The following is a 57,671-nucleotide window of genomic DNA, read 5'->3' on the forward strand; positions in this document are numbered from 1 at the left end:
ACCGGCTTGGTTGCCTTATCCATATCCTGGATAGTGATACCTTTGCCCTTCACTTCGACACCGGCTACCGGCTTCTGTACACCGCCGCCGTTTTCACCCGGCGCTACGCTGGCTTTCGGCTCGGCCATGTTGAAGCTTACCGGCTTGGTTGCCTCATCCAGACCCTGGATAGTGATACCTTTGCCCTTCACTTCGACACCGGCTACCGGCTTCTGCACACCGCCGCCGTTTTCACCCGGGGCGACTTTGGCTTTCGGCGCAGCCATGTTGAAGCTTACCGGCTTGGTGGCCTCATCCAGACCCTGGATAGTGATACCTTTGCCCTGAACCTCAACCTCGGCTACCGGCTTCTGTACACCGCCGCCGTTCTCGCCCGGCGCTACGTTGGCTTCAGCAGATTGCGTTGTTTTGCGTACTGAGCCTTTCAGCAGATTGCCCTGAGCGCTGGTCGTACTTTCAGCCTGCGCGCCATCCATCTTTGCCCCTGGGGCCTGTACTGCGGCGGCAGGTTCTGTTGCGGTAGTTTGGGTCGCCTTGCGTACTGAGCCTTTCAGCAGATTGCCCTGAGCGCTGGTCGTGCTTTCAGCCTGCGCGCCATCCATCGTTGACCCTGGAGCCTGTACTGCGGCGGCAGGTTCTGTTGCGGTAGTTTGGGTCGCTTTGCGTACTGAACCTTTCACCAGATTACCGGGCGCTTTGTACTCCGTGCCGTTGTTGATGTTCCCATCACGCGGCGTCTCGTGATCTTTCACGTTGTTGGTGTTAGACCCTGGGGTCAGCACCACTGGATCAGGCGTGTTAACATCCCATTTTTTACCGTCGTACTGGCTTGGGTCGCCGTTCAGGCCGGTGGTTTCAGCGATATTTTTCGCTGTGCCACTCGGGTCGTGAACAATCTTGCCCTGGCCTTCATACGGCGTGCCGTTATCGTTATTCCCGTTACGCGGCGTCTCGTGATCTTTCACGTTGTTCGTGTTAGATCCCGGGGTCAGCACCACTGGATCAGGCGTGTTAACATCCCATTTTTTACCGTCATACTGGCTTGGGTCGCCGTTCAGGCCGGTGGTTTCAGCGATATTTTTCGCTGTGCCACTCGGATCGTGAACGATCTTGCCCTGGCCTTCATACGGCGTGCCGTTATCGGTGTTCCCGTTACGCGGCGTATCATGATCCTTGATGTTGTTGGTGTTTGACCCTGGGGTCAGCACCACTGGATCAGGCGTGTTAACATCCCATTTTTTACCGTCGTACTGGCTTGGATCGCCGTTCAGGCCGGTAGTCTCAGAGATATTTTTCGCTGTACCATTCGGATCGTGAATAATCTTGCCCTGGCCTTCATACGGCGTGCCGTTATTGTTATTTCCGTTACGCGGCGTGTCATGATCCTTGATGTTGTTGGTAGAGGACCCAGGGGTCAGCACGACCGGATCAGGCATCGTCACGCCCCACTGCTTGCCTTCATATTTGCTCGGATCCGCAGGGGTTGCCGTGTCAGCTTTTTTGGTTTCAGCCCCACGCGGGAGGGTAGAACCTGACCGCGGTACGCCCTCATACGGGGTGCCGTTGTTGGTGTTACCGTTACGTGGCGGCTCAATCCATTCCGTTTTACCGGTGGCTGACCCTGGGGTGAGGATGACGCGTTCCGGCATCTGCACTTCCCAATGCTTACCGTTGTATTCACCCGGGCGCTGCGGCTTAACAGGATCGATCGTCTCATTACCGTCCGTGCCATCCGGTTTCGGCTGAGTGTCATCCGGCTTCGGCTGGGTGTCATCCGGCTTCGGCTGGGTGTCATCCGGCTTCGGCTGGTTATCATCCGGCTTCGGCTTGAGGTCGTCCGGCTTCGGCGGATTGTAGTCCGGCGTTGGTTCTGGCTGCGGCTGTGCATCATCCGGCTTCGGCGTTGGCTTCGGCTGTGCATCATCCGGCTTCGGCGTTGGCTTCGGTTGTGCATCATCCGGCTTCGGCGTTGGCTGTGGCCGGGCATCATCCGGCTTCGGTGCCGGCCGTACATCATCCGGTTTCGGTGCCGGGCGAACAGTATCAGGCTTCGTCGGTTTCACCGTATCCGGTTTTTTCTTACTGCTGCCACCCTTGCCGCCTGCAATGGTGAAGGAGATGTCGTTGCCCCACTCTTTCTCGTCTTTATTGACTTTTGAGAGCTCACTGGCGTCCTGATTCACCTTCCCGTTGACGTCACCGTTGATCTCACCCACAGAGATGGTCGCTTTCTGCGTCTCGTTATAGTGCCGTTCATCCACGGTTTCCGCATAGACGTTAACGCTGGCACCGGTTTTGGTGATACCGGCGCCGCCGCCGCCGTAGGCGCCGTCCTGCTCAATCGTATCTGTGAGCTCCCTGGCGTTGATCGTGCCTGCCACATCCACGGTGCCGGTTTTGCTGTCAGAGATCAGGTTACCGCCGGTGATATTCAAATCACCTTGCGTTTTCACATCCAGAGAGCCGGTTGTGTGAATGCCCGCCTGTTTGTTGGTTCTCGCCTCATCGTGATATTCCGAACCACCACCGGCACTGACACCGAAGGTTGGGATCGGCGCAGCAAACCCATTGTCACTTGTCATGGCCACACCCGCGGAGACGCCGGCATGCCAGCTGGAGGCATCCGTATTGACCGTATCCTGCCGTGAGATGACATTGAAATCGCCGCCGGTATCAACACTGGCTGTTTCAGCTTCAATATTGGAGCCGTCCAGCGTGGCATCGCCCCCGGTTTTGATCTTGACGTCTTTCGCCTTAATAGTGGAGTTGGTGTAGCTTTTGCTGTCACCTGAAGATTTACCGCCACTGACCCCCACATCCAGCGAGACCCCCATACCTACGGAGTCTTTATCCACGGCTACGCCGGAGCTGATACCGATATCCAGGGATTTATTTTTCTCTTTGTAAGAGGTTTTGGTCTCCGCGGCGCGCACCATCAAATCACCGCCGATGTCCATATTCACGCTATCGGCTTTGACATCCACCCCGTTCAGGGCGGCATCTTTTTTGGTCTGAATATTGAGCTGGCCTGCCTCAATATGCGTGATGTTTTCACTGGCTGAAGACGTAGACCCCGACGAGGATTGTTTGTTGATCCCCCAAGTGGTGGTTGAACTGGCCAGATCGTTGAAATAGAGGTTCGATGCATCACCCGCGACCTGAAGGGCCGTCATAGCCGGGTCAAAACTGGTTTCCGGGTTATTGACTTTATTGACCACCATCGCCGCATTTTTGTCCAGCACGTCCGCGATCACGCTGCCGGTCTGGTTTTTCACGCCGATAAACATCTCTTCTTTCGAGTAGGTGGTCTCTAACGTATCCTCATATTTCGTGGAGGCCAGCTCCTCGGCGATGAGGTTCATTTTGCCCTTGGTTTTCAGATCGGCACCGCCGATATCCAGGGTTTTTTCTGCCGTCAGATCCAGCTGTTCATCAAAGTTCAGCATGGCATTCTTATTGGTGGTACTCTGCGCGGTGCTCTCCTCTTTCAGGGAGCTAAAGCCCGCTTTCACTTCCAGCGCCGGCGCTACCGGTGCTTTACCCGGCCTTCTCGAACCTGGTGAGGCGGAGTCGGTGTCATTCACGTTCTCATAGTTGCCGCCGTCAGTATGGGAGGACTTACCATCCAGAGTGCTGTAGCTGCCTTCTGCGGTATAGCCGGCACCCGTGGCCTTGCCAGTAATTGAAAACTCTTTCTTGATATGCTTCTGTTCGTTATAGGCGTGATCCTGCGAAGTTTTGATATCAATATTATTGCCGGCGTTAAAGCTGCCGATTTTACCGGTGTATTCCCCGCCTTCCATGATGATGTCATGGGCGGCATCAACGATCAGTTTGCCGCCTGCGGAGACATGGCTTTGCTCACTGGTGGCTGTCGTGGTTTTTGATTCCCACGACTCATGATTCAGCGGGCCCTTGCCTTTCATGTCATATTTATATTCTGCGGAGATCTCATGCATCTCATTAAAGGCCACATCCCCTTCGGTCGCCTTCATCAGGATATCTTTGCCCGCCGCGATAGTACCGGCATTGACCGTGATATCTTTGGCTTGCATCGCAATGCTGCCGCCTGCGGAGATAGCATCATCGAAGTGATGGATCTCCTGCTTACCTTCAACATTCCGGCCCACGCTGGCGGTAATGTCGATGCTGCCTTTTTCAGCACTCAGGATAATATCCTGACCCGCTCTCATGGCCGCGCCATCGTTGTTAATGGAGCCGTCGGTGCTTATCGCCGCAATGGTGCCGCCTGCTTTGATGCCGCCGTTCATACCATAGCTGACGTTATTGATGTCGCCTTTTGACTTGATGATGACATCTTTACCGGCGCTGATGGTACCGTTGCCGTTGTTCACTTCGGTTGCGTCAATGTATACGCCGTTGTTAGCGTGGATTACCGCCGAGCCGGAACCTTGCTGCACGCCTTTTTCCATCTCATCCATGGTCTGGGCAGAAAGGTAGACCATCGGCACCAGCACGTCAGTGCCGTCAATATTCTGGTTCACGAACCAGACAATGTCCTGATCCAGGTGAGTGCGCTGCTCTTCGGTTAATGGTTTACCCACTTCCAGCCCCAGGCCGGCGTCATTGCTGGCCAGGCTGGCGTTGTTCATCAACATCTGAACCAGATCGGCACCTTCCACCCCATCACGCACGCTGAAGAACGTGCCCACAGACTGGTTCAGCTGGCGGCGGATCAGTTCGGAGATAAAGTAGTTATCCCCGATGACCGTGACCGGTTCAGTCGGGTTATAACCAACCTGATCAAAGAAGTATTCAGAGCCGAAGTAAGCATCCTGATCAATCATCGAGGTGCGGGTTTCATACACCGGCACCACTTTGCTGCTGGCTCCCTCTTTGACGAGTTTGTCAGGATCGGTGTTACGGGTATTCCACTCGGTAGAGGTGGTGAACATGCCCGGAATGCTGATCAGTTCCGCCAGCGTCGGCAGGGTACTGATGCCGCCACGCAGCTCTTCCACTTTTTTCAGGTTAATGGCGATGTCATAACTGCCGTCGATCGCGTCCACTTCCTGAGTGCCGATCTTCTCAACCACAACATCGGCATCTTTGCCGGTTTTGGCACCTAAATCCCCGATACCGTTATTCAGGCTGCCATTGGTATGAACGAAGTCACCACCCGCAACAATGCTGCCTTTATCACTTGGCAGGAAATATTGTTTTTTATCGTGAATAGCCTTTTGATCATCCTTCTTCAAAGCAGCCCAATCGGCACGCAAATCGCTATACGTTTTGGTAATCCAGCTTTCACCAAACAGCGTGATCATGATGCTGTTCAATTGAGCAGATGAATCCGCTACACCATCAGCAGCCAGGCGTAATGCATCAACAACCGGCTCAAATTTTCGATATTTGATTTCATCCGGTAGCCCGGGCATGGCTCCATTCTTGATGTTCCAGAACATCAAGCTGCCCACGCCACCACCTACGTTTTGTATTTTTGGTGTGCCGGTACCAAAGAGCGTATCCAACATTTCATAGAGCGTATCGAACTTGGCCGGCATTTCATTAGTAGAGACAAGCCTTTCAATATGCGTAATATTGATCGGCGTATCCAACGGGTTATGTAGGTAGTCATAAATGGACATCTCAACATAACGCGGGGCGTTGTGAATATCGCCGCTGATGAGCATACTGCCTTTTGCCTGGATAATGCCGCCGTCATTGGTGATGCTCATTGGCTTTTCAGGGCTGTTGGTAAATATCTCTTTCTGATTAATCAGCATATGCCCAGCAGAGGAAATTTCCCCGGCTTTTACCAGCTTAATATCTGAAGAAAGAATTGGTAACCAAACTTTTACCCGGTTTTCCAGGTAGGTCGCGCCATCATAATAAGATTTTGCAGCTGTCCCGTACTGTACGGGGCCATACTGCCATTCACCACCTGTGTATTCACTGCGGTTTTCAAGCACCTGTGCATCCAGCTCCATCGTGCCTTCAGAGCGGATAATACCGACGTCGTTAATCAGGTTTTCGGCCACAATGGACATACTATCCATGCTCAGAACGTTACCGTTTTTGCCGTTGATAAAGGTGCCTTCGCGTGCATCGATACTAACGTCGTCCATACTCCAGATCAGCGCATTACTGTTGTTGGTAATATTTTTACCCACCAGGTAAATATCCTGGTTACTGACGATGGAATAGTTGTTGGTCAGGTCGCCTTCAGCATTCAGATGAATTTCACCGCGGCTTTCCAGCGCGGTATCAATCTGTATATCACCCGAAGCATTAATGGTGAGTTTATTGTTGGCGTTAATATAGCCGGAGTTATTACTGTCATCGATTTCATCATCCGGATTGCTGTCTGCAATATCCTGGAAGATGAAGTCGTTATCGATGTTCAGTTCCAGGGCATTATCTGACCAGAGGTTCCCTTCGTGGTTTTTCAGGGTGTTCCCGATAACCAGAATCAGGTTTTCATACGCCTGGATATTACCCAGGCTGTTATCCAGCGTGGTGGCGTTTATTTCGACATCTGAGCCGCTGACCTGACCACCGTCGGCATTGGACAGGGTTTTTGTATTGATTTTCAGCAGTTCACCTGAAGCCAGGAGAGCCTGCTCAGTATTTATCAGCGAATCAGCAGCCGACAGATCCAGGAGACCGTTCGCCAGAATGCCGCTTTCGTAGCCGCGGTTCTCGATTGACTGGGCAGCGATAGCCAGGTCACCCGCGGACTGGATAATTGCGGTGCTGTTGAGCAATTTGCCAATCGCCGTCATTACCAACGCCGTTTCGCCGCTGATATAGGCGCCTTTTTCATTGGTAATATTCTGGATACCGTCCAGCGTCAGCTGTTCGATAGAGGCGATCAGGGCAGTGTTACCGCTGTTGACCAGGTTGTGAATGCCTTTCAGCACCATCGCCGCGTTCGCCTGAATCAGGCCCGAGTTCGCCAGGCTGTCGATGTCAGCAAGAGTGATCTGTGCCGCAGAGACAATCTGGCTGGTCGCATCATTGGAGAGGATGCCGATATTGGAGAGCGTCAGTGCCTCATTCACCGACAACATGCTGGACGCGTTTTCATTATTCAGCAGGCCGACATTGTCGATGGTGAGTGAGCCCTGGGACTGAATGGTGCTGCTGTCAATGTTACGCAGTTGAACGGCATTGCTGATGTTAAGTGCGTTACCGGCGCTGATCAGGCCTGTCTGGTTAACAATGTTTTGTACCCCATCCATGACCACGGCGTTATTTGCCGACAGGGTAGACTGGGCGTTGGTCAGGTCAGTGACCTGCGTGATGCTCAGCGAATCCCCGGCCAGGATGCCGGAATTATTCTGGTTGTTGACGGTGTTGATATTATTCAGCGCCACCGAATTACCCTGGATCAGGCCTGAATCATTCAGCAAGGCATTGCTGTTTTTCAGGTCAAACCTATTATCGGTAATGATTGTGCCGTTATTCTGGTTAGTGAGCGTATCCAGCCCGTCAAGGTAGATGTTATTACCCTGCAACCAGCCGCCGTCATTGGTGATATTCAGTTTACGCGCTTCGGTGCCGCTCACTGTCAGATCGCCATAGGCGGTGGTTTCGCTGCCCTGATGCAGGTTCAATGCATCGCTCAGCGTGAGGTTCATCGCTTTACCAGAGTAAATCTTACCGCTGTTGTCCAGGGTGTCAGTGTTAATACTCAGGGCATCTGAAGACTGGACCTTCCCGGTATTGGTCATCTTCGCGCTGCCGGCGGTGGTGCCGTTCTGCTGGATAGTGACATTTTTACCCTGAATATCACCGCTGTTAGTCAGCAGATCGCCATTGGCAGTCAGCGTAATATCCGCATTGCTGTTGATCACGCCGCTGTTATCCAGGGTGCCGGTTTCAACTGCAACCGTGCTATTGGCAAACAGAGCGCCGCTGTTTTCCAGTGAGCCAACCGTAAAGCGCTGGTCATTGGCATAAATAATGCCGCTGTTTTTCGCCTTGCCTGCATTGATGGAGAAAGAGCCGGCGGCCTGAATGGTGCCGTCGTTTTCAGCCACATCAGTAATATTGAAGGTAATCGCGCCTTTCCGGGCAACCACGCCGCCTTTGCTGTTTTTGAACTTTTTAGCCTTGATGCTGATGTCGCCCTGCTGCGCCACCAGTTGCGCATCAGACGCAACAGCGGCATCAACCACCTGTCCATTCACCCGGACGACATAGGCCCCTTTTTCCAGCGTAATCGCGGCATTGGCGAGGCGGTTTCCTTGCGCATCAACGGCATAGAGATTGCCGGCAATCTGGTATTCATCATTTACGTTGATAATGATGGCTGGAATAGTGCCGGTGCTGTTCTGCCCGTTTTGCGCCATCAATGCGGCGGCACTTTGCAACATGGAGCCGGCATCAATACGGATCGTGCCCTGCTCTGACAGGGCATCTGCGCCCAGCATCAGGTGAGACAGTGCACGGATGACCAGATCACCCTGGCTGATGATCCCGCCGTAACCGTTATTTTTCTGTACAGCGATGTTGTTACCCGCCAGCGTAACGCTGCCCTGGTCGCTTTTCAGGCCGCTCAGCATCAGGTCGCCGTCGGCAGAGATTTCAACGCCGCGGTCGCCGACCAGGCTGCCCTGATGGCGGACACCGACGCCGCTTTCGGTACTGATCAGCTGAATACGGCCGCCATACATGGAGCCTAATGCGCTGCCGTCAATCGCGACTTCCGGGCGGTTTTCGCCGCTGGTGCTGCGCACGGTGTGCGTACGGGTTTCCGGATCGTAGTCGTTCAGACCGGTGACCGCTTTAATCTCAGCCTGACCGGCAATTTCGCCGTCCAGTTTGATGGTGCGGCTGATAATATCGAAATAGCCCAGGCCATCGGTTGAGATGCCGCGCCCTTCAATATCTACCCCGCCTTTCTCTACATTAAGCAGAATACGGCCATCGTTCTGAGGGACGACTTTACCGGTAGTCAGGGTCAGGTTGTTGGTGTTAACCGTGGCAACACCGTTCACTTTGATGCCGTTTTCGTTGGCGACGATCACGTCAGCTTTACGGCCAAACACTTCCATCGTGCCGTTAAGGTGCGTGCCTTTCGCACCGGTTACCTCATTAAGGATAACGTTGGCTTCTTTATTCAGCTGGGTGTTCTTCATGGTCTGGCCGCCAATCTGGGAGACACCGTCAGCCATGCTGTTGTTGAAAATTACGCCCTGCTGATTAACGTTAAATTCGTTATATTTATTATGCGAAATGCCACGTTGGTTAGGATCGGTGATATTCACGACCGGCGTACCATTCGCTGACTGATTCATCGTCGGCGCATGTTGCTTATCGGTTTCCGGAATAATTCCGTCACCAAAAGCAGCTACCGGCATCACGCTGGCAACGGCCAAATATAAGGGCCTCAGTTTACTGTTAAACCCTTTTCCTTTCTTACTTCCTTTTTGTACCGGATGTTTCTTGCTCACCATATTTTCCTCTGAAATATACCATTGCATAACAAACTTCATTTACTTAAAAGTTCAACCCAATGTTGTAATAGATTGCACTTTCCGCGACATCCTGATCCCTCAATGTGGAAGGTTCAGCCAAAGGCCAGCTCATCGTAAGTGAAGTATTAAAATAGCGGCCTGACGCCTTAACACCGATGGCAGCACCGGTCATATATTGCGTATGGCAGGCATCAACGCCTGCCGGACAGTTGTCTTTAACAACCCCTAAATCGTAACCAATAAAAGGCGTGATTTGATTAATGCCAAATTTATTGACATATACCGGGAAGTTAAGGTTATTAGAGAGATAAGCACCGCTATGTACAGACATAAAGCTGTCTTTATAGCCGCGTACCGTAAATTCATCACCCACGCTGAATTTCGCGTCGCTGACTGTAATATCAGGGGTATATTGGAAACCAGAGCTCATGTCATAACTGATGCCGACATGATCATTACGGTAGAGATCGCGTGACCAGTTCACCATGCCGTTATATTTCACATAGTTCAGGTCAAAGCCCTCCAGATCGGCATCGTCTTTCCAGGCGGCATTAAACCACGGGGTGCCGGTGGTCACATTCAGATCACCATAGACCCAGCCGCCCAATAACGTCCCTACCCGGTTTACCCCAGCGGTAATGCTGCTATAGCGTTTGCTGCTGACATCAATAATATCGCCTTCGATCAGGTTCGCGCTGTCACGTGTCTCTAATTTGACATAGCCGCTGGTTTTCCCCAGGGCGTCACGGTGCAGCAACCGGCTCAATTTCAATGAGTCACGGCTTGAATCCCCTTCGCTATGGTAACCACCATAAAAGCCGCCAATGGTTTTTGCATAACCCGATTTATAGAACATCATGTCCCAGGTCCAATAGCCCAGCGGAAGGCTATAGTTAATGGACCAGGAGTCCTGGTTATCCGGGTTATTTTTCAGATCGTTAAAGGAGTAATAAAACCCCAGCACATCATTCAGGCCGAGCGGGTTATTTACGTTCAGGCTGGCATAATATTGCGCCCAGCCATCCGCCTCTGAACCGGAGTTATTGGTACCGATGCCGCCGGAAATAGGCTGAACATCTGCCCCTTGCAGGTTTATGGTGGAATAGCCCATCTTTTCATTGGGCACGATGCTCAATTTGTCATTACGTGAGACGCGCAGCAGGTTATCCAGGCCCTGGTCAATATCCTGGAGGTTAAGCGGCTTGCCTTCTGCAAACGGCATGGCGCTGAACAAGCGCGAGGACTCACGGAATGTCGGCTTCTTTCCTTCTACACTGAAGTCAGCCACCTTCCCCCACAGCACTTTGAGGTTCAGAATGCCTTCCCGCAGGTTGCCCTGCTGGATAGTCACCAGACTGGTGGAGTAACCTTTCCCAATATAAAAATCACTGAGCTCTTTCACCAGCGTCATGATTTCATATTGACCCATTTTGGTATTGATATAGCGATCAATAATTTTCTGCCGGGCCGGTGAATCATCGTAGATGTCATCACCTTCGACGTTGATCTCTTTAATCATAAATTGATAGCCGGCACCCGGCTTGCCCAGTTCAGATAAAGAGGACCCAACGCCCATCTCTTTTTGGGTAATAATTTCCTTTTCACGCGCCTTCTCCTCCTCAATTGTGAGTTGGTTCTGACGGCGTTCTAATTGATCCAGTTCATGCTTTGCGTTATTTGTGGATAACATCGCAGAGTAAGCATTGCCGGAAAGTAATAATACGCCTGCACTAACGCAAAGCATTTTCTTCATCATGGTAAATTACACCTGTAAAACTTAAGTTATATAAGTTGATTAATCCATGTAGACATCAAAAATGGCATACGTACTAACTTTTCCCGGCGTCATCTTTGATGTATCCACAGGCACAATTTGCGCTTTAAACTTCAATGTTTTCTTGCCGGTGACGTTGCCTACATTGGTTGCTTTTGCCTTTTCCCCTGTTACATCGAGGACCATACCCATACTGCTCATTAATTTAACTTCAACAGATTTGGCACATTCTGTTGTTTCACAATTTTTAATAGCGCCCTTCGCTGCCCCAATACTCTGCTCCCCGGTAAAGGCTATTTTCACAGGCGTCGTCGCCGGGCAATCAAGCGTCAGGTCAAATTCTTTCAGATCACCTTTAGTGATTTTTTTTGACGCAAAATCCGCAACAGAGTAGCTACCTAAATCAACGTTCTGGTAAGTGGTGAGAATGGCACAAGATTTGGGCCTGATATCCACAGCACTGGAGAGAACCACGTTCATTAATGTCAGCGGTGTGCCGGGGTCTGTATCTGCCGTGACCTCAACTTTGCCAATTTCACCGGCAGGAATAGTGCCGGTCTGAATAGTGCCGGTCTGAATAAATTCCAGCTTAACGGTATCGGCACGCTCACTGCACGACCCATTACACGGATAGGCCGTAGGAAAATAGGCCGAACGCGAAGAGGGCCAGCTTAGCCTGATCCCCAACCCAGGAATATTCGTCTGATACACGTTAGGCACCGTGGACTCTGTCGAAAATTCCGGGCGGGTATATTTAGAACGCCAGGTATTTCTTATATTTGAGCCGCAGTTATAACTGATCCCGGGTGCCCGTATTTCAGCCGAGCCGAGCACCGTGCCTTGTGTACCGTTACTGGCTGGGCGCAAGGTCGGAATGGTTATTGCAATGTTCATTACGGAGCCGGATGTAATGGAGCAGTTATTCACAGCGGCCGCAGGCAATGCATAAAAACCAAGCCCTGCCGCTGCAATACACACTATTTTCATTAATGATTTAAACATAACGCGTCCTCCTGCCCCTTTCAGGGCAGTGATTTATTTTTTACAGATCAGGTGCTGGGTAGGAATATCTTCTTGAGATTCAGTCTGGACTTTCTTCGCGACCTTATAATCAATGGTACATTCGCCCTTCTCTTTCCCTGTCGTCCAGTTCACCCGTAACATGCTGGATGTTTTATCTTGCGGCAGGCTTAACATGGCGCGGCCACCCTGGCCTACAATCCCCAGCACCTCATCGCCATCATCTTTAATGGTGGCGCCATAAGGAATATATTTCCCATCGGCCCGGTTAATCTGGACAAATTGCGTTGAAGTAATCTTGGTATCCAGTTTAATTTTTACGGATGCGCCGGCGGTCGGCACGGTTTGTAATTTTGATTCACCAAACTCCACGCCTATTGGCGCACCTTTAGCTTCAACATAAACTTCGTTATATTGATAAGGGCTTAAAGAAGAGATAATGGCATAACCATTTTCAGCGACGGTTGAGGTCAAATCCGGGTAAATATGTGCTCCCGTAGCCCCTTTTGCCTCGACGATGCCAAATGTATTACCTAATGATGAGGTATAGTTTACCCCGCCCCCGTGGATAACCATCCCACCGCTGGCGTTCATGGAGGCGGTATAGGAGGTTTCTGTCTGGCTATAGGTGACGTTGCCTTGTGCACGGCTGCCGTTATATCCCATGCTGAGCCCAAAATTGGTCTGGTGCTCCTGGGCATGATCAAACCAGGTGCCATAATCGAACTGGTTATATTCACCGGCAGTGCCATATAACGAGGTTCGGATTTTCGCATCCTGATTGCTATAGCTGACCGCGGCATTCAGCGTCGGCACTTTTGAGTGCAATGTCCCGAACGGAACTGACATGCCTAAATAGATGGCCCGATCTTCAACACCGTCTTCATCAATGGTTTTACTGACATTGATGCTGTAACTCATGGACCGCCATGAGTTGGAATAACCGAATTGATAGCTGCTTTGTGTATTACGGCTGTAGCGGCTGTCCCAGACGCGGCCATAATAACCCGAGGCAAACACGCTGCCCCAGCCTGGTGCCAGTGACTGGCTGATGTTTACTTCAATTTTGTCGCGATAGTTTTCCGGCAAATAGCTGTTGTCACCGGTTTCCAACGCTTCTTCGGTTAACAGCGCATCCATTAATGAGTAATAGTTCTGGCTGGAATAGCGATACCCCGCCAGGCTTAAGTTAGTGCCGGTCTGGTCAATATATTTTGCCAGGCTGACTTTCAGGCTCATATTGCAGAAGCTGTCACACGGCTGCTCTTGCTCGTTTTCAAATGAGGTAAAAGAGCGCGTTAAATCGATGCCTAACGCCCCGACGGGGGTATTGATCGCCATCCCCCCCATTAATGCTGCGTAGTCGCCCGGTGCCGTTACCTGGCCACCGCCATAGAGTGTGACGCTGTTATTCAGGCCATACTGATAGGTACCTTCCATCAATATGGGCGTATTACGCAGCGAATCACTGCGTACTTCCCCTACTGTTGCCGAGAATTTTGACGTCCCTGGGCGCAGCAGCATCGGCAGGCTGGCATAGGGGGTGATAAAGGTGCGGGTTTTTCCGTTGCTCTCATTAATGGTGACTTCTAAATCGCCGCCGTAGCCGGTGGCGTACAGGTCATCAATAACGAACTCGCCCGGCGGCACGCTCATTTCACGGATCAGGTTGCCGTTCTGTTTGATGGTGACGCGGGCGTTAGTATCTGCCACACCACGCACAATCGGGGCATAGCCCTGCAGCGACTGCGGCAGCATCCGCTCATCGCTTATCAGGCTTACGCCGCGCAGGGCGACGGTATCAAACAACGTCCCGGAGGTATTGATATCCCCGGCCGTGAATTCCGCTTTCAGCGGAATAATGGCGCGCTGCACATAGGAGGAGAGATGGCTCCATTGAGTGCCGGTGTCATCATTGGTGTTGACGTTATCATAGGTATAAAGGCGCCAGGCTCCCCACTTTAACGATGAAAGCAAGCTGCCATAGTAGTAACTGGCGGCTGTATGATCGTCATATTGCGTCCGGGTTGCGCTGACATTATAACTGGCCGAAAATGAAGGCACGCCTTCATCCCACAGCATAGGGTTGATATACCCTTCTGGGTTATTATTTAAAAAGCGCTGCGGAATAGTAATCTGCAGGATTTCTTCATCGGCATCATAATTTGTCGTTGCACCAGGGATAAGATCCTTGATTAAAATGCAGGCGCTATTTTGCCAGCCGGATGACAGCTTTTCCGTATTCACATCCATTTTAAGCAGCATGTCTGCTGACAAACAGGGCTCTACGCTACCGGCGGAATCCTTCACAAAGTTAATATGATGCGTGCCGAACGATTTCTTGTTACGCATTACCTCAACAAAGTATGTGCCTGGTTGTGTTGTAGGCTCACCGTCATAAATACTGAAATCTGTCCCTTCGTTATAGGCGTTAGCAAAACCGCGGTTAAATCTCACCGCATTTTTTTTAGGGGCGGCCTTCCCCCTATTAACAGGTTGGGCATCTCCCGTATTCAGGATGTTGCTTTCATTTGCATAGTTTACCGCCGGGTATACGCTCAGGCTGCCAACTACCAATGACAGGGCTATTTTCCCTCCTTGTCCAACCCGCATTTTATCTTTTCCTCACTCATGAAAATTTTGGCAACTTAAAATTGCTTATCCACATAGGCACCTAGATCGGTGATGAAGGTATATTCAAGTACCGGCTTAGCCGTTTTATTTTTGGTTTTAAATGAAAATGTTTTTTTACTGAAAGGTTCAACCATGTCACCGTTAATCAGCGTTTTTTCATCACCCTTAATCACCAGCCGGGAAAAAGAGACATGGAAAGGCGAACTGTTTTCACAGCTATAGGTATAACCGTCCGCAGTGGGCGTCATGCTCCACTTTAAATTTTCCCCAGCCTGGATTTCATCGCCTTTTAAGCCTGCCGGGCGGTAAAAGAATTTCAGGCGGGTACGGAAAGCCAGATTAAGCAGATTTTTATCTTGTTGTGAGGCATCTTCCGGCGGAATATCCAGGAAGTTAACCCACAGCACGCTTTCACGATCTTTGGGGTATTTGTTTACCGTATCCTGCGTCTGGAATATGCGGAACGTTTTCCCTTTGCCTTCATTAACCCGTGCCATCGGCGGTGTAATAACAAACGGCAGGTCTTCTTTATCGGCAACACCCGATTCCGCACGGCTGTCCAGCCAGACCTGAACTAAGCTCGGCGTGTTGCCAACGTTATTTACACGGATAGCCTGCTCTTTATCCTTCGCATTGAAAATAATCCGGGTTCCCATAATTTGGATAGAAGCAAAAGAAGGAAGTGCTGTTGCGGACAAAAGCGAAATAAGTAAAAGCGTTTTCAGTTTCATAACATTGGCTCAAATAGATAAATAAGGGGGACGCCCCCCTTATTTAATTAGTTGTAAATAATGGAATAAACGACATTGGTGCTGACTTTACCGGCCGAAGCGGCGCCGCCAGTTGCAACGTATTGCGCCCAGTAATCAAACTTAGCAGTATTGTTTGAAATCTGTTTGCCTTGGGTAGGATCGGTAATCTGCTGGTTAAGATTAATTGCTTTCAGTTTTTCATCTGTCAGCCCTACCTGTACATTTTTAGCCGCACCCGCATCGGTAAAGTTTTTCAGGTTACCGGTGACTGGGTCAATATTAAGGCTGAGTGCACGTTCAAAAGAAACGTTGGCATATTTCCCATTCGGGCATTGTGCCCCGCTCAGTTTAATATAGAACGGTGTATCACCCGCACGCATCTTGTCAGTTTTTAAGGCAGTGACACTTACTGGTTTCAGTTTTACAGTGAAATCACCGTTGGTGCTTTCACCTGTGTCATCACCAACAACAACCGTACAGGTTGCATCACTAATATCACCCGTGAAGGTGATGGTGCCATCTTCAGCGCTGACTGCTGTTGCACTTACCAGTAGACAAACGGGTAACATTAATGCTTTCATACGCTTAGTGACAATACTCATTATACTTCTCCTTTACATAGGCCAATTTCCTAAGGAGAGAAATAATAGGAAAACACTAAGAATACATATATGGCGAGCTGCCTAAAAAAGGCAGGGAAATACCTTAAAAATATTTACTTGGCTCATGATTTTTATTGTGAACATAGAGAAACCTGATTAAATAAACCTGTTCACCTAAAACGATTAACAATAACTCCATCTAACAGAGGGAAGCAGGAATTAATTTTATGATTAATATTACGGTATTTTAATAAAATTTTAACCTCGATTTTCTCTTCAAAAATAAAAATGACTTACTAAATAATACGTTAGCTAACGGTTCTTTTCCCTTACCTTATCCTCAGTTTTTCAGAAAGGTCAAAGCGCTCTGTCTTTAAGGCTTTCACCTGTTTACCGTCATGAAAAACCTGACACGTAATTAAATTCACTTCGTTTTACTGGCAATTACTTTTTATTTAATTTTTGCCAAAACAAATCGTCTCTTTGTCTATTAACAGGATCGACTAACGTCCAGCCTTATGGGACGGATGGGTGCCGGTAACACAGGCTGTGCGTTCACTTCTGCACAATAAAATATGTGCCGGTGAAATACCTTGTTACTGCCTGAATGCGTATATGAGTGACTGATTTTGCGGGGAATTATAGATGAAGCCCCCAAAGCGGGTGGCGGATACGAAAAGTAATAACTAGGCTTAGTTCATCAGCAAATCATCATAAGGAGGACACGATGTCGAACAAGAAAATTGCGGTACTCATCACCGATGAATTTGAAGATGCAGAATTTACTTCCCCTGCGGAGGCCTATAAAAAGGCGGGCCATCAGGTTATTACTATTGAAAAGAAAGCCGGTAATGTAGTGAAAGGTAAGCAAGGTGAAGCGAGCGTCATTATTGATAAATCCATTGATGACGTGAAGGTAGAAGAGTTTGACGCCCTGCTGCTGCCCGGCGGGCATTCACCGGATTCTCTGCGCGGAGATGACCGGTTTGTCGAGTTCACCAAAAAATTCTCAGACAGCGGTAAACCTGTCTTTGCTATCTGCCACGGGCCACAGTTGTTGATCAGTGCAGATGTGCTGCGTGGGCGAAAGGCCACGACAGTGAAACCGGTGGTGGTAGATGTGAAAAATGCCGGGGCTGATTTTTACGATCGGGAAGTCGTGGTTGATAACGATACGCTGGTCACCAGCCGCACACCAGACGATCTGCCGGCCTTTAACCGCGAAGCCTTGCGGATTCTGGCGAAGTAAGTGACGTAGATAAGCAGAAACGTTGATGCAGAGAGGCCGCATAATGCGGCCTTTTTTATGCCTGGGTTTCACGCTGCCAGTGAATTTTTTTACCAAACCCCAGCGTGTTATCCGTCATTTTTATCGCATCCAGGGACAATCGCCAAAGGGGCGAAGGCATCGCACGGGCGACCGGGAACTGTTTGCAGTAAAGTGCCCTGCCTGCCTGCTCTTCGTCACCGGTCAGCTGAATAACGCGGCCACTGTATTGAATGCCCTTAATCAGCGCCACCGTTTTCGGCTGAGCCGCTATGGTGCCGCTGACGCGGGGCTGTTTCGCCATCAGCGTACCGTGCCGGGTTTTCAGCTCTGTCATCAGCAACAGGGCCATCTGATCCGGTTCCACCACATAAAAACAGTTGGCGCACCAGAGATCCCCTTCGGCTGCCGCGCAGAGCGTCAGGACATGATACTTTTTCAGGTATTGCTCAATTACTGCTTGATCATCAGTCATCTGCTGACGTTTCCCCCTTAAAATTTATGGCCTGCCCGGCGCACCTGACAGCTGGAAGCCATCTGCCAACTGGTTTACCCTAGTGCGATGATGAATGATGATCAAAACCCCACCATGAGTCACCCTCTGCCTGCCGCCCTGTGGCACCTTTATATACTGCGTACCGCGGCAGGCCTGCTGTATACCGGCATCACCACGGACGTGCCGCGCCGTCTGGCACAGCACCAATGCGGCAAAGGTGCCAAGGCGTTACGCGGAAAAGGGCCGCTGACGCTGATGTTCCACTGCGCCGTTGGGGATCGCTCCGCCGCACTGAAGATGGAATACCGCATCAAACAGCTTTCCCGCGGCCAAAAAGAGAGGCTGGTAAGTGACCAGCCTCATGATCTTACACGTTATATGGCGCAGCCCCGCCGGGTGCCCGCTTAAAAACGGTTAAAGGGCGGCGCGTAGCGGATAAGCCCGGCGGCATTCGCCAGGGCCTGTTCCGCCAGCGGGTAGATCTGAAAGGCGGCTTCCGCTCCCGGCCACGGGCAGTGCAGTTGATGCGCGGCGGCCGGGGTGAACCCCAGGCGGCCGTACCAGGCCGGATCGCCCAATGTCACGACCGCGGCGTAACCAAATTCATTCAGCGCATCCAGCCCCTCATACACCAGTTTGGTGCCGATGCCTTGCCGGCGCAGCGCTTCATCCACTGCGAGAGGTGCCAGCCCTACCCACTGCCGATCCTCCCCGGCGACATCCACCGGGCTGAATGCTGCATAGCCCACTACCCGGCCTTCATCATCGGTAGCGACGATACCCAGGGTTAACAAACCATCTTCACGCAGCTGCTGTACCAGGGAGGCCTCATCGTTACGGCCAAAGGCACGGCGTAACAGACTGTCGATGCCGGCAGCATCCACCGGGATTTCCACACGAATTAACATAATTCACCTGCACGGGAAAAGGTAACCGTGTCCTGTTGCAGTCCGGCTTCGATAAAATCGGCCAGTTGGGTCAGACCCTGCCGTAACAGAGGCGGCAGCGTCTCCAGATCCGCGGCGTCCATCAGGTTTTTCACATACAGACCCAGTTCGGTATCACCCTCAATGCGCAAGCGGCGTTGAAAGAAAAGCGTGTCCGGGTCACGGCGGCGGGCCGCGATGAGGATCAGGTCATTGGCTTCAGCGCTGAACCGGACATCCGGCGTGGCCGTTGCGCAAATTCGCAGGCGATCATTTTCAACGGTGACATACCAGCGCAGGCCCAGGTCCCGCACCTCGACCTCCAGCCAGCGGGATGCCAGGAAGGCCAGCTCCCCATCAGCCAGCGCCTGCCGGAATTGCCAGTGCAACAGCTGCTGTAAAACCTGTCGTTGCAGAGCAAACGGCATAAAGGTTAACGGTAGGCGCAGCAGCGACGGCCCCTGCCGCACAAGGCGTGCTCGTAATTGCTCCAACACTGGCATTTACTCCTCTGGTAAAGACTGGCGTTATTTTGCCACATCGGGATACAGGTTCAGCGCGCGGTATCAATAAATTTTGCACCAGAACGCAGGTGTGTACAGCGGAAATTATTCATCAGCTTATTAACAACCCGACAGAAACTGCCTCAAATCAATACATCACGCGGTCAGGTTGCCTAAAATCGCCGGCTGTTACGTCATCACCCATCAGGGTGGGTCTGCCGGGAATATACTATGGAGTTACTTTGCCCTGCTGGCAATCTGCCGGCGCTGAAAGCTGCGATCGAACAGGGGGCTGATGCGGTTTACATCGGCCTGAAAGATGATACTAATGCCCGCCATTTTGCCGGGCTTAACTTCACCGAGAAGAAATTACAGGAAGCGGTCAGCATCGTGCACCGCCACCGCCGTAAGCTGCATATCGCTATCAACACCTTTGCGCACCCGATAGGGTTTGAGCGTTGGCAGCGCGCCGTGGATATGGCGGCGTACTGCGGCGCAGATGCCCTGATCCTGGCTGACATTGCGATGCTGGAGTACGCCGCCCAGCGCTACCCCCAGCTGGAGCGCCATCTCTCCGTGCAGGCGTCCGCCACGAATGAACAGGCCATCGCCTTCTATCACCGGAATTTTGGCATCAGCCGGGTTGTGCTGCCGCGGGTATTGTCGATGCATCAGGTCAATCAGCTGGCGCGCAGCAGCCCGGTGCCGCTGGAAGTCTTTGCGTTCGGCAGTTTGTGCATTATGGCGGAAGGCCGCTGCTACCTCTCCTCTTACCTGACCGGTGAATCGCCGAATACTGTGGGTGCCTGCTCACCGGCGCGTTTTGTGCGCTGGCAACAGACGCCGCAGGGCATGGAGTCACGACTGAATGAGGTACTGATTGACCGCTATGCCCCCGGCGAAAATGCCGGTTACCCGACCCTGTGCAAAGGCCGCTATCACGTCGGGGAGTCGCTGTATCATGCCCTTGAGGAGCCCACCAGCCTGAATACGCTGGCGCTGCTGCCGGCCCTGATGGCGGCAAATATCGCCTCTGTGAAAATTGAAGGCCGCCAGCGCAGCCCGGCCTATGTCAGCGAAGTGACGCGCATCTGGCGGCAGGCGATTGATCTCTGCCGGGCCAACCCTGACAGCTTTGTTCCCCACCCCGCCTGGATGGCTGCGCTGGGCAGCCTGTCTGAGGGGACGCAGACCACGCTGGGTGCTTACCATCGTCAATGGCAATAGAGGAAAAGGGTCATGAAATATGCATTAGGTGCCATTCAATACTATTGGCCAAAACAGAGCGTGGAGGCATTTTACCAGGCTGCCGTTGAGAGCAGCATTGAGATTATCTATCTGGGCGAGACGGTATGCAGCAAGCGCCGGGCGCTGAAAGCGCAGGACTGGCTGGCACTGGCCAGGATGCTGGCAGACGCCGGCAAACAGTGTGTGCTGTCTACACTGGCACTGGTTCAGGCCCCTTCAGAGCTGACAGAGGTGAGGCGGTATGTTGAAAATGGGGCATTTTTGCTGGAGGCCAACGATCTGGCGGCAGTGAATATGGCGGCGGAGCAGCATCTGCCGTTTGTGGCGGGCCATGCGCTGAACGGCTACAACGCCTATACCCTGCGCATGCTGCACCGGCAGGGCATGGTGCGCTGGTGTATGCCGGTGGAGCTTTCCCGTGACTGGCTGGCTGCTCTGCTTGAGCAGTGTGATGCGTTGGGGCTGCGAGGAAAATTTGAAGTTGAGGTGCTGGGTTACGGTTACCTGCCGCTGGCCTACTCCGCCCGCTGCTTTACCGCGCGTTCTGAGAACCGCGCCAAGGATGAGTGCGAAACCTGCTGTATCCGTTACCCCACCGGGCGGCCCGTGTATTCGCAGGAGCAACAGCAGGTCTTTGTGCTGAACGGCATCCAGACGCAGAGTGGTTATTGCTACAACCTGGGCAATGCGCTGGCCGGGATGAAGGATCTGGTGGATATCGTCCGGCTTTCTCCCTCCTCGGTGGACGATCTGGTCATGGTTGAGCATTTCCGTGCCAATGAGCAGGGAGAGGTGCCGCTGGCTGTTGCCAACCAGGCGGAATGCAACGGTTACTGGTACCGCGTAGCCGGGCTGGCGCAGGTAGAACAGGGGTAGCCGGCGTTCTCCCGGCAACGCATGCCACAGCGATCATGCAGGGCAATAGCGCACATTCCCCTTAGGCAAGAAGCGTGGGAATGCGCAATACTCAGGTTTATCATTAGCTGGCGAGCTATTTCGCCACTGTATAAAACGTGGGTAATGACTATGTCTCATTCAAAGACCGTGTCCGAATCGAATACTGTGTCCCAACAAGCACCGTCCCAGCCGCAGACTGTTCCCCTGTCAGTGCTGGATCTGGCACCGGTGCCGCAGGGTCTGCGTCCGGCTGACGCCTTCCGCCACTCTCTCGATCTGGCGCAACACGCTGAAAAGTGGGGTTACCAGCGCTACTGGCTGGCAGAGCATCACAATATGACCGGTATCGCCAGCGCAGCGACCTCTGTGCTGATCGGCCATCTTGCCGGCGGCACGAAGACCATCCGCCTCGGCTCTGGCGGCGTGATGCTGCCGAACCACTCTCCGCTGGTGATTGCTGAGCAGTTCGGCACGCTGGCCACGCTCTACCCTGACCGGATCGATCTGGGTCTGGGCCGTGCGCCGGGCACCGATCAGCGCACCATGATCGCCCTGCGCCGACACCTTTCCGGTGAAGTGGACAACTTCCCGCAGGATGTGCAGGAGTTGCAGCACTATTTTGCCGATGCCCAGCCGGGACAGCCGGTGCAGGCGGTACCGGGCCAGGGGTTGCATGTGCCGATCTGGCTGCTTGGATCCAGCCTTTACAGCGCGCAGCTGGCGGCCGCCCTCGGCCTGCCGTTTGCCTTCGCGTCCCACTTTGCCCCGGACATGCTGTACCAGGCGCTGGCGGTCTATCGCAGCCACTACAAACCGTCAGAACGCTGGCCAACGCCGTACGCGATGGTCTGTGTGAATGCGATTGCCGCGGATACGACGGAAGAGGCGCAACGGATGTTCACCTCTAACCAGCAACAGTTTATTAATCTCCGTCGTGGCCACCCCGGCCCGTTGCCGGCACCGGTAGATGACATCACCAGCCTGTGGTCTCCGGCCGAGCGTTACGGCGTGGAACAGTCACTGCGGATGTCCGTGGTCGGGGATAAAAACAGCATCCGTCACGGCCTTCAGGCGCTGTTACGTGAGACGGAAGCGGATGAGCTGATGATCAACGGCCAGATCTACGATCATCAGGCGCGTTTACGCTCGTTTGAAATTGTGTCGCAGGTTCAGCAGGATCTGGTAAAAGAACCGCGCATACGCTGATTTCCAGAATCTCAGGCAAAAAAAAACCAGCCCGGAGGCTGGTTTTTTTAGGTCGCTAGCGCTTATGCATCGCCAAAACGACGTGGGGCACGCTGGCCGTCACGGTTACCTGCCGGACGACGCTCACCGCCTTCACGACGTTCACCGTTGAACGAACGCGGAGGACGGGCACCGCCTTCGCGACGCTCACCGCCGAAAGAACGGCCACGGCCGCCTTCACGACGATCGCCTGCCGGTGCGCCACCTTCACGACGCTCACGACGCGGCTGCGGCTGTGCGTCACCTAACAGCTGCATGTTCAGCGGCTTGTTGAGGATACGGGTGCGGGTGAAGTGCGACAGCAGATCGCCCGGCATGCCTTTCGGCAGCTCAATCGTGGAGTGGGTAGCAAACAGCTTGATGTTACCGATGTAACGGCTGCTGATGTCGCCTTCGTTAGCGATAGCGCCCACGATATGACGTACTTCAACACCGTCATCACGGCCCACTTCGATACGGTACAGCTCCATATCACCCACATCACGGCGCTCACGACGCGGACGGTCACCATCACGCGCGTCACGGCGATCGCCACGATCCGGACGGTCACCACGGCGATCGTCACGATCGCTGAACTCACGGCGCGGACGCGGCTTGAAGGCCGGCTCCGGCGGCAGAATCAGCGGACGTTCGCCCTGTGCCATTTTCAGCAGTGCGGCGGCCAGGGTTTCGATCTCCAGCTCTTCTTCCGGCTGCAGTTTAGACAGCAGTGCGCGGTACATGTCCAGATCGCTGCTTTCCAGCTGCTGTTGCACTTTCGCTGCAAACTTAGCCAGACGACGCTGACCCAGCAGTTCTGCATTTGGCAGTTCTACTTCAGGGATAGTCAGCTTCATGGTGCGCTCGATATTGCGCAGCAGACGGCGTTCGCGGTTTTCCACGAACAGCAGTGCGCGACCCGCGCGGCCTGCACGGCCGGTACGGCCGATACGGTGCACGTAGGATTCGGAATCCATCGGAATATCGTAGTTCACAACCAGGCTGATGCGTTCAACGTCCAGGCCACGGGCCGCAACGTCGGTCGCGATCAGGATGTCCAGGCGGCCGTCTTTCAGGCGCTCCAGCGTCTGCTCACGCAGCGCCTGGTTCATGTCGCCGTTCAGGGCAGCACTGTTATAACCATTGCGCTCCAGTGCTTCTGCCACTTCCAGGGTCGCATTCTTGGTACGGACGAAGATGATCGCCGCATCAAAATCTTCTGCTTCCAGGAAACGAACCAGTGCTTCATTTTTACGCATACCTGACACAGTCCAGTAGCTCTGGCTGATGTCCGGACGGGTCGTCATGCTGGACTGAATGCGCACTTCCTGCGGGTCGTTCATGAAACGACGGGTAATGCGACGAATCGCTTCCGGCATGGTGGCAGAGAACAGCGCGGTCTGATGGTCAGCCGGGATCTGCGCCATGATGGTTTCAACGTCTTCGATGAAGCCCATACGCAGCATTTCGTCAGCTTCATCCAGTACCAGACCGCTCAGGTTGGAGAGGTCAAGCGTACCGCGTTTCAGGTGGTCCAGCAGACGGCCCGGGGTACCCACAACAATCTGTGGGCCCTGACGCAGGGCGCGCAGCTGCACGTCATAACGCTGGCCGCCGTACAGTGCAACAACGTTTACGCCGTGCATATGTTTAGAGAAATCGGTCATTGCTTCAGCAACCTGAACCGCCAGCTCACGGGTCGGTGCCAATACCAGGATCTGAGGTGCTTTCAGATCGGCTTTCAGGTTGTGCAGCAGAGGCAGCGAGAATGCTGCAGTTTTACCGCTACCGGTCTGTGCCATGCCCAGCACATCACGGCCGTTCAACAGGTGAGGAATACACTCAGCCTGGATCGGTGACGGTTTTTCGTAGCCCAGATCGTTCAGGGCGGAGATGATCGGAGCAGACAGCCCCAGGTCAGCGAAAGAGGTTTCAAACTCAGTAGTCATGTACACGTGCCTCATATGAGATGGCGGCCAGTCTACGTAACTCGTCGAGAAAATTTTCAGTCATTTTCATTGAAAAGTGTGAACCGGCTCAAAATAAATTTAATAAACGAACAAAAAAGCCTCACCCGCTAAGGCGATTGACGTTGGTGAAAACCAAAGTAAATCAGGCTGATAGGTCCGTCAGCTATTGCTGGTCCGATTCTGATAGGTCGTCTTGCTCTTGGCCCAAAAGTGCCAATTCCAACAATGCGTAGCGGTGCTCAACAAAGTTATGGACATTGTTAGCAACCGTCAGCTTGAACAGTGCCGAAGCGCTGCTCTTGTCCCCCAGACTCAGGTAGTGTTTACCTAAATAGAAGTCAGTTTCACTGAGATGCTCAGCGAGCGAAGTGTTATCCGTTGCATCTGCCTTCAGGCGATCCATCAGCGTGTCTTCGCTAATGTTGCCCAGGTAGAATTCGACAATATTCCATCCCCATTGCCCTCTGTCCGCTTTGTCGTACCGCTGTTCCAGCGACACCTCAGCCTGTTTGGGGTCGATTTCTCGTTCCACCAAATAAAGCCATAACGAACGGAAGGGATCATTTGGGTCGTCTTGATAAAACGCCTGCAGATCATCCTGCGCCAGGCGGTACCGGCCACCGTAATACAGTGCGATGCCCCTGTTTAAACGCGCGTAATTGTAAGTTGGATCAAGCTCTAATACAGAATCAAACGCTTCATAGGCAGCATCAAAATTGCCTGCCTGCGTTAAGTAAATGCCCAGGTAGTTGAAAACTTCCGGCATGTCGGGACGAATCGCCAGCGCCTGTGAAAAGTCGTTTCGCGCTAACGCCCGTAATCCAAGGCTATCATACAGCACTCCACGCTCATATAACAACTGCGCACGCTCATCATCTGTCAATGCCCGGCTGGCAAGGATTTGTTCCATGCGTGCCAGAATGACTTCCTGCTGCAGCGTAGGCTGCAAAGGAATTGCCAGAACGTCGTCTTTACGCCAATCATTGTTGCTGCATCCTGCCAGCATAAGTGCTGTCGCAACATAACACCAGCGCAAGAAAGGCTTCATTTCCCACTCCCGAAGACAAACATTGGATGATCGTCCTGTCATCCGCTTGCTTAGCACAAAGGCTTCCTGCCCGCGCGATACGAACAGCGCCCTGCCGCGGCAAGGCGCTGTAAAACGGCATGTGACGTTATTCTGCCGCTGGTGCAGCCGCTTCCGGAGCCGGAGCCGTCGCTTCTTTAATGCTGAGACGTACACGTCCCTGGCGATCAACTTCCAGTACCTTAACCGGTACTTCCTGACCCATTTCCAGATAGTCGGTCACTTTCTCAACGCGCTTGTCAGCGATCTGAGAAATATGCACCAGACCTTCTTTACCGCCGCCGATGGCCACGAAGGCACCGAAGTCAACGATACGGGTCACTTTGCCCTGGTAGATGCGGCCCACTTCGATTTCAGCCGTGATCTCTTCGATACGGCGAATCGCGTATTTGGCTTTCTCACCATCCGTTGCCGCAATCTTCACGGTGCCATCATCTTCGATTTCGATGGTGGTGCCGGTCTCTTCGGTCAACGCACGGATAACAGAGCCGCCTTTACCAATCACATCCTTGATTTTGTCAGGATTGATTTTAATGGTGTGGATACGTGGTGCGAACTCAGAGATATCACCGCGCGGCGTGCTGATCGCCTGCTCCATCACGCCCAGGATATGCAGACGCGCACCCTTAGCCTGATTCAGGGCAACCTGCATGATCTCACGGGTAATGCCTTCGATTTTGATGTCCATCTGCAGCGCAGTGATACCTTCACGGCTACCGGCTACTTTGAAGTCCATATCGCCGAGGTGATCTTCGTCACCCAGGATGTCGGAGAGCACTACAAAGTTCTCACCCTCTTTCACCAGACCCATCGCGATGCCTGCAACCGCAGCCTTAATCGGCACGCCTGCATCCATCAGCGCCAGGGAAGCACCACACACGGACGCCATAGAGGAGGAGCCGTTGGATTCGGTGATTTCAGATACCACACGTACGGTGTACGGGAAGGCATCCGCTTCCGGCATAACGGCCAGCACACCGCGTTTCGCCAGGCGGCCGTGGCCGATTTCGCGACGCTTCGGAGAACCTACCATGCCGGTCTCGCCTACGGAGTACGGAGGGAAGTTATAGTGGAACAGGAAGTTATCTGTACGCTCGCCCATCAGCTCATCAAGGTTCTGAGCGTCACGTGCGGTACCCAGCGTGGCAGTCACCAGCGCCTGCGTTTCGCCACGGGTGAACAGCGCAGAACCGTGGGTACGCGGCAAGACACCGGTACGCACGTCCAGACCACGGATCATGTCTTTTTCACGGCCATCGATGCGCGGCTCGCCACGCAATACGCGGCTGCGAACAACATTTTTCTCAATGTTGCCCAGCATGTCCATGATTTCGCCGTCATCCAGCGACTCATCTTGTGCCAGCAGTGCAGCACGGACGTCCGCTTTAATCGCGTCAACCTGAGCATAACGCTCTTGTTTGTCAGTGATGCGGTATGCGTCGCCCAGGCGGGTCTCAGCCAGTTCCGCCACACGGGCGTACAGGGCTTCGTTCACCTGCTCCGGCTGCCAGTTCCATTTTGGTTTACCGGCTTCTGCAACCAGGGAGTTGATGTTCTCAATCACAACCTGCTGCTGCTCATGGCCAAAGACCACGGCACCCAGCATCTGATCTTCACTCAGCAGCTGCGCTTCAGATTCCACCATCAGCACTGCACCCTGAGTACCGGCAACCACCAGGTCCAGTTTGCTTTGCTTGAGTTCATCAGCCGTCGGGTTCAGGACGTACTGGTCATTGATGTAACCAACGCGTGCAGCACCGATCGGGCCGTTGAACGGAATGCCAGACAGGCTCAGGGCCGCCGATGCACCGATCATCGCAACGATGTCCGGGTTAACCTGTGGGTTAACAGAGACAACAGTCGCAATAACCTGCACTTCATTCAGGAAGCCTTCCGGGAACAGCGGGCGGATTGGGCGGTCAATCAGGCGTGAGGTCAGGGTTTCACCTTCGCTCGGGCGGCCTTCACGACGGAAGAAGCTGCCCGGGATGCGGCCTGCAGCGTAGGTACGTTCTTGATAGTTAACGGTCAGCGGGAAGAAGTCCTGGCCCGGCTTCGCTTTTTTGGCACCGACGACGGTGACGAAAACAGCGGTGTCGTCCATGCTCACCATGACGGCAGCCGTCGCCTGGCGGGCCATCATGCCGGTTTCCAGCGTCACGGTATGCTGGCCGTATTGGAATTTGCGTACGATCGGATTAAGCAAAATCATATCCTTCTTTAAGACACAGCACCGCATTGGCGGCTTTGCGTCAGTAACTTACCGACCTTCACATTACATCCTCGCGACTAATGACAATCCTTATCTTTTCCACTGAAAGACAAAGCCTCTCATTAGCCGCGCGAACCTCTGTAGCGGAAGATCCTCTTTGGAAACAACGCCAATACCTTAGCGCGCTCTTGTGTTGCTTCCTAGAATAAAGGGGCCAAATTTGGCCCCTTTACACTGAAACTCGCAGACTTAGCGACGCAGACCCAGACGTTCAATCAGGCTGGTGTAGCGTGCAACATCTTTACGCTTCAGGTAGTCGAGCAGCTTACGACGCTGAGAAACCATACGCAGCAGACCACGACGGCTGTGGTGATCTTTTTTGTGCTCTGCAAAGTGACCTTGCAGGTGGTTGATCTGAGCGGTCAGCAGAGCTACCTGAACTTCGGTAGAGCCGCTATCGTTAGCACCGCGACCGTAGTCGGCTACGATCTGTGCCTTAGCTTCAACGCTTAGAGACATGGTAATACTCCAGATTATAGATAAAAAATTACAGGTGCCGATCTCTAATTCAGCAACCCAATGCATAAGCTGCGCCATTCTACTCTTTGCCTTGGGTATTCGCAAGGTGAGCAGAAGTGGCTCAGACAGGGTTTTCAACCACCAGACGGCGCGGCGCAACACGGCCGTCATCCGCAATTTCACCCACGCCGATAAAGCGGTGCTCGTCCCCTTCGGTAATGCGCACCATCCCTTCTGCAGGGGCCTGTGCGGCCTGAACCGGCTGTCCTTGCTTAACGTAACCTGCAACGATAAGCGGCAGATTCACTTCCGGGAACTGCTGGACTGCACTGTCCATCGGCATCAGTAACGGGTCCAGCACGTCTGACGGTGCACGCCCTTCAGCTTCGCACTGTTCAAGCAGGCTGTTCAATTGCTCCAGGGTCACCATGCGGGCCACCGGATATGTCGCCACCTGCAGACGGCGCAGGAAAATCACATGCGCACCGCACCCCAGCATCTCGCCCAGATCATCAATGATGGTGCGGATATAGGTGCCTTTGGAGCAGTGGATTTCCAGCTCAAGTTCCAGCCCTTCATGGCGGATAAACTGAAGTTCATACACCGTGATGTCGCGGGCCTCACGCGGGACGTCAATGCCCTGGCGCGCATACTCATACAGCGGTTTACCCTGGTGCTTCAGCGCAGAGTACATCGACGGCACCTGTTTGGTGGCACCGCGGAAGCTCTCCAGCGCGGTTTCCAGCTGGGCAGCCGTGAAAGCCACCTCACGCTCAGAAATCACCTGGCCGTCTGCATCGGAAGTGTCGGTGCGCTGCCCCAGGCGGGCGATAACCCGGTAGCGCTTGTCGGAATCGAGCAGGAACTGGGAGAATTTGGTGGCCTCACCCAGGCAAACCGGCAGCATACCGGTGGCCAATGGGTCCAGCGCGCCGGTATGCCCGGCCCGGTTGGCGTTATAAATGCGTTTTACTTTCTGCAGGGCATCATTGGATGAAAGCCCCTGCGGCTTATCCAGCAGCAAAATGCCGTGAATATCGCGCCCACGGCGACGAGGACGTCCCATTATTCTTCCTCGTTGTCGCCGGCGGCAGAACGACGCTCCGCATCATTCTTCACAACATTGGTCACCAGGTTCGACATACGCATCCCCTCAACCAGAGAGTTGTCGTAGGCGAAGGTCAGCTCAGGCACCACACGCAGGCGCATCGCTTTGCCTACTAACGTACGGATAAACCCGGAAGCATCCTGCAAGGCTTTAATACCGGTGACGACACGATCGGGATCGTGATTTTCTGCCAGTACATCGAGGAAGGTCACGAAGACTTTGGCGTAGGCCAGATCGCGGGATACTTCGACGCCGGATACGGTCGCCATGCCAATGCGCGGATCTTTGACTTCACGCTGCAAAATGATAGCAATCTCTTTCTGCATCTCCTGGGAGACGCGCTGAGTGCGGCTAAATTCTTTTGCCATAAGGGATTCTCCAGACAAAGCGGGGGGCGCAAGGCCCCCCAATTGGATCTAAGCAGAGTGTCGCTGTGATTAAGCGATGGTGCGTTGGATCTCGATGGTTTCGAAGACTTCGATCATGTCGCCGGTACGAACGTCATTATAGTTCTTCACGCCGATACCACATTCCATGCCGTTACGGACTTCGCTGACGTCATCTTTAAAGCGACGCAGGGATTCCAGCTCGCCTTCGTAGATAACCACGTTTTCACGCAGTACACGGATTGGGCTGTGACGCTTGATGATCCCTTCGGTAACCATACAACCGGCAATCGCACCAAATTTCGGTGATTTAAATACATCACGCACTTCGGCCAGGCCGATGATCTGCTGTTTGTATTCCGGTGCCAGCATACCGCTCATCGCCTGTTTCACTTCGTCGATCAGGTCGTAGATCACGGAGTAGTAACGCAGGTCGAGGCTTTCAGACTCAATCACGCGACGGGCAGAAGCATCAGCACGTACGTTGAAGCCGATAACGATGGCGTTGGAGGCTGCAGCCAGGGTCGCATCGGTTTCGGTGATCCCACCGACGCCGGAGCCAACAATCTTCACCTTCACTTCGTTGGTGGAGAGCTTACGCAGGGAGTCGGCAATGGCTTCCACAGAACCCTGAACGTCCGCTTTGAAGACGATGTTCAGTTCGGAGACTTCGCCTTCAGTCATGTTGGCAAACATGTTTTCCAGCTTGGACTTCTGCTGACGTGCCAGTTTGACTTCACGGAATTTGCCCTGACGATACAGCGCAACTTCACGGGCTTTCTTCTCGTCACGTACTACGGTCGCTTCATCACCTGCAGCCGGCACGCCGGACAGACCCAGAATCTCAACCGGAATAGACGGGCCTGCAGAGTTAATCTCACGACCCAGCTCATCACGCATCGCACGCACACGGCCATATTCAAAGCCGCACAGCACGATATCGCCCTTGTTCAGGGTACCTTCACGGACCAGAACCGTTGCAACCGGGCCACGGCCTTTATCCAGGAAGGATTCGATGACCACACCGCTCGCCATACCGTTACGGATAGCTTTCAGCTCCAGGACTTCAGCCTGCAGCAGGATGGCGTCCAGCAGTTCGTCGATACCGGTACCGGCTTTGGCAGAGACATGCATGAACTGGGATTCACCGCCCCACTCTTCCGGCATAACGCCATACTGGGAGAGCTCATGCTTAACGCGATCCGGATCAGATTCCGGCTTGTCGATTTTGTTAACCGCAACCACGATCGGCACATTGGCCGCTTTGGCGTGCTGGATAGCTTCAATCGTCTGCGGCATCACGCCGTCATCCGCGGCCACTACCAGAACAACGATGTCCGTTGCCTGAGCACCACGGGCACGCATCGCGGTAAACGCGGCGTGGCCTGGGGTGTCCAGGAAGGTGATCATGCCGTTTTCAGTTTCAACATGGTAAGCACCGATGTGCTGGGTAATGCCGCCTGCTTCACCGGCCGCCACTTTCGTCGAACGGATGTAGTCGAGCAGAGAGGTTTTACCGTGGTCAACGTGGCCCATGATGGTTACGACTGGCGCACGCGCTTCCGCGCCGGCACCGGTGTCACGGTCACTCATTACCGCTTCTTCCAGCTCGTTCTCACGACGCAGGATAACTTTGTGGCCCATCTCTTCAGCAACCAACTGCGCGGTTTCCTGATCGATGACCTGGTTGATGGTCGCCATCGCGCCCAGTTTCATCATCGCTTTGATGACCTGAGAACCTTTAACGGCCATTTTGTTGGCCAGTTCGGCAACTGTCAGGGTTTCGCCAATCACCACATCGCGGTTCACGGCCTGCGCCGGCTTGTTAAAGCCCTGCTGCAGGGTGCTCGGCTTACGCTTGCCTTTACCACCACGGGTAACGGCGCGGGCCTCTTCGCGGTCAGCTTTGGATTCAGACAGCTTGCTGCCTTTCTTCTGCTTGGTGGATTTGCTGGTGCGGACACGGCTGCGGCGCTCGCCTTCAACCTGACGATCGTTCTCGTCTTCCGCTTCGCGGGCGTGGTGAGACGTGGTGACATGATAGTCAGCAGACTCGGATTCAGCAGGTTCAGCTGTTTCAGTCCATACGCCTGAATCGGCCATCTTACGGGCTTCTTCAGCAACAAGGCGGGCATTCTCTTCAACCTTACGGCGAGCCTCGTCTTCTGCTTTGCGTTTGAGTTCGGCGGCCTCAGCCTCGCGTCGTGCTTTTTCTGTCTGAGCTGGCTTGGTCATTTCGTCGGTATGTTGATTAGTCACTTTTTCTTTTTCCGCTGCGTCACGCTTAGCTTTTTCAGCGGCCTCACGTTTGGCTTGCTCATCGGCTACGCGCTTCGCTTTCTCAGCGGCCTCACGTTGAGCTTGCTCTTCTGCCAGGCGTCGTGCCTGCTCTTCCGCTTCGCGCCGTGCTTGCTCTTCCGCTTCAGCCTGAGCCTGTTCAGCCTCTGACGTGTCGCGTTTAACATAAGTGCGTTTCTTGCGGACCTCAATTTGCACCGATTTACTTTTACCGCCGGTGCTCGGAATATTCAAGGTACTACGCGTTTTGCGTTGCAGTGTCAGTTTATTTGACGCGCCGCTATTATCACGGTTCAGATGCGCCAGTAATGTCTCTTTCTCATGCTGGGTCACAGAGTCCGCTTCGGATTTATTGATCCCTGCGTCAGCAAACTGCTGTACCAGGCGATCAACCGAAGTTTGGATCTCTGCAGCCAATGATTTTACGGTTACATCTGTCATGCTGTTCCTTCCTGCTACAGTTTATTACGCATTGTCGCCGAACCAGCAGATATTACGTGCGGCCATGATCAGCTCGCCGGCTTGCTCATCGTCAAGCCCTTCAATATCTGACAGGTCGTCGACACCCTGCTCGGCAAGATCTTCCAGCGTACAAACCCCACGCGCAGCCAGTTTAAATGCCATGCTGCGTTCCAGACCGGACAGGTTCAGCAGATCGTCAGCGGGTTGCTTATCGCCAAGACTCTCTTCCTGTGCCAGTGCCAGAGTGGTCAGTGCAGCTTTGGCGCGTTCGCGCAGCGCTTCGACTGTATCTTCGTCCAGACCGTCGATTTCCAGAAGTTCTTTCATTGGCACATAGGCCAACTCTTCAAGCGTAGAGAAACCTTCTTCAACCAGGACTGTGGCGAAATCTTCGTCAATATCGAGGTGTTTGGTGAAGGTGTCGATTGCAGCATGTGCTTCGGCCTGATGTTTGGCCTGCAAGTCATCTGCGGTCATGACGTTCAGTTCCCAGCCACTCAGCTGGGAAGCCAAACGCACGTTTTGGCCATTACGGCCGATCGCCTGAGCCAGGTTGCTGGCTTCTACAGCGATATCCATCGTGTGGCGGTCTTCGTCAACCACAATGGAGGCGACATCCGCCGGGGCCATTGCGTTAATGACGAACTGTGCCGGATTGTCATCCCACAACACGATATCAATGCGTTCACCGCCCAGTTCACTGGAAACAGCCTGAACGCGTGCGCCACGCATACCGACGCAAGCCCCGACCGGGTCGATACGCTTGTCGTTGGTTTTCACAGCGATTTTTGCACGGGAGCCTGGATCACGGGCAGCCGCTTTGATTTCAATCACTTCTTCGCCGATTTCCGGCACTTCAATGCGGAACAGTTCGATCAGCATTTCCGGACGTGAGCGGCTGACAAACAGCTGCGCACCACGCGCTTCCGGACGTACGGCGTACAGAACGCCGCGGATACGGTCGCCCGGACGGAAGTTTTCACGCGGCAGCATGTCTTCACGCAGAATAACAGCTTCAGCATTATTGCCCAAATCCAGAGAGATGCTGTCACGGTTTACTTTCTTCACCACGCCGGTGACGATTTCACCTTCCTGCTCACGGAATTGATCGACCACCATCGCACGTTCCGCTTCGCGGACTTTCTGCACGATAACCTGTTTAGCGGTCTGGGTAGTGATACGGTCAAAGGTGACAGATTCGATCTGATCTTCAATATAGCCGCCTACATCAATAGACGGATCTTCGAACTGGGCAGCTTCGCGGGTGATTTCACGCGTAGGCAGGGTGACCTCTTCTACAACCAGCCAGCGGCGGAATGTATCAAAATCACCGGTTTTGCGGTCGATGCTGACGCGAACGTCAATTTCTTGCTCGTATTTCTTTTTTGTCGCCGTAGACAGTGCAGTTTCCAGCGCTTCAAAAATTTTTTCCCGCGGGAGGGCTTTTTCGTTCGAAACTGCTTCTACAACAGCCAGAATCTCTTTGTTCATCCTAGTTGCCTCATCCTAACTTTAAAAGTGGGGTACCAGGTTCGCTTTCTGGATGTTACTCAGCGCGAACACTTCATCTTTCCCATCCACAGTCACCGTGATCATCTCACCATCAACAGCCTTGATAATACCCTGCCATTTGCGACGGTTTTGCATTGCCATACGCAGGACAATGCTGACTTCTTCACCAAGATAACGGGTATAGTGTTCAGCGGTGAACATAGGACGATCAAGGCCCGGAGAGGAGACTTCCAGGTTGTAAGCCACAGTGATGGGGTCTTCAACATCAAGCACTGCGCTCACCTGATGGCTTACATCAGCACAATCGTCGACATTGATGCCGTCTTCACTATCAATATAGATGCGTAGCGTTGATTGGCGACTACGGATGAATTCGATACCGACCAGTTCATAGCCTAACGCTTCCACCGGCGCGGTAATCATCTCTGTCAATTTTTGCTCTAATGTGGACAAGCCCACCCCCAAGACATAAAAAAAGGGCTTAATAGCCCAGTGATTCTGTTGTCAAATAACAAAAAACCCCGATAAATCGGGGCTTTTTGCAACTGGACCCTATTTGCCGCAGTGCGGCTTCGGTGCACTTTCTGGCAAGAATTTTTTCAAATTGCCCTGAAAACACTGTTGACTATTTCACAGTATATTTGAAAAAAGACTTTTAGGGAAAGTGGTTGCGGGGGCCGGATTTGAACCGACGACCTTCGGGTTATGAGCCCGACGAGCTACCAAGCTGCTCCACCCCGCGTCCGAAACGTGGCGAATACTACGCCGAAATTTGCGAAAATGCAAATCTATAAAAGGATTGGTACCGAGGACGGGACTTGAACCCGTAAGCCCATGCGGGCACTACCACCTCAAGGTAGCGTGTCTACCAATTCCACCACCTCGGCACTTTTTTTTAAACAACCGTCTTTGCTGCTTATGCGCATTAACCGTTATTTGAAAAGCGTTTACTGCTGTTTGTGACGGCTCGCTTATTGCGGCAGGTCACTGTTCTGAGCCGGCGTTGCAGGTGCAGTTGTCTGCTCAGATTTTACTGGTTGACCCAGGTTTTCCCACTCACTGCCTTTATGGCTTTGGTTACTGCTCAGGTTGCCTAAAATCAGGCTGATGACGAAAAAGAGCGTTGCCAGAATCGCCGTCATGCGGGTCATGAAATTACCGGAGCCGCTCGAACCGAACAATGTGGCTGAACCACCTGCCCCGAAAGAAGCGCCCATATCCGCACCTTTACCTTGTTGCAGCATAATCAGAGCGACAAGCCCTAATGCCACGATCAGGAAAATAACCAGAAGAGCTTCGTACATAAACGTACCTGTATCCTTGCGGCTTCACCGCATGCCAATTGCTTCGCACCAATTAAGCAGGTCAGGCTAACTCACTCACCTACTGAAGCGGGTGTGAATACTAACCAAAGGGAGCAGGGTGCGCAAGGGCAATTTTTTATATCTGGTTTGATTGCGGAAAAAAACGCCAAATCATCGGGAGTTACCGCAGTTTGCCGGCCCTGCGCGCTGCATTGGCCGGCAAACTTATGCCTGTCAGCCCGCCGCTCTGACGGCATCCGCGATGCGGTTTGCCAGCGATTCAACCAGGATGGCATCTTCGCCTTCAACCATTACCCGGATCAACGGCTCCGTGCCCGATTTACGCAACAGCACCCTGCCCTTGCCCGCCAGCTGTTTTTCTACTTCTTCAGTCACTTTAATGACCTCAGGGGAGTGCAGCGGATCGTGTTCACCGGCAAAACGCACGTTCACCAGAATCTGCGGCAGTAGCTTCATGCCACTGCACAGATCGTGCAGGCTCATGTGGTTACGTACCATCGCAGTGAGTACTTGCAAACCTGCAACAATGCCGTCCCCGGTAGTGGTTTTATCTAATAGGATGACATGCCCGGAATTTTCCGCGCCGATGCGCCACCCTTTCTCCTGCATTTTTTCCAGAACATAGCGGTCGCCTACTTTGGCACGCGCAAAAGGAATACCCAACTGCTTCAGCGCCAATTCCAGGCCCATATTGCTCATTAGCGTGCCGACCGCCCCGCCGCGCAACTGCCCCTGACGAAGCCCTTCACGCGCAATGATGTACAGAATCTGGTCACCGTCGACCGGGTTACCCTGATGGTCAACCATCATGACCCGGTCGCCATCGCCGTCCAGCGCCAGGCCGACGTCCGCCTTCTCAGCCACCACACGTTTTTGCAGCTCACGCACATCGGTGGCACCGCATTTTTCGTTGATGTTCATCCCATCAGGTTCACAGCCAATAGCGATCACTTTGGCCCCCAGCTCACGCAACACGCTGGGGGCGATGTGGTAAGTCGCACCGTTGGCACAGTCCACCACGATCTTCAGCCCGCTCAGGCTCAGCTCGCTTGGGAAGGTACCTTTGCAGAACTCAATGTAACGGCCTGCGGCATCAACGATACGGCTCGCTTTCCCCAGCTCACTGGATTCCACACAGGTCAGGGGTTTTTCCATTTCCGCTTCAATCGCCTCTTCCACGTCATCCGGCAGTTTTGCGCCATCAATGGAGAAGAACTTGATGCCATTGTCGTAGAAAGGGTTATGGGATGCTGAAATCACAATACCAGCTTCTGCCCGGAAGGTCCGGGTCAGGTAGGCCACGGCCGGGGTCGGCATCGGGCCGGTAAAGGCCGCAGATAACCCGGCTGCTGCCAGGCCGGCCTCAAGCGCCGACTCCAGCATATAGCCTGAGATGCGCGTATCTTTACCAATGATGATCTTCCGGGAACCATTGCGGGCCAGCACTTTACCTGCAGCCCAGCCAAGCTTCAGGACAAAATCAGGCGTGATGGGGGCTTCCCCGACTTTCCCACGAATGCCGTCCGTGCCAAAGTATTTACGGTTACTCATAATCGTTTTTAATCCTTCGCATAAAGTGTTGCTTCAACCACGCGCATTGCCTCAACCGTTTCTTTAACGTCGTGCACCCGGATAATTTTGGCTCCTTTCATGGCGGCGATCACTGCACAGGCCACACTGCCGGAAAGACGCTGTTCAGGAGGGATGTTTAACAACTGCCCCACCATCGATTTACGGGACATCCCTACCAGCAGCGGCAAGTTAAAGTGATGCAGTTCTGACAAGCGGTTCAGTAACTGATAATTATGCGACAAATTCTTACCGAAACCGAAGCCGGGGTCGAGCACCAATTTTTCTTTAGGGATCCCTGCCTGTTCACAACGGGCAATATGGTGCCGGAAGAAGGTGAAGACATCGCCCATCAGGTCGTCATAATGCGGAGCCTGCTGCATCGTACGCGGCTGCCCCTGCATATGCATCAGGCAAACCGGCAGCCCGGTCTGTGCCGCGGCCTCCAGCGCGCCCGGCTCCTGCAACGAGCGGATGTCATTAATAAGATCTGCCCCTGCCGCCGCACTGGCCGTTATCACCGCAGGCTTTGAGGTATCGACAGAAATCCAGACATCGAAATAACGGGCCAGGGCTTCAACCACAGGAATCACCCGGTCCAGCTCCTCCTGCTCACTGACTTCCGCTGCACCTGGACGGGTGGATTCACCGCCGACATCGATCAGTGAGGCACCGGCATCCACCATGCTCTGGGCATGGCGCAGCGCGCGTTCAATGGTGTTGTGTTGGCCGCCATCTGAAAAAGAGTCTGGCGTTACATTTAAAATACCCATTACCTGCGGATAAAGCAGGTTGAGTGAGCGGCTTCCCGCGGTCAGCTGCATAGGTTGGTCTCCACCGTGTAGCATGTCTAACAGACAATAAAAAACCCCGGGCGAGCCCGGGGTTAGACATTAACAAACAACATCTCTGGCAAACGCAGGCTTACTTGTCGCCGAACTGCTCAGACATAGTATTGCCGGGGTTCGCTGTACGCGGGTCGTCGACCGGCGTTGGCGCTTTAGGCGAGCCGCCATCGTTCGAGTTGTTCCTCACCGCGTCATCCCAGCCTGCAGGCGGACGCACATCTTTACGGTTCATCAGGTCGTCAATCTGCGGTGCATCGATGGTTTCATACTTCATCAGGGCATCCTTCATCGAATGCAGGATGTCCATGTTTTCCATCAGCAGCGAACGGGCGCGTACGTAGTTACGTTCAATCAGGGATTTGACTTCCTGGTCGATAATACGTGCCGTTTCGTCAGACATGTGTTTGGCTTTCGCCACTGAGCGGCCCAGGAACACTTCGCCCTCTTCTTCCGCATACAGCAACGGCCCCAGCTTCTCAGAGAAGCCCCATTGGGTCACCATGTTACGTGCGATAGAGGTGGCTACTTTAATGTCATTAGATGCACCGGTAGAGACTTTTTCAGGCCCGTAGATGATCTCTTCCGCCAGACGGCCGCCGTACAGGGTAGAAATCTGGCTTTCCAGTTTCTGACGGCTGGCACTGATGGCATCCCCTTCCGGCAGGAAGAAGGTCACACCCAGTGCACGGCCACGCGGAATGATCGTCACTTTGTGTACCGGGTCATGTTCCGGAACCAGGCGGCCGATAATCGCGTGCCCGGCTTCGTGGTACGCCGTGGACTCTTTCTGCGACTCGGTCATCACCATGGAACGGCGCTCAGCACCCATCATGATTTTGTCTTTGGCTTTCTCAAACTCAACCATAGAGACGACGCGCTTGCTGCCGCGGGCGGCGAACAAGGCCGCTTCGTTCACCAGGTTAGCCAGATCGGCACCGGAGAAGCCAGGCGTACCACGCGCAATCACAGAAGCATCGATGTCAGGCGACAGCGGCACACGGCGCATGTGAACTTTCAGAATCTGTTCACGGCCGCGCACATCCGGCAGACCGACCACAACCTGGCGGTCGAAACGGCCCGGACGCAGCAGAGCCGGGTCCAGTACGTCAGGGCGGTTAGTTGCCGCAATGACGATGATACCTTCATTGCCTTCGAAGCCATCCATCTCAACCAGCATCTGGTTCAGCGTCTGTTCACGCTCATCGTGACCACCACCCAGGCCTGCGCCACGCTGGCGGCCTACGGCGTCGATCTCATCGATGAAGATGATGCAAGGTGCGGCTTTCTTCGCCTGTTCAAACATGTCACGGACACGGGACGCACCCACACCCACGAACATTTCAACAAAGTCAGAACCGGAAATGGTAAAGAACGGCACTTTCGCTTCACCGGCAATCGCTTTTGCCAGCAAGGTTTTACCGGTCCCCGGCGGGCCAACCATCAGGACGCCTTTCGGAATTTTACCGCCCAGTTTCTGGAAGCGGCTCGGTTCGCGCAGGTAATCCACCAGTTCGCTGACCTCTTCTTTCGCTTCGTCACAACCGGCAACGTCAGAGAAAGTGGTCTTGATCTGGTCTTCCGTCAACATGCGGGCCTTGCTCTTGCCAAAGGACATCGCGCCCTTGCCGCCGCCGCCCTGCATTTGCCGCATAAAGAAGATCCAGACCCCAATCAGCAACAGCATCGGGAACCAGGAGATAAAGATAGACGCCAGCAAACTCGGCTCTTCAGGCGGTTCACCAACAACTTTCACGTTTTTCGTTAACAGGGTATCCAGTAATTTTGGATCGTTAACAGGGAGATAAGTCGTGTATCGGTTACTGTCTTTCTTGGTAACGTTGATCTCACGTCCGTTGATACGTGCTTCACGAATCTGGTCTTGGGTCAATTCGGACATGAAGGTAGAATAATCTACCCTACGGCCATTCGACTCGCTGGGCCCAAAGCTCTGGAACACAGACATCAGTACAACTGCGATGACTAACCAGAGAATTAGGTTTTTCGCCATGTCACTCAAGGGATTAACCTCATATTACAACTGTGTTAACAAACAGCGTTAGGGTACTACAGTTTGCGCCCTGTCGCTACGATGTACACTTCCCGCGACCGCGCCCGGGAAGCGTCTGGCTTACGAATCTTAACCTTCGTAAACAGAGAGCGGATTTCGCGCAAATATGCATCAAACCCATCCCCCTGAAACACCTTCACCAGGAAACTTCCCCCTGGCGCCAGTACATCACGACACATATCCAGCGCTAATTCAACCAGATACATCGATTTAGGAATATCGACAGCCGGAGTACCACTCATATTCGGGGCCATATCGGACATGACCACCTGAACTTTCTTGTCGCCTACGCGTTGTAACAGCGCATCTAACACCATTGGCTCACGAAAATCCCCCTGGAGGAAATCGACGCCAACGATAGGATCCATCGGTAAAATATCACAGGCAATAATGCGCCCGCTTCCACCAATCTGAGTGACGACATACTGTGACCACCCACCCGGCGCGGCACCTAAATCCACAACGGTCATGCCCGGTTTGAAGAGTTTGTCGCTTTGTTGTATCTCATCAAGTTTAAACCAGGCACGTGAGCGTAGCCCTTTTTTCTGTGCCTGCAGGACATATTTATCGCTAAAGTGTTCCTGTAACCAGCGGCTGGAGCTGGCAGAACGCTTTTTATTGGTCATCGGTTTTCCAACTATCCTGATTTTAAGCCCATTTAACAGGCCCTTAGAGACAGGGTATTGATTACTTAGCGCACGGCAGCGGCGGAGAGGCAGATACCGGGTTGGTGATAGACCTGAGATGGCGGTAGAATGACCCGTTTTCAATCCCAACCTAAGCAAAAAATACGATGAATCTGAATAACAAACAAAAACAGCACCTGAAAGGCCTGGCGCATCCGTTAAAACCGGTCGTTATGCTGGGTAATAACGGGCTCACCGAAGGGGTGCTGGCCGAGATCGAGCAGGCGCTTGCGCATCATGAACTGATTAAAGTGAAGATCGCCGCTGAAGAGCGCGAAACCAAAACTCTGATCGTTGATGCGATTGTGCGTGAAACTGGCGCGGCTAACGTGCAAGTTATCGGTAATATTCTGGTTCTCTATCGTCCTTCTGACGATCGGAAAATCAGCTTACCGCGTTAAGCTTCCCACGTTTACTGAAAAGGTGCCATGTGCACTGCTCTGATAAAAGGCCGCATGCGGCCTTTTTCTTATCTTTACAAATGTAGCGGGATTGTAAGCATCCGGACAGACTTAAAGATAATCCACATGCAGAATTTCATATTCCACATCGCCGCCCGGGGTGTTAATCACGACCACATCATCCTGCTCTTTCCCAATCAGGCCACGGGCAATCGGGGAGTTGACGGAGATAAGGTTCTGCTTAAAGTCAGCCTCATCATCCCCTACGATACGGTAGGACTGTTCCTCATCCGTATCCAGGTTCAGCACCTTGACGGTGGCACCAAAAATCACCCGGCCATTATTTGGCATTTTTGTGATGTCTATCACCTGAGCGTTAGACAGCTTCGCCTCGATCTCCTGAATACGGCCTTCACAGAAGCCTTGCTGCTCACGTGCGGCATGGTACTCAGCATTCTCTTTCAAATCGCCGTGCTCACGGGCATCAGCAATATCGGAGATGATTTTCGGGCGACGTACCGTCTTCAGGTAATCAAGCTCTTCGCGCAATTTCTCTGCGCCACGCAACGTCATCGGAATCTGTTTCATAGTTACACTACCTCTACTTCTGTCCTGTTTAAAAATCCGCCTTCCTGACGTGTTCGGATGAAAATGCGCAGGACCGGCGTGGCCCTTCCGCTTCCAGGCGAGAAACAAAAGAATCCTGACCGGCAGAGCATGCCGGGTCAGGATTGGTTTTGCATTTTGATACGCATTTTAACGTAGAGTTCATTATGGGTCATCGTTTACTTTTTCCTGCTTTGCACCGTAGTATGGCGGCACATTATCCATCTGTTGCCCCAAAATTATGCGTTTTTCACGAATTGTCAGCGGATTAACCTGCGCATTTATGTTGTCTGCCCATGCTGCGCCGGTCGAAGATTATACGCAGTACCTGCCTGATGGCGCCAATCTGGCGCTGCTGGTTCAGAAAGTCGGCGCGACGACGCCTGCCATCGATTACCACGGCCAGCATATGGCCCTGCCGGCCAGTACCCAGAAAGTCCTGACTGCGCTGGCCGCATTGCTGCAACTGGGGCCGGATTTCCGCTTCAATACCACGTTTGAAAGCAGTGCGCCGGTGGCAGATGGCGTATTACGCGGTAACCTGGTAGCGCGTTTCGATGGTGACCCGACCTTTAAGCGCCAGAACCTGCGCAATATGGTCGCGGTGCTGAAAAAACAGGGCATCCATGAAATCACCGGGGATGTGATTGTGGACACCTCGGTTTTCGCCAGCCATGACAAAGCGCCCGGCTGGCCATGGAATGACATCACCCAGTGCTTCAGCGCCCCGCCGGCAGCGGCGATTGTTGACCGCAACTGCTTCTCGGTCTCGCTTTACAGCGCCCCTAAGCCCAATGACATCGCCTTCATCCGCGTAGCCTCCTACTACCCGGTGCATATGTTCAGCCAGGTGCGTACGCTGGCCAAAGGCTCGCCTGATGCCCAGTATTGTGAACTGGATGTGGTACCGGGGGAGCTTAACCGCTTTACGCTGACCGGCTGCCTGACCCAGCGCGCTGACCCGCTGCCGCTGGCCTTCGCTATTCAGGACGGTGCCGCCTATGCCGGTGCTATTCTTAAAGACGAACTTCAGGATGCCGGTATCCGTATCGGCGGCACTCTGAAACGCCAGACCCTGCCGACGCCGGCTGGTTCCGTGCTGGCGCAGACGCAGTCCCTGCCGTTGCATGATCTGCTGAAAATCATGCTGAAGAAGTCTGACAATATGATCGCGGACACGGTTTTCCGCACCATTGGCCATGAGCGTTTCGGCGTACCGGGCACCTGGCGCGCCGGGGCGGATGCCGTCCGCCAGATTTTGCGGCAAAAAGCCGGGGTGGATTTGGGCAACAGCATCGTGGTGGATGGCTCCGGGCTCTCACGCCACAACCTGCTCGCCCCTGCCACCATGATGCAGGCGCTGCAATATATCGCCCAGCATGATAACGAGCTCGATTTTATCTCTATGCTGCCGCTGGCCGGCTATGACGGCACCCTGCGTTACCGCGGTGGCCTGCATGAGGCCGGGGTTGACGGTAAAGTCTCTGCGAAGACCGGCGCGCTCCAGGGCGTGTATAACCTGGCGGGCTTTATTACCACAGCCAGCGGTCAGAAAATGGCGTTCGTCCAGTACCTGTCCGGGTATGCGGTTCCACCGGAGGATCAGCGCACGCGCCGGGCCCCGCTGGTCAGGTTTGAAAGCCGTCTCTACCGGGACATTTATCAGAATAATTAATCGATGAAGATACTGATTGTCGAAGATGATGCGTTGTTACAGCAGGGGCTTTCCGCGGCCCTCTCAGCGGAGGGGTACGCCTGCGATTGTGTCAGCCGCGCTGCGGAGGCTGAACGCTATCTTCCCGCCAGTCAGTACAGCCTGATTATTCTTGACCTGGGCCTGCCGGATCGCGACGGCACCTCGCTGTTGCGCCAGTGGCGGCGGGAGAATATGGCGTTGCCGGTATTGATTCTGACGGCGCGTGATGCGATGGAAGACCGGGTCGAAGGGCTGGATGCAGGTGCCGATGATTACCTGATCAAACCCTTTGCCCTGGCTGAACTGCAGGCGCGGGTGCGCGCCCTGCTGCGGCGTTACCAGGGGCACAGCGATAACCTGCTGACCCTGGATGATCTCACGCTGAACCTCTCTACACAGCAGGTGTCCCTGGACAATAAACCGCTTGAGGTGACGCCCAAGGAGTTTGCCATTCTCTCCCGGCTGATGCTGCGGGCCGGGCAGACGGTAAACCGGGAATTGTTACAGCACGACCTCTATACCTGGCAGGACGATTTAGGCTCCAACACGTTGGAAGTGCATATCCATAACCTGCGCCGGAAGCTCGGCAAAGAGCGTATCCGCACCGTGCGCGGCATCGGTTACCGGCTGGACGCTCAGCCATGATCAGTATGCGTCGGCGTTTGTTATTGATGCTGGCGTTGATTCTGCTGGTGACGCAGCTGACCAGCGTCTTCTGGCTCTGGCATGAGAGCCGTGAACAGATCAGCCTGCTGGTCAATGACACCCTGACCGCCAAGGTGCGCAACCAGCATGTCGAGATGGAGATTGCCGAGGCGGTCGCCTCGCTGCTCGCCCCCTCTCTGATTATGCTGGGTGTCACCCTCCTGCTCTCCTTCTGGGCCATCAGCTGGATTATCCGGCCGCTGAACCAGTTACAGCAGCGTTTACAGCGCCGCTCTGCCGATAACCTGACTCCGCTGCCGATCAACAGTGACATACAGGAGATCGTCTCTGTCACCACGTCCCTTAACCAGCTATTAGCGCGGCTCTCCAATACCATTCAGCAGGAGCGGTTATTCACCGCCGATGCCGCCCATGAATTGCGCACCCCTCTGGCCGGAATCCGGCTGCATCTGGAGCTGATGGAGCAAAAAGGGATCGCAGAAAGCCGGGTATTGATTGCCCGCCTCGATCTGCTGATGCACACCATTGAGCAGCTGTTGATGTTGTCACGCGCCGGGCAGAATTTTGCTGAAGGTCATTATCAGCAGATCAATTGGGTAGAGGAGGTCGCCCTCCCCTTGCGTGAAGAGCTGGAAGAGATGGCGGCACAACGCCATCAGACGTTGATTTGGCAGATGCCGGCACAAGCCCGGATACAGGGTGACGCGGTGCTGCTGCGCCTGATGCTGCGTAACCTGGTAGAAAACGCCCACCGCTACAGCCCGGAACAGAGCCACATCACCATTACCTGTGACGCGCTACCGGCGCAATGGCAGCTTACCGTCAGTGATGAGGGGCCGGGTATTGATGAAAGCCTGGCAGGCGAGCTGACAAAAGCGTTTAAGCGTATGGATCAGCGTTATGGCGGCAGTGGGCTGGGGCTAAATATCGTGATTCGTATCGCCCAGCTTCATCAGGGGAAAGTCACGCTGCAAAACAGGCCGCAAGGCGGGCTTGCAGCCTGTTGCCTGCTGCCCAACCGGCTCGATTTCGCATAAACATTGGTTTGCACACATAAAAAAGGTTGCCCGCAGGCAACCTTTTTTGTCAGCAGATTAACGCTGGTAAACGATTTCGACGCCTTCGTCGTCATCTTCGTCCCAGTCGTCATCCCACTCTTCTTCCGCTTCCGCCTCGGCTTCTGCCAGCTGCTCACGGTGGTAATCATCCCACATGAACTCCGCTTTCTCCGGCTTGGTTTCTTCAACGGCCATTTCGCGCGGTTGCGTGTTCAGGAAGCTCATCACATCCCAGCACAGGGCATTAACCCCGGCACGGTTTGCGGCAGAGATCAGGTAGTATTTTCCTTCCCAGCCCATGCCTTCGGCAATCGCCTTGGCGCGTGCTTCCGCTTCTTCATCGTCCAGCAGGTCAACTTTGTTGAAGACCAGCCAGCGCGGCTTCTCAGACAGCTTTTCGCTGTACTGTTTCAGCTCGTTAATGATGACGTGGGCGTTCTGCACCGGATCGGACTCATCAATAGGGGCGATGTCCACCAGGTGCAGCAGCACGCGGCAGCGCTCCAGGTGCTTCAGGAAGCGGATGCCGAGACCGGCACCTTCAGAGGCACCTTCGATCAGGCCGGGAATATCCGCCACCACGAAGCTCTGCTCGCTGTCCATACGCACTACGCCCAGGCTCGGTACCAGCGTGGTGAACGGGTAGTCCGCCACTTTCGGCTTCGCGGCAGAGACGGCGCGGATGAACGTGGACTTACCGGCGTTCGGCAGGCCCAGCATGCCGACGTCCGCCAGCAGCAGCAGCTCAAGGTTAATGTCGCGCTTCTCGCCCGGCGTGCCCATGGTTTTCTGGCGCGGCGTACGGTTAACGGAGGATTTGAACCGGGTGTTACCCAGGCCGTGGAAACCGCCCTTGGCCACCATCAGGCGCTGCTGGTGACGGGTCAGATCGCCCACCACTTCGCCGGTGCCCTGGTCGATAATACGGGTCCCGACCGGTACCTTGATGGTGATGTCTTTGCCGCGTTTACCGGTGCAGTCACGGCTCTGGCCGTTTTCACCCCGTTCTGCACGGAAAGATTTCTCAAAACGGTAGTCGATCAGGGTATTCAGGTTCTCATCCGCCAACAGGTAGACGTCGCCGCCGTCGCCGCCGTCGCCGCCATCCGGGCCGCCTTTGGGAATATATTTCTCACGACGGAAACTCACACAACCGTTACCGCCGTCACCCGCTACCACCAGAATCGTGGCTTCATCTACAAACTTCATTTGCTGTCTCCGTAAATCATTCGTCTGTCTGCTTCAGGGAAGCCACCAGACTTTTTTCTGTCCGCCCGGGCCACCAACGGTGACCAATTGCGGAAAACATTGCCCCTGACACCACAACGATTGCCCCGAGGTATCCCACCACATTCAGCGCAGGCACCGCGAAGAAGAGCGGCCAGGCCAATGCCAGTAAATTCGAAAATAGCAGGGTAAACAGCGGTGTCAGCGTTACCAGGGCACTTACCTGTGCCGCCTGCCAGCGCGCCATGGCCTCAGCCAGCGCACCGTAACCAATCAGGGTGTTGGCGCCGCAAAACAGCAGACAGGCGAGTTGCCAGCCGCTGAGTTGCATAATCATCCCCGGATGCGCCAGGGGGAAAAGCGCCACTGCACATAAAGTGTACAACACTACCAGGATCTGTTGCGATGCCAGGCGACGCAAAAGAACCTTTTGTGCCACGCCGTAGCATACCCAGACCGACGCAGCACAGACGCCGAGCAACACGCCCAGCGTGTAATCGGTCAGCCGGGTGAAAATCTCAATCAGGCTGCTGTTGAAAAACATGATCAGCCCGCAGACCAGCATGGCCGCCCCGATCACCTGGGTGATGCGCATCCGCTCTTTCAGGATGAACACGCTGGCGATCATCATCCCGACCGGGGAGAGCTGGCCAATGACCTGGGACGCCGTCGGGCTCAGGTACTGGAGCGAGGAGCTGAAAAAGATAAAGTTCCCCAGCAACCCTGCGGTGGCGATGGCAATCAGCGCCAGCCAGCGCGGCTTACCAAACAGCCGCAGCGACGGCAGCTTGCCTTTGACGGCAAGCAGCCCGCCCAGCCCCAGCGAAGCCATGGAAAAGCGGTACCAGACAACGGTGAAAGGGTCCATCACCTGAAGCACCTGCTTCATCGCGATGGGCAACGCCCCCCAAAATATGGCGGTGGTCAATGCCAGCATAATGCCGATGCCCGCCTGCTGCCTGGTTTCCATAACTTATCCCGACGTCCACGCTAAAATGTAAAAAGCCCCGCAACAGAATTGCGGGGCTTACATCTACCAGTAAGGCTCGAAAAACTTATTCAGCAACGATGCTGATGAATTTACGATTGTTCGGGCCTTTTACTTCAAACTTGACTTTACCGTCAGCCAGTGCGAACAGGGTGTGGTCTTTGCCGCAACCAACGTTGGTGCCTGCGTGGAACTTGGTCCCGCGCTGACGAACGATGATGCTGCCTGCCAGAACTGCTTCGCCGCCAAAGCGTTTCACGCCCAGACGTTTAGCTTCGGAATCGCGACCGTTACGAGTCGAGCCGCCAGCCTTTTTATGTGCCATTTTATGCTCCTAAACTTAAGCGCTGATGCCGGTGATTTTCACATCAGTGAACCACTGACGGTGGCCCTGCTGCTTACGGTAGTGTTTACGACGACGAAACTTAACGATTTTAATTTTCTCGCCACGACCGTGAGCAACAACTTCAGCGGTGATTTTGCCGCCATCGACGAAAGGAACGCCGATATTGATTTCTTCACCATTGGCAATCATCAGCACTTGGTCAAACTCAACAGCTTCACCAGTTGCGATGTCCAGCTTTTCCAAGCGAACGGTCTGACCTTCGCTTACTCGGTGTTGTTTACCACCACTTTGGAAAACCGCGTACATATAAAACTCCGCTTTCCGCGCACTCGCCTTTAGTAGTTCAAAGCGCGCTATAAATATTCACAATAGGGCGCGAATTCTACGCAAAAAAGCCTCGCATGACAAGAGCAGAATAAAGTCAGAAGAAGAAAAAAAGCACAGCTCATTTCGCGACGTTTATCTATGCCATTTTTCAAGTACAATCAAAGATACCGTTACTACGATGAGCCGCTGCGTGCGGTGCTCCCATTCATGGTGAAGAGCATCCTAATAGAAAAAAACACAATGAACCTTGAACAGATTACCGACCTTACCGCACAAGATATGGCGGCTGTAAACGCGATCATTCTCGACCAGCTCAACTCTGACGTCACACTGATCAATCAGTTGGGTTATTACATCATCAGCGGTGGCGGCAAACGCATCCGGCCGATGATTGCGGTGCTGGCTGCCCGGGCACTCAGCTACACCGGCCAGAAACATGTCACGGTAGCGGCCCTGATTGAATTTATTCATACCGCCACCCTGCTGCATGACGATGTGGTGGACGAATCGGACATGCGCCGCGGGAAAGCCACGGCCAACGCCGCATTCGGCAACGCAGCCAGCGTGCTGGTCGGCGATTTTATCTATACCCGCGCCTTCCAGATGATGACCGGCCTGGAGTCACTGCGGGTGCTGGCGCTGATGTCTGAAGCGGTGAATGTGATCGCGGAAGGCGAAGTGCTGCAGCTGATGAACTGTAACGATCCGGACATTACCGAGGAGAGTTACATGCGGGTGATTTACAGCAAAACCGCCCGGCTGTTTGAGGCGGCGGCGCAGGCGTCTGCCATCCTCTCGGATGCCACCGAACAGCAGGAAAAAGCGCTGCAGGACTACGGCCGTTATCTGGGCACCGCGTTCCAGTTAATTGATGATTTGCTGGATTACGATGCCGATGGCGGCACGTTGGGCAAAAATACCGGCGACGATCTGGACGAAGGCAAACCGACGCTGCCCCTGCTTCATGCGATGAAACATGGCAACGCGGAGCAGTCTGCCATGATTCGTCAGGCCATTGAGGAAGGGAATGGCCGCCACCTGCTGGAGCCGGTGCTGGAAACCATGCATCAGGTCGGGTCGCTGGCTTATACCCGGCAGCGGGCGGAAGAGGAAGCAGATAAAGCTATCGCCTGCCTCCGCATCCTGCCGGATACCCCTTACCGCCGTGCCCTGGAAGGGCTGGCGCATCTGGCCGTAAAACGGGATTACTGATCCCCGTGCCGGCGGCGGCTGACCCGCCGCCGGCTCCCCCGCCCCTTGCCTTCCGGCGTCATCAGGGTGCTGCCTGTCAGTCTTTCAGCGACTGATCATTTTCAGCTTCCTGTAAGTTCCTCGCCCCCTCTCTTTTTATAGAAATTTTCTGATTATTTTTCCCATAAAAAAGCCTGATATTTTCTCATTCATTGATTGATGAGCCCCTTTCACTTTCTTTCAGATCCTCTGTATTTCACTGCAATTGCAGGCAATATTTGGTATCTGGCACACATTTGCAGCCACTTTCAGAAAGTTGTTTGCGCAGGATTAAGAAATATGATGTTATTTATTTTCTGAAAATGCGGCGGTGGGTATCCCCGGCATACAATGCATCTGGATGAGTAAGGACAAAGGGAATGGAAGATAACATCAGGAAGGATTGGCATTCGGCAGACATTATTTCCGCCCTGCACAAAAAAGGGATGTCAATGGCGGCGCTGTCACGGGCAGCCGGGTTAAGCTCCTCGACCCTGGCCAACGTTCTTTATCGCCCGTGGCCTAAAGGCGAGTGGATCATTGCCCATGCGTTGGACCTGCACCCGCGCCAGATCTGGCCCAGCCGCTATTTTGATGAAGAGACGCGGTTGCCGGTAGAAAGGAAGACGCGCCGGCCGCTGCCGCAGGCGTTATGCCGGCCTGTGGTGAAAGCGAAGAGAGAGGTTGCACAGAAATCGCCGGTATCCCGTAAAAAAAGCACGGCGCAAGCGGCCAAAGACGAACCGCTGGCATAACGCCAGCGGTAGTGGGGTGGGTCAGTTGTTGATGAACTGTTCCCCCAGTTCAATATCCTTGCGCAGGACATCCAGCATCCCTTCCAGCGCCTGTTGTTCAAAGGCGCTCAGTGTGCCGATCTCCTGCCGTTCAGCCACCCCCTCTTTACCCAGCAACAAGGGTTGTGCAAAGAAGCGGGCATAGCGGCCATCCCCTTCAACGTAGGCACACTCCACCACGTTGCTTTCGCCTTGCAAGGCCCGAACCAGGGACAACCCGAACCGCGCCGCGGCCTGGCCCATAGAGAGCGTGGCCGACCCGCCGCCCGCTTTGGCTTCCACAACCTCTGTACCGGCATTCTGGATACGCTTGGTCAGCTCCGTGACTTCTTCCTCTGAGAAGCTGACGCCCGGCACCTGTGAAAGCAGCGGCAGAATCGTGACGCCGGAGTGCCCGCCAATCACCGGCACCTCTACCTCTTCCGGCTGTTTGCCTTTCAGCGCCGCGACAAAGGTATTTGCCCGGATGGTATCCAGCGTAGTCACGCCAAACAGCCTGTTTTTGTCATACACGCCCGCTTTTTTCAGCACCTCTGCGGCAATCGCCACCGTGGTATTGACCGGGTTGGTGATAATGCCGATCAACGCATTGGGGCAGGTGTCTGCCACTTGCTGAATCAGGTTGCGCACAATCCCGGCGTTGACGTTGAACAGATCGGAGCGATCCATACCCGGCTTGCGTGCTACCCCGGCCGAGATCAAGACCACGTCAGCGCCATGCAGTGCCGGTGTGGCATCTTCACCGCTGAAGCCTTGAATGTGAACCGCAGTAGGGATGTGGCTGAGATCCACCGCCACGCCGGGCGTAACGGGTGCGATGTCATAGAGGGAGAGTTCCGAACCTGAAGGCAATTGGGTTTTAAGCAAAAGGGCGAGCGCCTGACCAATACCGCCGGCTGCGCCGAGGACTGCAACTTTCATCCTATACTCCTTTTTATGGTAAACGTAAAAATGCTGTGAATTCAGAACATTAATACTTTACGTCATCGCGTGATCCACCACAAACCATTAACGGGGCTTGTGCGGGCCTAGGCGATAATTCAGCCCGAACATTAAGGAAACGGCGAAGTAAATGAAGATCATAGTGCACAAAGAGCCGTCAGAGTATGACACGATTCACAGGCTGCTAACCGTGAGCCGCATTGCATCAATGCACAACATTTGAACAACATAATAGTAATAACAATCCAACATATTGCCACTCCCCTGAAAACCCGACGGAAACGGCATATTCATCACGCAGTGATTTTGCTACACTCCGCGCCTTTCCTTGTGCGAGTAAGCCTCCGAAGATGAGGCCCAAACTTGCTTTTGCATAAAAATTCATTTATATGCATAATAATGACGTCAACTTCTGCTATACACGGTGCAACAATGCGTAATCCCGCAAAACAAGAAGATCTGATCAAAGCCTTTAAAGCGCTGCTGAAAGAAGAAAAATTCAGTTCTCAAAGCGAGATTGTTCAGGCGCTGCAAGAGGAAGGGTTTGATAATATCAACCAGTCCAAAGTCTCCCGGATGCTGACCAAATTTGGCGCGGTGCGTACCCGCAATGCCAAAATGGAGATGGTCTATTGCCTGCCGGCTGAACTGGGCGTGCCGACCACCACCAGCCCGCTGAAGAATCTGGTGCTGGATGTGGACTACAACGACGCGGTGGTAGTGATTCGCACCAGCCCGGGCGCTGCCCAGCTGATCGCGCGCCTGCTGGACTCGCTCGGTAAATCGGAGGGTATCCTGGGTACCATCGCCGGCGATGACACCATTTTCACGACCCCGGCCAGTGGCTTTTCAGTGAAACAGCTCTATGAGGCGATCCTCGGGCTGTTTGAACAAGAGCTTTAATCTGCCCGATACCGCAAGGGCGCGCAGTAAGCCGTTGCGGTGTTCCCCTTTTTTGCCTGTTTCCCCCTGCTCTGCCTCCGATATGCCCGCCAGGTGATTACTGCATAATTAATTATTTTGCTGTGCTGCTATTTACACGCATAATCCCACGCTTCTTTTCCCTCCAGCAGTGATTATCACTGCTTTGAACAGCACATTTAGTTAAATTGATTTAGCTTATTGATCTTACGAAAAATTAACGTTTAACGTTCATTATTTATACAATTTTTATGCTTTTTGGTTATTAAAAAAACAAAAAGCCTCCTGAAGTAACCTCAAAAACTATTAGCGTCCTATTTATTTTCGGATGTTACCAGGCGTATACTCCTTTCCGTGATGAGAATCACACTTTTTCTAACGAATAATAAAACACGATGAGGCAAAACCATGAACATTAAAACAACCATCGCAGCAGCAAGCATCCTATCTGCACTGTCATTTGGCGCATTTGCAGCACAATCTATCGATTCCACTCAGGCCGCGTCGCTGCAACCCATGGGCACCATTTCTGTCAGCGGTGTGAGCGCAGCGCCTTCTGACGTTCGCCAGGCCCTGTCTGAAAAAGCAGACAATAAAGGCGCGAAAGCCTACCGGGTTGTCGAAGCCTATATCAACGGCAACTACCACGCGACCGCAGAGATCTACCAGTAACAGAAAGGCTTAGTAAACATCTGAGGGATCGTTGATCCCGGCACGCATCAGAACAACCGGCAGGCAATACGTGTGATATGGCCTTAACGGTTGTTAACCCAACCCTGAGGAAACCATTATGACGATGAAAACCACACTCGCTGCCCTGGCCCTGCTCTCTGCTGTTTCTGCTGGCGCGTCTGCCGCAGAATTGATTACCGCCCCGGCAAACAACCTTACTCCGGCAGGCACCATCAGTGTCAGTGGGGTAAACGGCAGCCCGGCAGATATCCGCCAGGCGCTCTCAGACAAAGCGGACAGTAAAGGTGCAAAAGCCTACCGTGTGATTGAGGCCTACCAGAACGGTAACTATCACGCGACTGCGGAAATTTACCAATAAGTACCGGCCCGCTGAGTACCCTGCCCGCACCCTCTTCCCATTCGAATGACTATTTAAAGAGGGTGCCCGCTTTTTTTCAGGAACAGTCCGTTTTCAGGAATAGATCGTGTCATTAAACGTTATACCCGCCGTGTTGGGCCTGTGGGTTGCTCTGGTATGGAACGCCTCTGCCGCCCCCGTCCCCACCGACATGCATGATGCCCAGGAGAATACGCAACATGCTGAACCCCTGCCGATGACGCTCTCCCAGGCGTTAACGGCCAAAGCCAGCCAGAAAGCGATCAGTACACCTCGCCGTTATGGCGTGCTGGAAAGCCAGGAGTGGCATACCCGCCTGCCGGGATTCTGATAAACCCTCGTCCTATCCGACGAACCCCATTGCCCCCCTGTCGGGGGCTTTTTTTTGCCTGCGGTGACCGGGCACCGGGGTTTATTCCAAAAGAAAAGGGAGGCCGGCGCCTCCCTTTTATTATTCTCTTTGCGGATATTCAGCGCGCAGCTTTTGCCGCCAGCTTCTCCAGCAACTTCGTGTGGATGCCGCCGAAACCGCCGTTGCTCATCACCAGAATATGGTCACCCGGGTGGGCCGCCTTCACCACCATATCGGCCAGCGTATCCACATCCGCGCTCCAGTGCGCCGGTTGAATACACTCTTCCGCCACTTCCGTGACCAGCCACGGAATATGTTGCGGCTGGAACAGGAAGACCTCATCAGCCCGGCCAAGGGAGGGTGCCAGCTCGTTTTTGCACATCCCCATTTTCATGGTATTGGAACGCGGCTCCAGCACCGCCAGAATGCGCGCGGTGCCGCCCACTTTACTGCGCAGCGCTGCCAGCGTCGCCAGAATGGCCGTAGGGTGGTGGGCAAAGTCGTCATACACCGTGACGCCATCGGCTTCGCCGCGCAGTTCGAGGCGGCGGCGCGCATTGATAAAGGTGTCCAGCGCCCGGCAGGCATCGGCCGGCAACACCCCTACATGGCGGGCAGCGGCGATGGCCATCAGGCCGTTATGCATATTATGCTCACCCACCAGCGACCAGTTCACCTCGCCAACCCGCTCACCGTTGAGAAACACCTCAAACCGGCTGGCATCCGGCGTCAGCTTGGCGGCACGCCATGCGCCGCTTTCACCCAGCAGCTCCTGCTCGCTCCAGCAGCCCATCGCCATCACCTGTTTCAGGTGGGTGTCGTTATCCGGCAGGATGATTTTGCCTTTGCCCGGTACCAGACGCACCAGATGGTGGAACTGCTTCTGGATCGCTTTCAGATCGTCAAAGATGTCAGCGTGATCAAACTCCAGGTTATTCAGGATCAAGGTGCGCGGGCTGTAATGCACAAACTTGGAGCGCTTATCGAAGAAGGCGCAGTCGTACTCATCCGCCTCGATCACAAAGAACGGGCTGTTGCCCAGCCGGGCGGAGACATCAAAGTTCCCCGGCACACCACCAATCACGAAGCCCGGCTGGTAGCCGCAGGCCTCCAGGATCCAGGTGGCCATCCCGGCGGTGGTGGTTTTGCCATGCGTACCGGCTACGGCGATGACCCAGCGATCGTGCAGGACATCATCATGCAGCCATTGCGGGCCGGACATATACCGGATGCCGCGCTCCAGCACCGCCTCCACACAGGGGTTACCGCGTGACATGGCATTGCCGATGATCACCAGGTCCGGCGCGGGGTCAAGCTGTGCCGGATCGTATCCCTGAATAAGGTTGATGCCCTGGCTCTCCAGCAGCGTGCTCATCGGCGGATAGACGTTATCGTCTGAACCGGTTACGTCATGGCCCAGGGAGCGGGCCAGCATCGCCAGCCCGCCCATAAAGGTGCCGCAGATACCAAGAATATGAATACGCATATTATTTCCATTAGATCACGTCAGGTCAGCCGGTATTCTACCGCTCGGAATCGTCCAGAAGAAATGGATTTGCCTATGAATCGTCCATATCTTTACGTTAAACTCATTTCGCTTATGTTGGTGGTTTGTATAAAAAACCACTTTCCATCATTAGATTCAGGGATTGTGTCATGAAAACGTTAGGCGAATTCATTGTCGAGAAGCAGCACGACTTCCCCCACGCCACAGGTGAACTGACGGCGTTGCTCTCCGCGATTAAACTCGGTGCCAAAATTATCCATCGGGATATCAATAAAGCCGGGCTGGTCGATATTCTGGGTACCAGTGGCGTATCAAACGTTCAGGGCGAAGTGCAGATGAAACTCGATCTGTTCGCCAACGAAAAGCTGAAAGCGGCACTGAAAGCACGCGGTGAAGTCGCCGGGATCGCGTCAGAAGAAGAAGATGAGATTGTGATCTTCGAAGGCGCAGAAGATGCAAAATATGTGGTGCTGATGGACCCGCTGGACGGCTCCTCAAACATTGACGTCAACGTGTCAGTGGGCACCATTTTCTCCATCTACCGCCGTATCAGCCCGATCGGCACGCCGGTGAAGGAAGAGGACTTCCTGCAACCAGGCAGCGCCCAGGTGGCGGCAGGCTATGTGGTGTATGGCTCCTCGACCATGCTGGTCTACACCACCGGCTGCGGCGTCCACGCCTTTACCTATGACCCATCCCTGGGCGTGTTCTGCCTCTCCCACGAGAAAGTCTGCTTCCCGGAAAAAGGCAACATGTACTCCATCAACGAAGGGAACTACATTAAATTCCCGCTCGGGGTGAAGAAGTACATCAAATATTGCCAGGAGCAGGATGAAGTCACCCAGCGCCCTTACACCTCACGTTACATCGGCTCGCTGGTGGCGGATTTCCACCGCAACCTGCTGAAGGGCGGCATCTACATCTACCCAAGCACCGCCTCGCACCCGAAAGGGAAACTGCGCCTGCTGTATGAGTGCAACCCGATGGCCTTCCTGGCAGAACAGGCGGGCGGCAAGGCCAGCGACGGCATGCGCCGCATCCTCGACATTACGCCGGAATCCCTGCACCAGCGCGCGCCGTTCTTTGTCGGCACCCGCTCAATGGTGGAAGACGCCGAGCGCTTTATCGAGCAGTACCCGGACAACTGATTCGCACCACGTGGCACACTCCTGAAGGGCGATCGGCAGATCGCCCTTTTTTATGTGCAGCGCCCGTACCCGGCAGGGGAAGGATAAGTCTGAAAGTACCGGCGGCGGCGGCCCGGGCATTTTGCGGCAGGCTGACTGCATGTTAAAAGGACAGGCATTCATAAAAGAGTTGGCTATAATAGCCGGCACTCTAATTCTGGTTCGATGAAAGGAAACCACTATGAGCTTGAACAACGTACCGGCGGGTAAAGATCTTCCGGAAGACATCTATGTAGTGATTGAGATCCCGGCCAACGCGGACCCGATCAAATATGAAATCGACAAAGAAACCGGCGCCCTGTTCGTTGACCGTTTCATGTCCACCGCGATGTTCTATCCGTGCAACTACGGCTACATCAACAATACCCTGTCCCTGGATGGTGACCCGGTAGATGTGCTGGTGCCGACCCCGTACCCGCTGCAACCAGGCTCCGTGATCCGTTGCCGCCCGGTTGGCGTACTGAAAATGTCAGACGAAGCGGGCGAAGATGCCAAGCTGGTGGCCGTGCCGCACAGCAAGCTGACCAAAGAGTACGATCACATCAACGATGTGAACGACCTGCCGGAACTGCTGCGCGCCCAGATCGCCCACTTCTTCGAACACTACAAAGACCTGGAAAAAGGGAAATGGGTGAAAGTCGACGGTTGGGAAAATGCTGACGCAGCGAAAGCTGAAATCGTGGCCTCTTTTGAGCGCGCGAAGAAGTAAGCCACGCCTGCCCGGTTTTACGGCATGAGATGTAAAAACACCGCTCAGTGAGCGGTGTTTTTTTATGGGTTGACGGCGCGGCCGTTACTCCGCGCGTGGTTCACGCGTCAGCCAGTTACCACTGGCGATGCGCGGTACGCCCTCCAGCGAGCGCTTATAAATATAGATCCATGCGCTGCCATAGGGCGTTGCAATCAACTCCCGGCGGTAGTCCTTGGTATTGCTTTTCAGCTCATCCAGTTCTGCCAGAATACCGGCGTTAATCCGGTAGACTTCGCAGTAAATGGTGCCCTCACCGGGAACCGCCGCCGGATACTGCCCCAGATCATAGAGGTTGAACCCTTCCAACTCATGATCGCCCAACCATTGGGCGTTGGTCATCCAGTGACTGTTACCCTGCTTGCGGCGCAAGCTGCCGTAGACAATTATTCGCATCGTTAAAACTCAAACTGATAGAGCAAATCTAATGCCTGGTCGAGGCCAGACACCGCTTCCAGATACAATTTCGGCATTAACCGGTAACGTAACGTCAGGGTCGCCAAAGAATCAAATATCCCTACACCATATTTTACCTGCAGGCCGGGCAGCACATAACCGCTGACCACCACCTGGGAGCTGTCGCCCACCCCGGCGGTATCCAGGGCCAGGTTACTTACCCCGAACGCCTCGCCGATTTTACCCACAAGTTTACCACTTTGTGCAACCCCTAATCCGACCAGCATCGAGGTCATCATACTGCTGTCGGTGCCGGTGTCATCCAGCCCCTGGCCGCGCAGCAGGTAAGAGAGCGCTTCCTGCTGTGACAT

The 57,671-nt window shown here is 53.9% G+C and carries 50 protein-coding genes and 2 tRNA genes (1 of these 52 running past the window's edge); 17 read left to right on the forward strand and 35 right to left on the reverse strand.

What is annotated here, in order from left to right; all coding sequences use genetic code 11:
* The 6 genes from CYR32_RS13665 to CYR32_RS13690 all read right to left on the reverse strand — a co-directional run.
* The coding region (locus CYR32_RS13665) for a two-partner secretion domain-containing protein (RefSeq protein WP_165698243.1) at window positions 1–9,266 on the reverse strand (9,266 nt) is incomplete at its 3' end.
* A gap of 202 nt (window positions 9,267–9,468) precedes the next feature.
* A complete protein-coding gene (locus CYR32_RS13670; protein WP_101825316.1) occupies window positions 9,469–11,202 on the reverse strand; it encodes a ShlB/FhaC/HecB family hemolysin secretion/activation protein in 1,734 nt (577 codons plus the stop codon).
* Between the two features lie 39 nt (window positions 11,203–11,241).
* Window positions 11,242–12,222 carry a fimbrial protein gene (locus CYR32_RS13675; protein WP_101825319.1) on the reverse strand — a complete coding sequence of 327 codons (981 nt, stop codon included), beginning with the start codon at window positions 12,220–12,222 and terminating at the stop codon, window positions 11,242–11,244.
* Between the two features lie 33 nt (window positions 12,223–12,255).
* Entirely contained in the window at window positions 12,256–14,853 is a 2,598-nt protein-coding gene (locus tag CYR32_RS13680; RefSeq protein ID WP_101825322.1) for a fimbria/pilus outer membrane usher protein, read from the reverse strand.
* A 35-nt stretch (window positions 14,854–14,888) separates the two neighbouring features.
* Window positions 14,889–15,605: a fimbrial biogenesis chaperone gene (locus CYR32_RS13685; protein ID WP_101825327.1), complete on the reverse strand. Its 717-nt coding sequence runs from the start codon at window positions 15,603–15,605 to the stop codon at window positions 14,889–14,891.
* A gap of 47 nt (window positions 15,606–15,652) precedes the next feature.
* Complete coding sequence (locus CYR32_RS13690; protein ID WP_101825330.1) at window positions 15,653–16,228, reverse strand: fimbrial protein; 576 nt, start codon at window positions 16,226–16,228, stop codon at window positions 15,653–15,655.
* Window positions 16,229–16,955: 727 nt separating this feature from the next.
* Between CYR32_RS13690 and CYR32_RS13695 the strand changes: the two genes are divergently transcribed.
* Window positions 16,956–17,477 carry a type 1 glutamine amidotransferase domain-containing protein gene (locus tag CYR32_RS13695; protein WP_101825332.1) on the forward strand — a complete coding sequence of 174 codons (522 nt, stop codon included), beginning with the start codon at window positions 16,956–16,958 and terminating at the stop codon, window positions 17,475–17,477.
* 55 nt (window positions 17,478–17,532) lie between these two features.
* Here the strand turns inward: CYR32_RS13695 and CYR32_RS13700 are convergent, their stop codons facing one another.
* Window positions 17,533–17,970 (reverse strand): YhbP family protein, encoded by a 438-nt coding sequence (locus tag CYR32_RS13700; RefSeq protein ID WP_101825335.1) that lies wholly within the window; start codon window positions 17,968–17,970, stop codon window positions 17,533–17,535.
* A 114-nt stretch (window positions 17,971–18,084) separates the two neighbouring features.
* Between CYR32_RS13700 and CYR32_RS13705 the strand changes: the two genes are divergently transcribed.
* Window positions 18,085–18,399 (forward strand): GIY-YIG nuclease family protein, encoded by a 315-nt coding sequence (locus tag CYR32_RS13705; RefSeq protein ID WP_420912839.1) that lies wholly within the window; start codon window positions 18,085–18,087, stop codon window positions 18,397–18,399.
* Here the strand turns inward: CYR32_RS13705 and CYR32_RS13710 are convergent.
* Together CYR32_RS13710 and ubiT are read right to left on the reverse strand one after the other, a co-directional pair.
* Window positions 18,396–18,899 carry a GNAT family N-acetyltransferase gene (locus tag CYR32_RS13710; protein WP_101825338.1) on the reverse strand — a complete coding sequence of 168 codons (504 nt, stop codon included), beginning with the start codon at window positions 18,897–18,899 and terminating at the stop codon, window positions 18,396–18,398. The genes CYR32_RS13705 and CYR32_RS13710 overlap by 4 nt on opposite strands.
* Entirely contained in the window at window positions 18,893–19,414 is a 522-nt protein-coding gene (gene ubiT / locus CYR32_RS13715) for a ubiquinone anaerobic biosynthesis accessory factor UbiT (protein ID WP_165698244.1), read from the reverse strand. Before ubiT ends, CYR32_RS13710 begins: the two co-directional genes overlap by 7 nt.
* Before the next feature lie 237 nt (window positions 19,415–19,651).
* Between ubiT and ubiU the strand changes: the two genes are divergently transcribed.
* The 3 genes from ubiU (at window position 19,652) to CYR32_RS13730 (ending at window position 22,771) form a co-directional block, all read left to right on the forward strand.
* A complete protein-coding gene (gene ubiU, locus CYR32_RS13720) occupies window positions 19,652–20,647 on the forward strand; it encodes a ubiquinone anaerobic biosynthesis protein UbiU (protein WP_101825344.1) in 996 nt (331 codons plus the stop codon).
* Between the two features lie 12 nt (window positions 20,648–20,659).
* Window positions 20,660–21,544, forward strand: a complete 885-nt coding sequence (locus CYR32_RS13725; protein ID WP_101825347.1) for a U32 family peptidase — start codon at window positions 20,660–20,662, stop codon at window positions 21,542–21,544.
* A 186-nt stretch (window positions 21,545–21,730) separates the two neighbouring features.
* On the forward strand, window positions 21,731–22,771 hold the full coding sequence (locus tag CYR32_RS13730; RefSeq protein ID WP_241523826.1) for a luciferase-like monooxygenase: 1,041 nt from the start codon (window positions 21,731–21,733) through the stop codon (window positions 22,769–22,771).
* 62 nt (window positions 22,772–22,833) lie between these two features.
* Here the strand turns inward: CYR32_RS13730 and CYR32_RS13735 are convergent, their stop codons facing one another.
* From CYR32_RS13735 to rlmE, 17 genes are all read right to left on the reverse strand, one after another.
* The gene (locus tag CYR32_RS13735) at window positions 22,834–24,738 is read right to left on the reverse strand and encodes a DEAD/DEAH family ATP-dependent RNA helicase (protein WP_101825352.1); all 1,905 of its coding nucleotides are present in this window, start codon (window positions 24,736–24,738) and stop codon (window positions 22,834–22,836) included.
* The gene (yrbN, locus tag CYR32_RS22095) at window positions 24,728–24,808 is read right to left on the reverse strand and encodes a protein YrbN (RefSeq protein WP_101816386.1); all 81 of its coding nucleotides are present in this window, start codon (window positions 24,806–24,808) and stop codon (window positions 24,728–24,730) included. Before yrbN ends, CYR32_RS13735 begins: the two co-directional genes overlap by 11 nt.
* Before the next feature lie 114 nt (window positions 24,809–24,922).
* Window positions 24,923–25,807 (reverse strand): lipoprotein NlpI, encoded by an 885-nt coding sequence (gene nlpI, locus CYR32_RS13745; protein WP_101825355.1) that lies wholly within the window; start codon window positions 25,805–25,807, stop codon window positions 24,923–24,925.
* A gap of 127 nt (window positions 25,808–25,934) precedes the next feature.
* Complete coding sequence (gene pnp / locus CYR32_RS13750; RefSeq protein WP_101825537.1) at window positions 25,935–28,052, reverse strand: polyribonucleotide nucleotidyltransferase; 2,118 nt, start codon at window positions 28,050–28,052, stop codon at window positions 25,935–25,937.
* Between the two features lie 255 nt (window positions 28,053–28,307).
* Complete coding sequence (rpsO, locus tag CYR32_RS13755; protein ID WP_072927115.1) at window positions 28,308–28,577, reverse strand: 30S ribosomal protein S15; 270 nt, start codon at window positions 28,575–28,577, stop codon at window positions 28,308–28,310.
* Window positions 28,578–28,698: 121 nt separating this feature from the next.
* Window positions 28,699–29,643 (reverse strand): tRNA pseudouridine(55) synthase TruB, encoded by a 945-nt coding sequence (gene truB / locus CYR32_RS13760; protein ID WP_101825358.1) that lies wholly within the window; start codon window positions 29,641–29,643, stop codon window positions 28,699–28,701.
* Window positions 29,643–30,053 (reverse strand): 30S ribosome-binding factor RbfA, encoded by a 411-nt coding sequence (gene rbfA / locus CYR32_RS13765; RefSeq protein ID WP_072927112.1) that lies wholly within the window; start codon window positions 30,051–30,053, stop codon window positions 29,643–29,645. The genes truB and rbfA overlap by 1 nt, the downstream gene beginning before the upstream one ends.
* Before the next feature lie 69 nt (window positions 30,054–30,122).
* Window positions 30,123–32,810 carry a translation initiation factor IF-2 gene (infB, locus tag CYR32_RS13770; protein ID WP_101825360.1) on the reverse strand — a complete coding sequence of 896 codons (2,688 nt, stop codon included), beginning with the start codon at window positions 32,808–32,810 and terminating at the stop codon, window positions 30,123–30,125.
* 24 nt (window positions 32,811–32,834) lie between these two features.
* The gene (gene nusA / locus CYR32_RS13775) at window positions 32,835–34,322 is read right to left on the reverse strand and encodes a transcription termination factor NusA (RefSeq protein ID WP_101825363.1); all 1,488 of its coding nucleotides are present in this window, start codon (window positions 34,320–34,322) and stop codon (window positions 32,835–32,837) included.
* A 21-nt stretch (window positions 34,323–34,343) separates the two neighbouring features.
* Window positions 34,344–34,796 (reverse strand): ribosome maturation factor RimP, encoded by a 453-nt coding sequence (rimP, locus tag CYR32_RS13780; protein ID WP_139300262.1) that lies wholly within the window; start codon window positions 34,794–34,796, stop codon window positions 34,344–34,346.
* Window positions 34,797–35,008: 212 nt separating this feature from the next.
* A tRNA-Met gene (locus tag CYR32_RS13785) sits at window positions 35,009–35,085 on the reverse strand.
* Window positions 35,086–35,143: 58 nt separating this feature from the next.
* Window positions 35,144–35,230: transfer RNA gene (locus CYR32_RS13790), tRNA-Leu, on the reverse strand.
* An 84-nt stretch (window positions 35,231–35,314) separates the two neighbouring features.
* A complete protein-coding gene (secG, locus tag CYR32_RS13795) occupies window positions 35,315–35,647 on the reverse strand; it encodes a preprotein translocase subunit SecG (protein ID WP_101825365.1) in 333 nt (110 codons plus the stop codon).
* 234 nt (window positions 35,648–35,881) lie between these two features.
* A complete protein-coding gene (gene glmM, locus CYR32_RS13800; protein ID WP_101825367.1) occupies window positions 35,882–37,219 on the reverse strand; it encodes a phosphoglucosamine mutase in 1,338 nt (445 codons plus the stop codon).
* Between the two features lie 8 nt (window positions 37,220–37,227).
* Entirely contained in the window at window positions 37,228–38,061 is an 834-nt protein-coding gene (gene folP / locus CYR32_RS13805; RefSeq protein ID WP_101825370.1) for a dihydropteroate synthase, read from the reverse strand.
* A gap of 100 nt (window positions 38,062–38,161) precedes the next feature.
* Window positions 38,162–40,102, reverse strand: a complete 1,941-nt coding sequence (gene ftsH / locus CYR32_RS13810; protein ID WP_165698245.1) for an ATP-dependent zinc metalloprotease FtsH — start codon at window positions 40,100–40,102, stop codon at window positions 38,162–38,164.
* Between the two features lie 47 nt (window positions 40,103–40,149).
* Window positions 40,150–40,779 (reverse strand): 23S rRNA (uridine(2552)-2'-O)-methyltransferase RlmE, encoded by a 630-nt coding sequence (gene rlmE, locus CYR32_RS13815; protein WP_101825375.1) that lies wholly within the window; start codon window positions 40,777–40,779, stop codon window positions 40,150–40,152.
* 167 nt (window positions 40,780–40,946) lie between these two features.
* On the opposite strand from rlmE, the gene yhbY reads away from it, so the two are divergent.
* Entirely contained in the window at window positions 40,947–41,240 is a 294-nt protein-coding gene (gene yhbY / locus CYR32_RS13820; RefSeq protein ID WP_072927097.1) for a ribosome assembly RNA-binding protein YhbY, read from the forward strand.
* A 111-nt stretch (window positions 41,241–41,351) separates the two neighbouring features.
* On the opposite strand, the gene greA is transcribed toward yhbY, so the two are convergent.
* Window positions 41,352–41,828 (reverse strand): transcription elongation factor GreA, encoded by a 477-nt coding sequence (gene greA, locus CYR32_RS13825; protein ID WP_101825377.1) that lies wholly within the window; start codon window positions 41,826–41,828, stop codon window positions 41,352–41,354.
* Window positions 41,829–42,087: 259 nt separating this feature from the next.
* On the opposite strand from greA, the gene dacB reads away from it, so the two are divergent.
* From dacB to pmrB, 3 genes are read left to right on the forward strand one after another with little or no spacing between them, the layout of a single operon-like run.
* On the forward strand, window positions 42,088–43,521 hold the full coding sequence (dacB, locus tag CYR32_RS13830; protein WP_101825380.1) for a serine-type D-Ala-D-Ala carboxypeptidase: 1,434 nt from the start codon (window positions 42,088–42,090) through the stop codon (window positions 43,519–43,521).
* 3 nt (window positions 43,522–43,524) lie between these two features.
* Window positions 43,525–44,187, forward strand: a complete 663-nt coding sequence (gene pmrA / locus CYR32_RS13835; protein ID WP_101825382.1) for a two-component system response regulator PmrA — start codon at window positions 43,525–43,527, stop codon at window positions 44,185–44,187.
* Window positions 44,184–45,245 carry a two-component system sensor histidine kinase PmrB gene (gene pmrB / locus CYR32_RS13840; RefSeq protein WP_101825385.1) on the forward strand — a complete coding sequence of 354 codons (1,062 nt, stop codon included), beginning with the start codon at window positions 44,184–44,186 and terminating at the stop codon, window positions 45,243–45,245. The genes pmrA and pmrB overlap by 4 nt, the downstream gene beginning before the upstream one ends.
* Window positions 45,246–45,302: 57 nt before the next feature.
* Here pmrB and cgtA read toward each other — a convergent pair whose 3' ends face one another.
* From cgtA to rplU, 4 genes are all read right to left on the reverse strand, one after another.
* On the reverse strand, window positions 45,303–46,475 hold the full coding sequence (gene cgtA / locus CYR32_RS13845; protein ID WP_101825389.1) for an Obg family GTPase CgtA: 1,173 nt from the start codon (window positions 46,473–46,475) through the stop codon (window positions 45,303–45,305).
* Between the two features lie 16 nt (window positions 46,476–46,491).
* Entirely contained in the window at window positions 46,492–47,463 is a 972-nt protein-coding gene (locus CYR32_RS13850) for a DMT family transporter (protein ID WP_101825392.1), read from the reverse strand.
* An 85-nt stretch (window positions 47,464–47,548) separates the two neighbouring features.
* Complete coding sequence (gene rpmA / locus CYR32_RS13855; protein WP_072927085.1) at window positions 47,549–47,806, reverse strand: 50S ribosomal protein L27; 258 nt, start codon at window positions 47,804–47,806, stop codon at window positions 47,549–47,551.
* 15 nt (window positions 47,807–47,821) lie between these two features.
* Window positions 47,822–48,133 carry a 50S ribosomal protein L21 gene (gene rplU / locus CYR32_RS13860; RefSeq protein ID WP_072927084.1) on the reverse strand — a complete coding sequence of 104 codons (312 nt, stop codon included), beginning with the start codon at window positions 48,131–48,133 and terminating at the stop codon, window positions 47,822–47,824.
* A gap of 261 nt (window positions 48,134–48,394) precedes the next feature.
* On the opposite strand from rplU, the gene ispB reads away from it, so the two are divergent.
* The gene (gene ispB, locus CYR32_RS13865; RefSeq protein WP_101825394.1) at window positions 48,395–49,366 is read left to right on the forward strand and encodes an octaprenyl diphosphate synthase; all 972 of its coding nucleotides are present in this window, start codon (window positions 48,395–48,397) and stop codon (window positions 49,364–49,366) included.
* Between the two features lie 398 nt (window positions 49,367–49,764).
* Window positions 49,765–50,139 carry a helix-turn-helix domain-containing protein gene (locus CYR32_RS13870; RefSeq protein ID WP_101825397.1) on the forward strand — a complete coding sequence of 125 codons (375 nt, stop codon included), beginning with the start codon at window positions 49,765–49,767 and terminating at the stop codon, window positions 50,137–50,139.
* Between the two features lie 21 nt (window positions 50,140–50,160).
* Here the strand turns inward: CYR32_RS13870 and mdh are convergent, their stop codons facing one another.
* Window positions 50,161–51,099, reverse strand: a complete 939-nt coding sequence (mdh, locus tag CYR32_RS13875) for a malate dehydrogenase (protein WP_101825399.1) — start codon at window positions 51,097–51,099, stop codon at window positions 50,161–50,163.
* A 453-nt stretch (window positions 51,100–51,552) separates the two neighbouring features.
* Between mdh and argR the strand changes: the two genes are divergently transcribed.
* The 4 genes from argR (at window position 51,553) to CYR32_RS21445 (ending at window position 53,441) form a co-directional block, all read left to right on the forward strand.
* On the forward strand, window positions 51,553–52,023 hold the full coding sequence (gene argR / locus CYR32_RS13880) for a transcriptional regulator ArgR (RefSeq protein ID WP_101825402.1): 471 nt from the start codon (window positions 51,553–51,555) through the stop codon (window positions 52,021–52,023).
* A gap of 426 nt (window positions 52,024–52,449) precedes the next feature.
* On the forward strand, window positions 52,450–52,713 hold the full coding sequence (yhcN, locus tag CYR32_RS13885) for a peroxide/acid stress response protein YhcN (RefSeq protein WP_101825404.1): 264 nt from the start codon (window positions 52,450–52,452) through the stop codon (window positions 52,711–52,713).
* Between the two features lie 118 nt (window positions 52,714–52,831).
* The gene (yhcN, locus tag CYR32_RS13890; RefSeq protein ID WP_101825406.1) at window positions 52,832–53,092 is read left to right on the forward strand and encodes a peroxide/acid stress response protein YhcN; all 261 of its coding nucleotides are present in this window, start codon (window positions 52,832–52,834) and stop codon (window positions 53,090–53,092) included.
* Between the two features lie 106 nt (window positions 53,093–53,198).
* Window positions 53,199–53,441, forward strand: coding sequence for a hypothetical protein (locus tag CYR32_RS21445; RefSeq protein ID WP_146000702.1), 243 nt, complete (start codon window positions 53,199–53,201; stop codon window positions 53,439–53,441).
* A gap of 139 nt (window positions 53,442–53,580) precedes the next feature.
* On the opposite strand, the gene mpl is transcribed toward CYR32_RS21445, so the two are convergent.
* Window positions 53,581–54,948: a UDP-N-acetylmuramate:L-alanyl-gamma-D-glutamyl-meso-diaminopimelate ligase gene (gene mpl / locus CYR32_RS13895; protein WP_101825409.1), complete on the reverse strand. Its 1,368-nt coding sequence runs from the start codon at window positions 54,946–54,948 to the stop codon at window positions 53,581–53,583.
* 170 nt (window positions 54,949–55,118) lie between these two features.
* On the opposite strand from mpl, the gene fbp reads away from it, so the two are divergent.
* Window positions 55,119–56,117: a class 1 fructose-bisphosphatase gene (gene fbp / locus CYR32_RS13900; RefSeq protein ID WP_101825414.1), complete on the forward strand. Its 999-nt coding sequence runs from the start codon at window positions 55,119–55,121 to the stop codon at window positions 56,115–56,117.
* 220 nt (window positions 56,118–56,337) lie between these two features.
* Window positions 56,338–56,865 carry an inorganic diphosphatase gene (gene ppa, locus CYR32_RS13905; protein WP_101825416.1) on the forward strand — a complete coding sequence of 176 codons (528 nt, stop codon included), beginning with the start codon at window positions 56,338–56,340 and terminating at the stop codon, window positions 56,863–56,865.
* Between the two features lie 84 nt (window positions 56,866–56,949).
* On the opposite strand, the gene CYR32_RS13910 is transcribed toward ppa, so the two are convergent.
* Window positions 56,950–57,300 (reverse strand): gamma-glutamylcyclotransferase family protein, encoded by a 351-nt coding sequence (locus tag CYR32_RS13910; RefSeq protein WP_101825419.1) that lies wholly within the window; start codon window positions 57,298–57,300, stop codon window positions 56,950–56,952.
* Window positions 57,301–57,302: 2 nt separating this feature from the next.
* A protein-coding gene (gene tamB / locus CYR32_RS13915; RefSeq protein WP_101825421.1) for an autotransporter assembly complex protein TamB crosses the window boundary here: on the reverse strand, window positions 57,303–57,671 show its final stretch. Its footprint extends 3,411 nt past the window's final position; the window shows 369 of its 3,780 coding nt (coding positions 3,412–3,780); its start codon lies off the right edge, out of view — the gene reads right to left on this strand; it ends in the stop codon at window positions 57,303–57,305.

Origin of the sequence: Chimaeribacter coloradensis (assembly GCF_002858715.1) — a bacterium.
GTDB classification, from domain to species: Bacteria; Pseudomonadota; Gammaproteobacteria; order Enterobacterales; family Enterobacteriaceae; genus Chimaeribacter; species Chimaeribacter coloradensis.

Excerpts from the sequence above, each read along its gene's own strand:
- CYR32_RS13670 (WP_101825316.1), bottom strand. The coding sequence starts at position 11,202 with ATGATGAAGAAAATGCTTTGCGTTAGTGCAGGCGTATTATTACTTTCC.
- CYR32_RS13675 (WP_101825319.1), bottom strand. The coding sequence starts at position 12,222 with ATGTTTAAATCATTAATGAAAATAGTGTGTATTGCAGCGGCAGGGCTT.
- CYR32_RS13680 (WP_101825322.1), bottom strand. The coding sequence starts at position 14,853 with ATGCGGGTTGGACAAGGAGGGAAAATAGCCCTGTCATTGGTAGTTGGC.
- CYR32_RS13685 (WP_101825327.1), bottom strand. The coding sequence starts at position 15,605 with ATGAAACTGAAAACGCTTTTACTTATTTCGCTTTTGTCCGCAACAGCA.
- CYR32_RS13690 (WP_101825330.1), bottom strand. The coding sequence starts at position 16,228 with ATGAGTATTGTCACTAAGCGTATGAAAGCATTAATGTTACCCGTTTGT.
- CYR32_RS13695 (WP_101825332.1), top strand. The coding sequence starts at position 16,956 with ATGTCGAACAAGAAAATTGCGGTACTCATCACCGATGAATTTGAAGAT.
- CYR32_RS13700 (WP_101825335.1), bottom strand. The coding sequence starts at position 17,970 with ATGACTGATGATCAAGCAGTAATTGAGCAATACCTGAAAAAGTATCAT.
- CYR32_RS13705 (WP_420912839.1), top strand. The coding sequence starts at position 18,085 with ATGAGTCACCCTCTGCCTGCCGCCCTGTGGCACCTTTATATACTGCGT.
- CYR32_RS13710 (WP_101825338.1), bottom strand. The coding sequence starts at position 18,899 with ATGTTAATTCGTGTGGAAATCCCGGTGGATGCTGCCGGCATCGACAGT.
- ubiU (WP_101825344.1), top strand. The coding sequence starts at position 19,652 with ATGGAGTTACTTTGCCCTGCTGGCAATCTGCCGGCGCTGAAAGCTGCG.
- CYR32_RS13725 (WP_101825347.1), top strand. The coding sequence starts at position 20,660 with ATGAAATATGCATTAGGTGCCATTCAATACTATTGGCCAAAACAGAGC.
- CYR32_RS13735 (WP_101825352.1), bottom strand. The coding sequence starts at position 24,738 with ATGACTACTGAGTTTGAAACCTCTTTCGCTGACCTGGGGCTGTCTGCT.
- yrbN (WP_101816386.1), bottom strand. The coding sequence starts at position 24,808 with ATGAAAATGACTGAAAATTTTCTCGACGAGTTACGTAGACTGGCCGCC.
- nlpI (WP_101825355.1), bottom strand. The coding sequence starts at position 25,807 with ATGAAGCCTTTCTTGCGCTGGTGTTATGTTGCGACAGCACTTATGCTG.
- rpsO (WP_072927115.1), bottom strand. The coding sequence starts at position 28,577 with ATGTCTCTAAGCGTTGAAGCTAAGGCACAGATCGTAGCCGACTACGGT.
- truB (WP_101825358.1), bottom strand. The coding sequence starts at position 29,643 with ATGGGACGTCCTCGTCGCCGTGGGCGCGATATTCACGGCATTTTGCTG.
- rbfA (WP_072927112.1), bottom strand. The coding sequence starts at position 30,053 with ATGGCAAAAGAATTTAGCCGCACTCAGCGCGTCTCCCAGGAGATGCAG.
- infB (WP_101825360.1), bottom strand. The coding sequence starts at position 32,810 with ATGACAGATGTAACCGTAAAATCATTGGCTGCAGAGATCCAAACTTCG.
- nusA (WP_101825363.1), bottom strand. The coding sequence starts at position 34,322 with ATGAACAAAGAGATTCTGGCTGTTGTAGAAGCAGTTTCGAACGAAAAA.
- secG (WP_101825365.1), bottom strand. The coding sequence starts at position 35,647 with ATGTACGAAGCTCTTCTGGTTATTTTCCTGATCGTGGCATTAGGGCTT.
- glmM (WP_101825367.1), bottom strand. The coding sequence starts at position 37,219 with ATGAGTAACCGTAAATACTTTGGCACGGACGGCATTCGTGGGAAAGTC.
- folP (WP_101825370.1), bottom strand. The coding sequence starts at position 38,061 with ATGCAGCTGACCGCGGGAAGCCGCTCACTCAACCTGCTTTATCCGCAG.
- rlmE (WP_101825375.1), bottom strand. The coding sequence starts at position 40,779 with ATGACCAATAAAAAGCGTTCTGCCAGCTCCAGCCGCTGGTTACAGGAA.
- yhbY (WP_072927097.1), top strand. The coding sequence starts at position 40,947 with ATGAATCTGAATAACAAACAAAAACAGCACCTGAAAGGCCTGGCGCAT.
- greA (WP_101825377.1), bottom strand. The coding sequence starts at position 41,828 with ATGAAACAGATTCCGATGACGTTGCGTGGCGCAGAGAAATTGCGCGAA.
- dacB (WP_101825380.1), top strand. The coding sequence starts at position 42,088 with ATGCGTTTTTCACGAATTGTCAGCGGATTAACCTGCGCATTTATGTTG.
- pmrA (WP_101825382.1), top strand. The coding sequence starts at position 43,525 with ATGAAGATACTGATTGTCGAAGATGATGCGTTGTTACAGCAGGGGCTT.
- pmrB (WP_101825385.1), top strand. The coding sequence starts at position 44,184 with ATGATCAGTATGCGTCGGCGTTTGTTATTGATGCTGGCGTTGATTCTG.
- cgtA (WP_101825389.1), bottom strand. The coding sequence starts at position 46,475 with ATGAAGTTTGTAGATGAAGCCACGATTCTGGTGGTAGCGGGTGACGGC.
- CYR32_RS13850 (WP_101825392.1), bottom strand. The coding sequence starts at position 47,463 with ATGGAAACCAGGCAGCAGGCGGGCATCGGCATTATGCTGGCATTGACC.
- rpmA (WP_072927085.1), bottom strand. The coding sequence starts at position 47,806 with ATGGCACATAAAAAGGCTGGCGGCTCGACTCGTAACGGTCGCGATTCC.
- rplU (WP_072927084.1), bottom strand. The coding sequence starts at position 48,133 with ATGTACGCGGTTTTCCAAAGTGGTGGTAAACAACACCGAGTAAGCGAA.
- ispB (WP_101825394.1), top strand. The coding sequence starts at position 48,395 with ATGAACCTTGAACAGATTACCGACCTTACCGCACAAGATATGGCGGCT.
- CYR32_RS13870 (WP_101825397.1), top strand. The coding sequence starts at position 49,765 with ATGGAAGATAACATCAGGAAGGATTGGCATTCGGCAGACATTATTTCC.
- mdh (WP_101825399.1), bottom strand. The coding sequence starts at position 51,099 with ATGAAAGTTGCAGTCCTCGGCGCAGCCGGCGGTATTGGTCAGGCGCTC.
- argR (WP_101825402.1), top strand. The coding sequence starts at position 51,553 with ATGCGTAATCCCGCAAAACAAGAAGATCTGATCAAAGCCTTTAAAGCG.
- yhcN (WP_101825404.1), top strand. The coding sequence starts at position 52,450 with ATGAACATTAAAACAACCATCGCAGCAGCAAGCATCCTATCTGCACTG.
- yhcN (WP_101825406.1), top strand. The coding sequence starts at position 52,832 with ATGACGATGAAAACCACACTCGCTGCCCTGGCCCTGCTCTCTGCTGTT.
- mpl (WP_101825409.1), bottom strand. The coding sequence starts at position 54,948 with ATGCGTATTCATATTCTTGGTATCTGCGGCACCTTTATGGGCGGGCTG.
- fbp (WP_101825414.1), top strand. The coding sequence starts at position 55,119 with ATGAAAACGTTAGGCGAATTCATTGTCGAGAAGCAGCACGACTTCCCC.
- ppa (WP_101825416.1), top strand. The coding sequence starts at position 56,338 with ATGAGCTTGAACAACGTACCGGCGGGTAAAGATCTTCCGGAAGACATC.
- CYR32_RS13910 (WP_101825419.1), bottom strand. The coding sequence starts at position 57,300 with ATGCGAATAATTGTCTACGGCAGCTTGCGCCGCAAGCAGGGTAACAGT.